Raw genomic sequence first — 57671 nt, 5'->3', positions numbered from 1 at the left:
AGATATGCAGACACCAGACGGTGATGCTGATATCGACTTTTCATACAATGTTGTAGATGGTGATGGTGATTCCGCGTCCGGTGAGTTTTCTGTGCAACTGGCAAGCGTGCCGGAACCACAAAACCACTCAATAGAAACCGGTGATGGTGTTGATCAAATTGATATGCTTAGTAGCGCTGGCGTCGGTTGGTTATCGCTAAACGTCGGTTTAAGCGGGTCTGAAAAAGTTGTCATTAATGACGAAAACTTCAGCATTAATGGGCCAGAGGTTCATTGGATGTCAGAATTTGAGTCAGATTGGCAAACAACAGATAACCATTATATTGATGCCGGGGATGGAAATGATCAGGTTCGTGGTGGAGAAGGTGATGATATTATCGTCGGTGGCCGTGGCAGCGATATGCTTACCGGTTCTGAGGGGGCAGATACCTTCTCCTGGTCAATGGATGATGTGAATTCACAAAATGGTCATGAATACACCGACACGGTCAGTGATTTCTCCGCTGAGGACACTCTAAATCTAAATGATCTGTTCAAAGGTGATGAGGTGAATGGAGACTTTAGTCGCTTTAGTGTCACCATGAATGATACGAAGCCTTATGATGATTCGGTGAATGTGACGCTGAAGTTTGACTATGACAAAAAAGAGGACGCGGATCAGACAATTGAACTTACCAATGTCAAGTTAGAAGGCGGTCAAGTGGTGCTTAACACGCTGATTGAAGGTGAGAAAGGCTCTTTGACCATCAATGATAATGGTGATGGCACCATATCGGTATCCTCCGACATGACAGCCCTCGATGATATTGAGATCGATACAGACTGGTAATCACCCTCAGGCAGCGGCTATCATGTCGCTGCCTTTTGTTTTCGGTCAAAAGAGAGATGTAAGTGACTGACCCTTCAAATAATAATCAATCGGTGCAGTGGCGAATCGCAGCGGGCGAACAGCCCACCGACGATCCCTTGCTAGATTGTTTGGTATTGCTGACCGAACACTATGGCACCCCCTGCTCGGGGGATGCGTTAGTTGCGGGCTTGCCGATGACCAATGCGCTACTCACGCCCGATATGTTTCCACAAGCGGCAGGGCGCGCCGGTTTGGCCGCACGCTTGTCACGTCGCAACCTGGATAACTTAGGACCGTTACTGCTCCCTTGCGTGTTACTGTTAGCAGATCAAAAAGCCTGTGTGCTGCGTGAAATTGATAATGAGGCAGGCACTGCCCTGATTCAGTTGCCCGAAAATGGCGGCGAGCAAACCATGCAGCTTGAAGCCCTTGAGGCGATGTATGTCGGATATTGCTTTTTTATTAAGCGCCAGTACCGCGGTGATCAGTCGGTCGATTTACACCTGCACGACAATAAAATCCACTGGTTTTGGCAAACGGTCAAAGACGCTGCGCCTATTTATCGCGATGCGTTGCTCGCCTCCGTGTTGGTGAACCTCTTTGCTTTAGTGTCGCCGCTGTTCGTAATGAACGTCTATGACAAGATCGTTCCTAATTTGGCGTTTGAATCCTTGTGGGTGTTAGCTAGCGGCGCCACCTTGGCCTACTGTTTTGACTTTATTATGCGCAAGTTGCGCTCCTACATGATTGATATGGCCGGGAAGAAAGTCGATATTATTGTTTCGTCTCGATTGTTTGCACGGCTGATGGGTACGCCGCTGGCCAATCGTGGCGGCAGTGTGGGGGCCACGGCCAAACAGTTGGGTGAGTTCGACTCTGTGCGAGACATGCTCACCTCGGCTACTATCACCACCTTGGTTGATTTGCCGTTTGCGGTTTTCTTTATCACGATTATTTATCTAGTCGCGGGCGATCTGGCCATGGTGCCGGTCGTGGCTGGGTTACTGATCTTGGGCTACACCATCTCGGTCCAGCCCAAATTGCGCGCAGCGATTGAAGAGAGTAATAAATACGCGTCTGAGCGCCATGGCCATCTCATTGAAAGTTTATCGGCGTTGGAAGGCATCAAAGCCAATGGCGCCGAAGGCATCGTGCAGCGCAGTTGGCAGCAAATGACCGCGCACACGGCGAATTGGAACTTTAAAGTCAAACAAATCACCAATAACGTTTCTTACATTGCCACTTTCATCACCCAGATGATGGCGATCGCCGTGGTGATCCTGGGGGTGTACCGGGTGGCGGACGGCGATATCTCCATGGGGGGGATCATCGCGGCAGTGATGCTTTCCAGCCGAGCGGTATCACCCATGGCGCAAATGGCGAGCTTGCTCAACCGTTGGAATCAAACCAGCACCTCGCTGCGCCAACTGAATGCGATGATGGAGCAAGAGGATGAGTTTGCTGATAAAGGGCACCTTGTCAGTCGTAAACGCCTTAAAGGTGAACTCAGTGCCGATAACTTGGCCTTTAATTATCCAGAGACGGAAAAACCGGCGCTTTATCCATTGAATTTTCGCGTTCAGCCGGGTGAAGTAATCGCCATCTTAGGTAAAAATGGCTCGGGTAAAACCACGTTACTCAAACTGTTAGCCGGCCTTTTTCAGCCCAACCAAGGCAGTTTACGGTTTGATGGCGTCGATAGCCGTCAAATCCATCCTTCAGATTTGCGTCGCAACGTGGGCTATTTGGCACAAGATGTGACGCTGTTTCATGGCACTATTCGCGAAAACATTATGTTTGGTACGCGCCAAGTCACTGAGCACCAGCTGATGCGCGCCGTGCAGCTGTCAGGCGTGAGTTTGTTTACCGCGCAAGACCATGAAGGCCTAGATAAACAGGTGGGAGAGCGTGGCGAACGCCTTTCTCGCGGTCAGAGGCAGGCGGTGTCTTTAGCACGGGCGTTGCTTAATGAGCCGCCTGTGCTGGTGATGGATGAACCGACGGCGAGTTTAGACGCACACGCTGAAAACCAATTTATTAAAGCCATGGAAGTGGCGGCCAAATCACGAACACTGGTGATGGTGACCCATAACATGTCACTGCTCAACCTCGCGCAGCGGGTGATTGTGATGGACAAAGGACGCATTGTGATGGATGGTCCGCGCGACAAAGTCCTCAGTAAGCTCAACAAAGGAAATGCGTCATGAGCAAGGTCGTTAAAAAGGCCAGCCAACCCGCTGATCTCGACATGATTGACGATGTTTATGGCGCGATGATGACAGATACCCCGCTCAAGTACCGTGCGGTGGTTTGGGTTGCCTTGCTGCTGATTGCAAGCTTTATTGTATGGGCCGCGGTGGCGGAGCTGGATCGGGTCACTCGGGGCAGTGGTAAAGTCATTCCTCCTTCTCATGTCCAGCTGATCCAAAGCCTAGATGGTGGCATTTTGCAGGCGATGTATGTTGATGAAGGGCAATTGGTTGAAAAAGGGATGCCTCTCGCGCGTATTGATGCCACCCGCTTTCGTTCTGATCTGGCTCAGCAAGAGCAAGAAATTGACAGTTTGCGGGCTTCGGTCACGCGCATGTACAGTGAACTTGATAGTGTCATTCTGCAGCCACCTAGCCAGCCATGGCAGCAACAAATTGAGATTGTGCCGCGTCCCATCAGTTTTCCTGACTCACTCACCAGCCGTAAACCCCAGTTAATTGCACGGCAAAATTCGGAATATCGGAGCCGACTGGACAGTCTGCGCAATCAACTGGAGATTCAGGGACAACAAATCGTTCAGAAACGTCAAGCGTTAGAAGAAGTGGGCTCCAAGATAAAAACGCTGACTAACTCGTTATCGATTATGGATCGTGAGATCAATATCACACGTCCTTTAGTAAAAAAGAAGATTGTCTCAGAAGTGGAGCTTCTCAAACTGGAAAGACAGATCAATGATATGCAGGGTGAGCTGACCAACTTAAAACTGTCGCGGCCTAAAATTAAAGCAGCGTTAGATGAATCTATCTTAAAACGCCGTGAGGCTGCTTTGCAGTTTATTGGTGAGACACGGGCCAAGCTGAGTGAAAGCGAGGCACGGCTGTCTCGACTCACAGAGGCGACCGTCGGGGCACAAGACAAAGTGAACAAAGCCGTCATTACTTCACCTGTCGATGGCACGGTGAAAACGGTGCACATCAACACATTGGGTGGTGTCGTGGGCCCCGGGGAAGATGTGATAGAAATTGTACCCACTGAAGATCAGCTGCTCGTACAAGTGAAAATTTTGCCCAAAGACATTGCATTTTTACATCCTGGGTTACCGGCCGTTGTAAAAGTCACCGCGTATGACTTTACCCGCTATGGCGGGCTAGACGGTAAAGTGGAGCACATTAGTGCCGATACCACGCAGGATGAAGAAGGGAATAGCTTTTACCTCGTGCGAATCAGGACTGAGGCATCGCACTTAACGCGGGATGATGGCACGCCGATGCCGATTATTCCTGGCATGCTGACCTCGGTTGATATTATTACCGGCAAGCGCACGGTGTTGGATTATCTTCTCAATCCTATTTTACGGGCAAAAGAAAACGCACTACGCGAGCGCTAAATAATCACAACAAGGAGAAACAAGATGCCGACCCTTTCGCATCTGTGTCATAAAACGCGCATAACGGCTATCGCGCTAGCCATGAGCTTGATTTCACCCGTTGCAATATCGCAAACATTGGAGCAAGCGGTGGCTCGCTCACTCGAGTCTCATCCACAAATACGTGAAGCCTTTGCGCGCTATAAAGCGCGTGAGCAATCTATAGACCAAGCCAAAGCCGGTTATTATCCCACACTGGATGCGACCGCTGGTGTGGGGCAGGAATGGACGGACTCACCAGGCACTCGCCGTGATACCAGCACGGATGATGAAGTAGACCTAACTCGTCGTGAGCTTGGGTTATCATTACGCCAAATGCTTTTTGATGGCTTTCGTACCCAACATGAAGTGGCGCGGACACAAAACGAAGCCACGGCCGAGCAGTGGGGCTTGATTGCCACCGCAGAAGATAAAGCGTTGGAAGTGTCACGTATTTATCTGGATGTGCTCGTAGCTGAAGAGATTGTGATCCTGGCAGAAAAAAACCTAGATAACCATCAGGAAATCTACGATGCGATTGAAGAAAGCAATCAAGGTGGATTTGCCAAAGCCAGCGACTTGTCTCAGGTGACAGGACGCTTAGCGCGTGCGAACGCAAACTTAATGTCGGCGCGTAATAACCTCGCCGATGCGCGTAGTGCTTTTATGAAGGTCGTCGGTATCGCACCTGAGGATTTACACTTACCCAGCCCCGATGCCGCGATGCTGCCGCAGTCGCTGGATACTACCTTGGATATGGCGTTAGATAACCATCCGCGTTTGCAATCTGCACAAGCAGATATTGCGGCGGCGAATGCAGCCCGTGATGGCTCTCGTGCCGCGTATTTACCGACCATCAACGTAGAAGTCGATGCTAATTGGAACGAAAACATTGGTGGCGAAGACGGTGCGGGTCCGCCAGATGTCGGTGGCGAGAATAATAATATCCAAGCCATGGTACGCATGCGCTACAACTTATTTAATGGTGGTGCCGATCGTGCCCGAGAGCGACAAACGGCTTATCAAACCATCGAGGCGCGAGAAGTTAATGAGATGACCCATCGCCAAGTGGTTGAAGGGGCCACTTTAGCCTGGAACGCGCGAACCTATCTTGAACAGCAGCGTGACTTTATGCGCCAACATGTCGAAGCCGCTACCGATACCCGAGATGCCTATCGCGAAGAGTTTCGCCTCAATGCGCGGACGCTTTTGGATGTATTGGACTCGCAAAATGAGTTGTTTGAAACACGCCGTGAATACCTAAGTAAAGAAGCCGATGAGCGGTATGCACAATATCGAATATTAAACGCTACTGGGCAATTACTGGCCTCACTAAGAATCGATACGCCTGCAAGCTGGGACACGGCATCGCTGTACAGTGAGGGGAGTGAATAATGAAGCAGTTGAGTTTACTTCTTTTTACCGGGCTCATGATCAGTGGCTGTGCGCCACAGTCGGTTGATCCCATGGAAACGAAGATCATACAAAGCCGTGACCTCACCGATCAAGACAAAGATGGTGTAATTGCCGCGCGCGATCAGTGTAACGCGACGCTTGAACAAGCTCGGGTCAATAATGAAGGATGCCCGCAAGAGCGAATAGAAACCGCATCGTTCGAGCTGAATGTCCAATTTGCTACGGATTCGGCCCAGGTTCGTGAGAGTCAGTATGGTGATATCCGTGATCTTGCCGAATTTATGCGCCGTTATCCTAAGGCGTCGGTACTCATTGAAGGTCATGCTAGTAAAGTGGGTGCGGCGAGCTACAATTTAGCGTTGTCACAGCGACGCGCAGAGGCGATTGCGGACGTGCTCGTTAATCAGTTTTACCTTGACCGCAGTCGTGTTAGCGCGCGAGGCTTCGGTGAGACACGCCCATTAATCGATGCTGAGACAGACAGAGCCAATGAAACAAATCGCCGAGTGGTCGCGACTGTTTCTGGCGAACACGGCATAACGGAGAAACGATGGACTATTTATTCATCGGAATCAGATTAGCGGCTACGCCAATGGTCACTTCGATAGTCATTGCACGTATCGGCTGGCGAGGCGCGCAATGACACTGCATCAACGTGTGCTTTCGTTTGTCGTCGCCGCTACTGTGGTCACTGTATTGGTGACCACAGCAGTGGTATTTCAGTTGAGCGCGGAGCAACGTAAACAACAGCAGCAGCAACAATCAAACTTACTCAGCAAGACGCTGGCTGAAGCGCTGCCCGCGGTACTTGAACAAAGTGATGGACAACGACTCACGCAGTTAGCTTCCCAGTTTATCAGTATGCCCCAAGTGAGTCAGATCACGATCGAGCCCATGCTATCTGGGGAACGCCAAGTATGGGAATCTGACCGCCCGGCAATGCATGTGCCGAATTGGTTTGCGACAGCGACGGGTTTAACGGTGAACACAACCTCCGTCTCGGTGAGCAACGGCTGGACACAGTTAGCGAAGCTGACCATGACGTTCGATCCTCATCAAGACATTGCTGAGTTATGGCAACGACTGGTGCGATTAGTCGGCTGGTTATTGGCTGCGGGTGTGGCCGTTATTGTCGCCGCGTCTTTTATGTTCCGTCGTGTTACCGTCCCTCTGGGGGAGCTCAGTCAGCGACTGACGTCGTTAGGACATGGTGATTTTCATCCGACACAAGTGTCAACCAGTGTGAGTGATTTATCGGCACTGCAAAACGCCTTTAATCTTGCCGGGCAACAAGTCGCACGGATGCAGCAATCACAACAAGACGAATTGGCACGCTTGCGCGATAAACTCATGGTTGATCCGGTATCACGCTTACCGAACCGTGGCTATTTTCAGCACCAGCTGCAAAGCTTTATCAACGATGAAGTCGGTTGCAGCTTAATTCTGTTAGAGGCGGATTGGTTATCACGTTTACGTGCGCGTTACGGATATCAATACCGGGATCAATGTTGGCGATTACTAGGAGAAGCGTTAACGCAGGAGAGCTTAGCCAGCACGCATCAAGTCGTGGCAAGGTTGAGTCATAATGAAATCGCGATCTTACTGGTTACCGATGAAGAGAAAGCATTACGGCGTTACTTACGCCAGTTATTACGGGTGATCAATCAAGAGCTAGAGAATATCTCGCTACCGGTCAATCAAGGCTTTCACTTAGGTATTACGCAAACGCGTACCGACGAGACGGTGAGCCTGATGGCGAAAGCGGATAATGCATTACAACACGCGAAGCGCCAAAACGAGGTTTACTTTTGGCCAACGGATGAACAAGTTGATAGCCGGACCCGAGAGCAATGGCGGCATGTTTTGCTTGATGCGTTGCACAAAAATCCATTAGCGCTTTATGCCCAACCGGTTCGTCATCGTGATAATCAATATAATTGGCATCAAGAGGTGTACGCACACCTTTGGGTGGACGATAGCTGGCTATCTGCGGGTCAGTTACTCAACCGTATTGAGATGTATGCATTAGGCGAAGAGTTTGATATTCACGTGCTAAATAGGGTGAGTGACTACCTTAATAAAAATCCTCACAGTGACAAGCTCGCGATCAATATCACCATCGAAAGTGTCCAAAGCCAAACATTCTATGATTGGTTAAGTCACTTTTTACTCAAAACCTATCTCGCCGATAAACTGGCGTTTGAAGTGTCAGAAAAAGCGGTGCATGCTGATCCTGAAGCTTGCAAGGCATTGTTTCGTTTAATCCGTGGTCAAGGCTTTGCCGTTGGGGTTGATCACTTTGGCCGTAATATGGATAACGTCGACTACATCAAAAATATCGAGCCTGATTATGTCAAATTGGATATCGGGTTTGGTCAGCAGTCGAGCGATGTGGATGATGTATTCATTCGCATGCTAGTCAATATTGCGCTGGGACGAGAGATCACTGTCATTGCCACCGGGATTGAACAATCAGAGCAGCACCAGTATTTTCATCAGTTAGGTTGTCAGGGCTATCAAGGCTATATTCTGCCACCGATCAGGTTAGATAGTGGTGAGCAGCCTTAGTTTCAATCGGCTACTTTTTGCATCACCCACGCATCTTCTCGTCGACCGTCGGCACACGCATAATAGTGTTTTCGGCGGCTGACGGGCTTAAAGCCATATTTTTGATACAAGACTTGCGCCGCGATGTTGCTTTCGCGTACCTCCAGCCAGATACTCTCCGCACCGGCTTCATTTAGGCGTTTGATCATCGCCTCAAGTAAAATACTTCCCCATCCTTGCCCTTGATAGGTGGGCTCAATCGCAATGTTCAATAATTCTCCCTCCCCGGCGACACAGCGCGCGTAAAAATACCCAATCAGTAATGCGTGTGGCTGCATTATATGAAGCCCATACGCGTGGTCAAAACGGCCAGTTGGTGCCGCCAGTTGGGTGTCTGACCAGGGGGAACTGTGGGCGCGCCGCTCGATTGCGCTGATGGCTGTGATGTCATCGTGCGCCAGCGGACAAAGATAATAATCAGTCATATTGGCAAATCTGCCGCCACAGATCGCGTTTGGCGGTTGGGTTATCGTGCATCTGCGCTAAGGGAATCGAATCTAAACGTCGTACGCCATCAATAATCACATCCGGTGTGTCAATATACCAGCACCAGGTTAAGCGATGTTCACCCAGTGCCGACAACGCTGCATGCGGTAATTGACGCGCCTGCTCGGGGCGCAATTTTATGCTCTTGAGTATATTGCCGAACAACCACGCATCTTTTTCACTGAGCGGCGTATCACAGACCAGCAATAATTGGCAGGCGTCTGGTAACTGAATAACTTCGTGCGTTTGGTCATAAATGGCTGGATGACGTAACTGCCAGACGTCTAGGCCCATCGCTTGTAAACGTTGAATGTCGGTTAACATCGTTTTGGCATCCGTATTAAGCGGTCGCGGCGGCTAATTGCTTATACCACCAGGTATCGTTGGTCTGTATCGGGGCAAACTCAGCGCGCGCCGCCTCAGCACTGGGCATTATTTTAAGCCGGGTATAGCCAAACTCAAAGAGGGTGGATTCCGCTTCGTCCAAGAGTGGCATTAAAAGGTCGGGATCTGGACTGTGCCATAACGCGATTTCTTGGCTGTTGTTATCCATTTGCGCATCAATCACCACAATATGGCCCTGTACCTCTCCCATATCGCTGGTCGCGAGCAACGACAGAGAAATAAGCCCGGCTTCACGCCATTGCTTGAGTTGGTCGGCTTGATAAGGACGCGTGATATCGTCGCGCCACCAACGATCCAGTTTAACCAAGTCGGCGGGCGCTTCTGAGCGAATAAGCATAAGACATACAGCGGTGAGTAAATGTTGTGGTCAGGATAACCGATTCCCGATCCGGTGCAATAGTGACAGTGAGTCTCGCACAGATTGTTACGCAGCTAAATGCATAAATAGCCGCCAAATTGTGCGATTTGGCAACATACTCTCGCTTTTTTACTGATTTTGAGTGCCTTTTCTCTTTTTACCGATAAATGTGCGGTATATAGTGAGAAAAGCTTGAACCTATGACGTGTGCCTCATAAAGTGCTACTGACAATGAAGTTAAAAGTGTCTAATATATGAGACGCTTGTCTCGATGATGATATAATCGAGCGTGATTACCCAATGTGAGCCCCCATGCCAATATCGTCGTTAAATGATTGGTTTTACTGCTTAACCGATAACAGTCCGTTCCTTTTTGCCATTCTAGATAGTACCGATCGCTACGTGTACGCTAACCCGCGCTATTGTGAGTTGGCGGGTCTTTCCTCTGTCTCGTTGAAGGGGCTTTGTGACAAAGACACGCTAGGCGAGGCGTTTTATCAAGCGGTAAAACCGCATTATGAGAAAGCAAGACGCGGGGATGGCGCGGAAGGAGAAGTGGTGATTGCGGATGAGTATCATAGCTCAAGCTTTCATTTCAGTGTGGCACCGCTTAAAAACTATAAGGATGAGCAAGGACAGCCTTGTGTTATTTTCCATGCAGTTGACACCTCGGAGCGTCAAATCTTAGCCAGTGCGCTGGAAGAAGCGGATGAAAAATATCATCGTTTAAGTTCGTTGATCGACGATGGCTGTTGCCTGGTGGAGGACGGTTGTATTCTCTCCGCGAACCCTGCTGCAGCGACCTTGCTAGGGGTGGCATCCGCAGACGACTTGCTCGGTGAGCCGGTGGCGAATTATTTAGCGCTTGCCGATCAAAACCATTCGGTGATAGAGCGCTTGGCGAGTGCCAATGATCGCGAGTGCATTGACGCATTGAGTAGTAAAAAAGGTGCGTCTGTGCGCCTTTCTCAGTCGCCGATTCAGGTATTAGGTAAACAAGCCACTATGTTGCGCTTACACGCGCCTTATACAGAGGTGAAGCGGCTGCAACTCGCACAACACGATGAAATAAGCAAAGTCGGCGAGCCGCAATGGGCCAATATCGATGCCTTGACAGGATTGTATAATCGCTATGGCTTTAGCAGTGAACTGGATAAACTGATCCGTGCGCAGACGCCTTTAGCCATGTTATATCTTGACGTGGATAATTTTAAAAACATCAATGACTCGCTAGGCCACCACGTGGGTGATCGGGTGTTGCAAGATATCGCACAACGTTTACGCGCACTGCTTTCCGCCGACACCATTATTGGTCATTTGGGGGGCGATGAATTTGCGGTGATCCTACCCAAACCTGCCACTGAAGACATGGTCGAGCAGTTAGCTGACAAGGTTGTTGGCGCGATTAGCCAGCCTTTTGAACTGCACTACTTTAGCAAATATTTGGCCTGTTCCCTGGGGATGGTGCGCTACCCTGAAGACGGCAAAGATGCCAGACAATTACTGCAAAATGCCGACACGGCAATGTATGAGGCGAAAGAGCAAGGCCGAAACCGTGTGGTTGAGTATAACGACAGTATGAGTAAAGAAGCGCGGATGCGTCTGTGGCTGGAAATTGAGCTGCAAAAAGCATTGCAAAGCAAAAGCCTAGAAGTCTGGTATCAGCCCAAAGTGAATGCGGGTGATTTTCGTATCAATGGCGCAGAGGCTTTGGTGCGCTGGAAGCACCCTGTAGAAGGTTACATCAGTCCAGGGCGTTTTATCCCTGTGGCTGAGCGCTGCGGCTTGATAGAGGCGCTTGGGCGCCATGTGATGCGGGAAGTGTTTCAAAATGTTCATCGTTGGCGGCAACAAGGATTATTACCGGGCCGGGTCGCGATCAATTTATCGCCAGAGCAATTTAGTAGCCCTAAGTTAATTGAACATATGGAAAAGCTATTAAAAGCAACCGGCGCCAATCCTGAAGATATTACCTTTGAACTTACCGAAAGCGCGGTAATGAGAAATGATGAGCACGCGCTGACCATGCTGAATGCGATTAAATCATTAGGGTTTGCGTTATCGATTGATGATTTCGGGACAGGGTACTCGTCGTTGTCCTATCTCGCGCGCTTTCCGCTTGATGAGCTCAAAATCGATCGCGCCTTTATCCATGAGATGGATGCGCTCAGTAAGCAGGTGACGCTGGTGGAAAGTATTATCCACCTTGGGCGAGCGATGGAGATGACGGTGGTGGCTGAGGGCGTCGAAACTCGCCAGCAAGCATCGGTGTTAACCAACTTACATTGCGACACCATTCAAGGCTATTACTTTCACTCTCCGATGCCGAAGCGAGAGTTTGAACAATTGCTACATAAAAATAAGCCGCAAAATCAACCGCCACAGCTATTAGCGCCCACCCACCCGTGATGATTATGTGTCAGTGAAAATAAAAAAGAGCAGGAAAACCTTGCTCTTTTTAGTGTGGCATATGGGTCGCAAGCATGGGCTATGGCTGACGGTAAGCCAGGCGGTTGAGTTCAAGTAGCGCGTAACGATGCTCAACAAATTGATAGACATTGCCTGACATGGCGAGCTTATAAAGCGCGACAGCGCGATCGTTATCGCCTTGATATTGGTACCGTTTGGCGAGATAAAAATACGCTTCACACAGGCGCTCTGCTAATTGTTGGTTATCTTTGCCCTGAGCGGCTAATTGTTCAAGCAACTCGCGCTCGCTGATCACCCCCAGATACATGTCTACCAGTTGCCAGCCCCAGCCGGTTGTCTCGGCGTTTGCTTTGCGGGTTAACAATGCTTGTTGAGCTTGGGATTCACCTTGCCAATCGCGCTCCACTAAATAAAGCCAAATCAGGCGATAAGGGTCGTCGCGATCTTCTTGGTAGTGATTTAGTAAGTCTTGATAGGCCAGACGATAGCGCCCGCCATAATACAGGGCAATACCGCGGTTACGTTCGGCATAACTATGGCTATCATCAAGCTCTAACGTTGAGTCAAACGCTTCGTAAGCCGCATCGTAATGGCCATTTTGAGTAAAATAGACACCGAGAATATTGAATACATCGGGTTGGTCAGGCTTTAAAGATAAAGATTGGTTGAAATCTAATCGTGCTAAGTCGCGCATGCCAAGATTATCGTGCATTAATCCACGTTCATAATGCAGTTGCGCACGTGCCTCGTCGCTTAAATCCTTTCGTGCGAGTAATTGATCGATGCGTGCCAAGTGGACTTCCTGTTGCAGTGTTGGCTGCAAGGGAACGGCCATCGGTGGGAAGGTCCACTGACTGCTACATCCTGTCAGCAACAATGACGCCATCATCAGCAATAACAGCGCCACATTGGTCAGTGGTTTATAAAAAACGGTCATGAAGGCGCATCTCCGTGTAAAAAAAAGGGGGCCTCAGCCCCCTTTATATCATGAATAACTCGATGACTCTAAGCGTCAGTACTTGGCGCTTGCTCCGCAGGTGCGGCGTCTTCTGAAGGCTTGTCTGAGCCTTTTTCAGATGAGGCCTCTTTCATGCTTAGGCGGATGCGTCCTTGGCGATCAACCTCGAGCACTTTGACGTCCACTTCTTGGCCAACTTCAAGATAATCGGTCACTTTCTCAACACGCTCATCGGCGATTTGAGAAATGTGAACCAGGCCATCTTTACCGCCAATCACAGAGACGAATGCACCGAAATCAACAATGCGCTGGACCTTACCGGTATAGATGCGGCCCACTTCCACTTCGGCAGTAAGCGCTTCGATACGAGAGATCGCATCTTTTGCCGCGTCGCCATCAGTAGCAGCAATTTTTACCGTACCATTGTCGTCGATTTCGATCGTAGTGCCGGTCTCTTCGGTCAGCTGACGGATCACCGCGCCGCCTTTACCAATCACATCACGGATCTTATCAGGATTGATGCTCATGGTATGGATACGAGGGGCAAACTCAGAGATATCATCACGGGCTGAACCAATCGCTTGATCCATGACATCCAAGATGTGCAGACGTGCTCCTTTTGCTTGGTTCAGGGCGATTTGCATGATCTCTTTGGTGATCCCTTCGATTTTAATGTCCATTTGTAGCGCAGTCACACCGTCGTCGGTACCGGCCACTTTAAAGTCCATATCACCGAGGTGATCTTCGTCACCCAAGATGTCCGAAAGAACAACAAACTCGTCGCCTTCTTTCACCAGACCCATGGCAATACCTGCAACGGATTTTTTCACCGGTACACCGGCATCCATCAGCGCAAGCGATGTACCACAGACAGATGCCATGGATGACGAACCGTTAGATTCGGTGATCTCAGACACCACACGCAATGTGTATGGGAAATCGTCCTGGCTTGGCATCACCGCAGCGATACCGCGTTTAGCGAGACGGCCATGGCCAATTTCACGGCGCTTTGGTGAGCCAACAAATCCAGTTTCACCCACACAGTATGGAGGGAAGTTGTAATGCAGCATGAAGCCTTCTTGGCGCTCACCCATGATCGAGTCAATAGTTTGCGCATCACGCTGGGTACCCAAGGTCGCCGTTACTAGCGCTTGCGTTTCACCACGGGTAAACAAGGCACTGCCGTGTGTACGTGGCAATACGCCGGTACGGACATCAAGGGCGCGAACCATGTCTTTTTCACGGCCATCAATGCGCGGTTCGCCGGCGATAATACGACCACGAACCACGGTTTTTTCTAGGTCGCCAAGCATGCCGAGGATTTCACGTTCATTGAGGCTTTCGTCTTCACTCAGCAAAGCGGCAACCACGTCTTGCTTCACCTGGCCAACTTGCTCGTAACGGGCCATTTTTTCAGTGATCTGGTATGCCTGAGCCAATGGACCTTGTGCCATTTCTGCCACACGGGTTTGTAGGGCAGCGTTAACTTCAGGTGCTTTCCAATCCCACTGAGGCGTGCCGACTTCAGCCGCGAACTCTTTAATGGCATTGATAGCGGTTTGCTGTTGCTCGTGACCAAACATCACGGCTTGCAGCATTTGCTCTTCGCTCAAGCGATCAGCTTCTGATTCAACCATCAGTACTGCGCCTTCTGTCCCTGCAACAACCAGGTCCAGCTTACTTTCGTCGAGTTGCGCTGGGCTTGGGTTAAGAACCAACTCGTCGTTGATATAACCTACGCGTGCCGAGCCAATCGGGCCGTTGAATGGGATGCCTGAAATCGCTAGGGCGGCAGAGGTACCCAGCATGGCGACAATGTCAGGGCTAACGGCTGGGTTAACAGACACAACCGTCGCAATGACTTGTACTTCGTTTTTGAACGAATCAGGGAAAAGCGGACGGATTGGGCGGTCAATTAAGCGTGCGGTGAGGGTTTCTGACTCAGATGGACGGCCTTCACGTTTGAAGAAACCACCTGGGATTTTACCTGCAGCGTATGTACGCTCTTGGTAGTTGACGGTCAGAGGGAAAAAGCTTTGGCCTTCGGCGGCTTCTTTTTTACCGACAACAGAGACGAATACCGAGGTATCGTCCATGCTGACCATGACGGCACCATTGGCTTGGCGTGCCATGACGCCCGTTTCCAATGTCACAGTATGATTGCCGTATTGGAATGTTTTTACGATTGGATTCACAGATTATTTCCTTGTTGCTGAGGGATAAACCCTTTGATTTATCTCACTAATTGTCGGCTTTCAGCTGTTCACCATCGCGACTAATGAAAGCACGCTGCGCGGATGGTTGATCTTGATGGGCAGTATGCTGTCAATAGTCGCGACCTAATGGTCGACGTTGTTGACTGTTTTACAGCTGAAAGTGGCGCTAATTATACACGTGCTTCACCAATAACGACACCACAGGGCCGTCAATTGACGACATTTGTGATGGATTTGGCAAGCAAACTTGACCCTAACGTGTGCAGATAACCGTGCCAAGTCAGATTTGTGAATTGAAGCTGGCTACAAGATCAGCGAAAATACGCCACCTTTGTGATTTACCTCCTCAGTTGGCGCTCGATTGCCGCCTGAATCAAACAAGAAGATAACCTGCTATGTCAAATACACCGCTGCAACAGGAAGTTGATAAACGACGCACCTTTGCGATTATCTCGCACCCGGATGCGGGTAAAACCACCATTACTGAAAAAGTGCTGTTGTTCGGACGTGCGATTCAAACAGCCGGCACGGTCAAAGGGCGCGGCTCTAACCAGCATGCCAAGTCAGATTGGATGGACATGGAAAAAGAGCGTGGGATCTCGGTGACCACCTCGGTGATGCAATTTCCTTACAACGACTGCTTGGTAAACCTGCTTGATACCCCAGGGCACGAGGATTTCTCGGAGGATACCTATCGAACATTGACGGCGGTTGACTCTTGTTTGATGGTCATTGATGCCGCGAAAGGGGTTGAGGACCGGACCCGTAAGCTGATGGAAGTGACTCGCCTTCGTGATACGCCGATCATCACCTTTATGAACAAATTGGATCGAGATATTCGCGATCCGATGGAGCTGCTTGATGAAGTCGAAAGTGAGCTCAATATTGCCTGTGCGCCAGTATCATGGCCAATTGGCTGCGGCAAAGGCTTCCAAGGTGTTTATCACATTCACCGTGATGAAAGCATTCTCTATCAGTCTGGTCAGGGGCATAAAATCCAGGATGCTCGTATCATCAAGGGCTTGGACAACCCTGAGCTGGATGACGCAATTGGCGCTGACATTGCGCAAGATTTGCGTGACGAGCTGGAGTTGGTGATGGGGGCCTCGCATGAATTTGATCGTGAGCTGTTCTTAAGCGGTGAGCTGACGCCGGTATTCTTTGGTACCGCACTGGGTAACTTCGGTGTGGATCATATGCTGGACGGCTTGACCGAGTGGGCGCCTAAGCCGATGGCGCGGTCAACTCATGATCGTGAAGTGAGTGCCGATGAAGATAAATTCTCAGGCTTTGTGTTTAAAATCCAAGCCAATATGGATCCACGTCACCGTGACCGTATTGCCTTTATGCGTATTGTCTCCGGTAAGTATCAGCAGGGAATGAAGCTGCGCCATGTACGTTTAGGTAAACAAATCAATATTTCTGATGCGGTGACCTTTATGGCAGGGGATCGGTCACGGGCTGAAGATGCGTTTGCCGGCGATATTATTGGCCTGCATAACCATGGCACCATTCAGATTGGCGATACCTTTACCCAAGGAGAAGATCTTAAATTTGCCGGGATCCCGAACTTTGCGCCTGAGCTATTCCGTCGCATTCGTCTCAAAGATCCATTGCGTCAAAAGCAACTATTGAAAGGCCTCATTCAGTTATCTGAAGAGGGCGCGGTACAGGTATTCCGCCCGATGCAGTCGAACGATCTAATTGTTGGCGCGGTCGGTGTCCTGCAGTTTGATATGGTGGTGGCGCGCTTGAAAGCCGAGTATAACGTTGACGCACTCTACGAGCCGATCAATGTCGCCACTGCGCGTTGGGTTGAGTGCAAGGATGAGAAGAAGCTGGATGAATTCCAGCGCAAAAATCAAGCTAATCTCGCGCTGGATGGCGGCGATAACCTGACCTATATCGCGCCGACGATGGTCAACCTCAACCTGACGCAAGAGCGTTTTCCAGACATTGATCTCAGAGCCACCCGTGAGCACTAAGTGATTTTGGCTTATGTCAAAGACATCGCAGTGAGGTAGGCAGAGCGTCTTGCCCCACTGTGAATGAGGGGTAAACCTTCTATAATGCCGTCTATATAGACGGCATTCTACTCTCGAGAGGACAGCGATGATGAAGGTGGTTTTGGCGGTTAAAGCATGATTGATACCCATTGTCACTTCGATTTTTCCCCTTTTAATCAGGCGCCGGATCAATACTGGCAAGCGGCGCGTGAGGTGGGCGTCACGCGCATGGTGGTACCGAGTGTCAATGAACAAAACTGGCCGGCGGTATTAGCGCTGACGGAACGTTTTGCTGAGATGTATGCTGGCTTGGGGTTACATCCATGTTTTCTCGATACGCACACAGACAACAGCCTCGCCGCATTAGAAGACGCGTTGGTATCACGGCCATTGTCCTGCGTGGCGGTCGGCGAAGCCGGTCTGGATTATTTTGTCGCGCACACTCCAGAGATGAAGCAGCGCCAGCACGCCTTACTTGATGGTCAGTTATGGCTTGCTCGCCGTTATGACTTACCCATTATTTTGCATAGCCGTCAATCTCATAACGACTTGCTGCGTCTGGTGAAAGCGTATCCTGGCGTGCGCGGTGTGCTGCATGCGTTTAGCGGTAGCGAGCAACAAGGCAAACAATTTATTGATGCTGGGCTAATGCTCGGCGTGGGGGGCACCGTCACCTATGAGCGGGCGAATAAAACGCGTCAAGCTATCGCGCGCTTACCGCTCAACCATTTGCTCTTGGAAACCGATGCTCCTGACATGCCGCTTGCGGGATATCAAGGAAAACCCAACACACCCGCCCAGGTATCTCGGGTGGTCGATGTGGTCACCGCGTTAAAAAGCTGTGATAGAGATCACCTGGTGGCTGAAACATCAGGCAATGCTGAAAGAATGTTTGGCTTTCACTAAGCGCGAACGTGCGTGAGACAAACGTTTGCGGTTGCATAAGCTCACAAAACTAGATCAAAGTCATACTTATTGATGCATTGCAAAATAGTTTTACAGCGAACTGTGATTGGAATATTACTTTAATGTGACTGCTCTGCGTATAATCCCTCCCCGGAAGCCAAATTCCACTCTGTCGAGACGCCAACTTTTTACTTTGAGGATGCCAATACTATGAGCCTGCTGATGAGCGTAATCGGGATGGTTGTACTGCTAGGAATAGCTGTTCTCCTTTCTGATAATCGCAAAGCCATTAACCTCCGTACCGTGGGTGGCGCATTTGCTATCCAACTCTTTTTCGGTGCTTTCGTACTGTATGTCGACGTAGGTCGTGACATTCTTTACGGCGCATCACAATACGTTGCCAACGTCATCGCATATGGTGACGAAGGGATCAGCTTCATCTTTGGTGGACTGGTTTCTGACAAAATGTTTGAACTGTTCGGCGGTGGCGGTTTCGTCTTCGCACTGAAAGTTCTGCCTGTTATCGTATTCTTCTCATCACTGATCAGTGTGCTTTACTACCTGGGTATTATGCAGGTTGTGATTAACGTACTCGGTGGTGGTTTGCAAAAAGCCTTGGGGACCTCGCGTGCCGAATCCATGTCTGCGACTGCGAACATCTTCGTGGGTCAAACAGAAGCGCCACTCGTGATTCGTCCCTTTGTCCCGCGCATGACCCAATCAGAGCTGTTTGCCGTGATGTGTGGTGGTCTTGCCTCTGTCGCCGGTGGTGTATTGGCCGGTTATGCGTCAATGGGTGTACCGCTTGAGTACTTGATTGCCGCTTCATTTATGGCGGCGCCTGGTGGTCTGTTGTTTGCTAAAATCATCAAGCCAGAAACGGAAGAGCCAGTTGAACAAATGGCCGATGCCACCGCAGAAGGCGTTGAAAAGCCAGCTAACGTCATCGATGCCGCTGCTGGTGGTGCCTCTTCAGGTATGCAACTGGCCCTGAACGTGGGTGCAATGCTACTTGCCTTTATCGGTTTGATTGCTCTTATCAACGGTATGCTAGGTGGTATCGGCGGTTGGTTTGGTTATCCAGACATTACGCTTGAGCTGATCCTGGGTTACTTGTTTGCCCCATTTGCGTTCCTTATCGGTGTGCCATGGGAAGAAGCAGTGGTTGCCGGCTCTTTCATCGGTCAGAAGATCGTCGTCAACGAATTTGTCGCTTACCTCAACTTCACCCAATATCTTGGCGATAACGCACAAGTTGTTGCGGCAACGGGTGTTGAGATGACGGAGAAAACCAAAGCGATTATCTCATTCGCATTGTGTGGTTTTGCTAACTTGTCATCGGTGGCCATTTTGCTTGGCGGTCTCGGTGGTCTGGCGCCTAGCCGTCGTCCAGAGATTGCACGCTTTGGTGTCAAAGCGGTGGTTGCTGGTACCTTGTCTAACCTGATGGCGGCAACAATTGCGGGTCTATTTGTGACGCTAACCATGGCTGGTTAATCGTTTACGCGCGAAAAAATCGTGCCACATAGAACGCCACACAGTGAATCTGTGTGGCGTTTTTTTATAGGGTGTATACTCAGGGAGTATCCGATAAATAAAGTGAAGCTAGTTAACAAAATAAGGAAAAACGATGCAGGAAGTGCTCCTTGCGGTAGTCGCCGGGTTTTTAGTCGGTGTTTTGTTTAGTGCTATCAAGTTACCTATCCCCGCGCCACCGGTTTTGTCGGGTGTGATGGGGATTGTTGGTGTCTACTTAGGTGGGATCGGCTACCAGTGGATTATCGAACGGTTTTTCAGCTAACCCGTATTGATTCTGCCAAGCAACACTGTATTTTCCAACAGAAACGGTAAAAACTAGTTTTGCCGAAACGGCGTTGGTAAAATAAGTGAAGGCCGTCAAAGTTTGGTGGCGCCACAATCTTTATTTTCCTCTTATGGTTAGCAACAAAGGTGTGGCTAGCCCCAATCGAAAACGTCCAATGGTAGAACTGCGAACACAAATGTGTTTGCACGCGGCAACAAGGATGGTTGGTTGAAGGCGGCGCAAGGTCCAGCCTCAAACTTCATGGAGCCAAGTCCGCTGAGCAGCAACCGGCTATAAGTGACGGTTGCCAACACAGTGGCCAACCCAATACCTGTTTGGCAAAAGAATGAGGACTGGAGATATTCAATGAACGAATTACATACCGCGGCCCTACGCGCACTCAAATTAATGGATCTGACCACGCTGAATGATGATGACACCGATGAAAAAGTGATCACCCTGTGTCAGAACGCGAAAACGGTTGTTGGTAATACGGCTGCTGTCTGCATTTATCCGCGCTTTATTCCGATTGCGAAAAAAACATTACGTGAACAAGGCACGCCAGATGTCCGTATCGCGACCGTGACTAATTTCCCCAATGGCAATGATGACATTGATATTGCGGTAGCAGAAACCCAAGCTGCCGTTGCCTATGGCGCCGATGAAGTGGACGTTGTTTTTCCATACCGTGCGCTGATTGCTGGTGACGAAAGTACTGGCGCTGAGCTGGTGAAACAGTGTAAAGCGGCATGTGGTGACAAGGTGTTGCTTAAAGTGATCATCGAAACCGGTGAACTTAAAACTGAGGCGTTGATCAAGCGCGCCTCGGAGATTGCCATTGAGGCGGGGGCAGATTTTATCAAAACCTCTACCGGTAAAGTGGCTGTCAATGCCACGCCTGAAGCCGCTGAGATCATGCTGAATGTGATCAAAGACAAAGGCGTTGCAGCACGTGTTGGCTTTAAGCCAGCCGGTGGCGTGCGCACCGCAGAAGATGCGCAGCAATACCTGGCTATGGCCGATCGCATTCTCGGCGACCAATGGGCCGATAACCGCCACTATCGTTTTGGCGCATCTAGCTTGTTGGCGAACTTACTCCACACCTTGGGTGAAGGCGAAAAAGCGGCTGAAGGTGGCTATTAAGTAAGTTGCCACTCACCCAAACGGTAGGGCGATCGAGGATCGTGTACTCGGTCGCTCACGTATTGTGCTGGTAAGGAGGATGCATGATCTTACCTCAGGAAATTATTCGTAAGAAGCGCGACAACATCGCGTTAAGCAAAGAAGAAATTTATTCGTTCATCCAGGGTGTTGCGAATGACTCAGTGTCGGAAGGCCAAATTGCTGCATTTGCGATGGCGATTTACTTCAATGATATGACCATGGATGAACGTGTGGCTCTGACCTGTGCGATGCGCGATTCCGGTATGACCATCGATTGGTCACACATGCATTTTGATGGCCCAATCGTGGATAAGCACTCGACAGGGGGCGTTGGTGATGTGACCTCGTTAATGCTGGGCCCAATGGTGGCGGCATGCGGCGGTTATGTGCCGATGATTTCAGGTCGTGGCTTAGGCCATACCGGCGGCACACTTGATAAACTGGAGTCTATTCCCGGTTATAACATCATGCCAAGCAACCAGGTGTTTGGTGATGTCACACGTGATGCTGGCGTAGCGATCATTGGCCAAACTGGCTCTTTGGCACCGGCCGATAAACGTGTGTATGCCACCCGAGATGTCACCGCCACCGTCGATAATATCTCATTGATCACGGCGTCAATCTTGTCGAAAAAGCTCGCGGCAGGTCTCGATGCTTTGGTTATGGATGTCAAAGTAGGATCGGGGGCGTTTATGCCCACGTATCAAGATTCAGAGGCGCTGGCGAAATCGATTGTGGGCGTGGCCAATGGCGCCGGCACCAAAACCAGTGCGTTGCTCACTGATATGAACCAAGTGTTGGCATCGTCGGCGGGAAATGCATTGGAAGTGAAAGAAGCGGTCGACTTTTTGACCGGTCGTTACCGCAACCCTCGCCTGTACAATGTGACCATGGCACTGTGTGCGGATATGCTGGTGGTGAGCGGACTAGCGTCAGATGTGACGCAAGCGAAACAAAAATTGGATCACGCATTGGATAGCGGTCGTGCTGCCGAGTGTTTTGCCAAAATGGTCGCAGGCCTAGGGGGTCCCTCTGACTTTGTCGAGTCGCCGGATCAATACCTGGCCAAAGCGTCAGTCATTAAGCCTGTCTATGCCGACCGTGCTGGAACGGTCAACGCGATGGATACGCGGGGATTGGGCATGGCTATGATAGAAATAGGTGGCGGCCGTCGGGTTGCCAGCGATAAAATTGATTATGCCGTTGGGTTGAACGAAATGATTCGTCTGGGGCAAAACGTGGATGAGCAAACACCGCTCGCCATGCTCCACGCTCAAACTGAAGAGCAATGGCAACAAGCGGCCAATGCGGTGCGAACCGCAGTAAAAGTAGCTGATGAGGCACCCAATTCTACGCCGGACGTATATCGTCGTATCAGCTTACAAGACGTCTAATGGAGGCGATCATGAAACGCGCAATTATATTAGTTTTAGACTCATTTGGTATTGGCGCCACTGAAGACGCCGTAAAATTTGGTGACCAAGGTGCTAACACCCTTGGCCACATCGCACAAGCGTGCGCAAAAGGTGAAGCCGACAACGCCGATCGCAAAGGTCCACTGTCTTTGCCTAACATGACCAAACTTGGACTCGGTAAAGCCTGTGAAGAATCATCGGATTATTTCCCTGAAGGCCTAGATCCTCACGCCGAGATCATTGGTGCTTATGCACATGCCAAAGAGCTGTCGTCAGGGAAAGATACCCCATCTGGCCACTGGGAAATTGCCGGTGTGCCTGTCTTGTTTGAGTGGGGGTATTTTTCTGATCTGACCAATAGCTTCCCAGAAGTACTGCTTGACCGCATTGTTGAGCGTGCAGGGCTGCCGGGTTATATCGGTAACTGTCATGCATCGGGAACGCAGGTGCTCGACGATCTTGGTGAAGAGCACATGAAAACCGGGAAACCGATCTTCTATACCTCGGCAGACTCTGTGTTCCAGATTGCCTGCCACGAAGACACCTTTGGGCTAGACAATCTGTATGATCTTTGCCAGATCGTGCGTGAAGAGCTGGAAGACTACAACATTGGCCGTGTGATTGCGCGCCCGTTTGTTGGTCCAGGTAAAGGCCAGTTCGAGCGTACCGGTAACCGCCGTGATTTATCGGTTGAGCCACCGTCAGCCACCGTACTGCAAAAAATTGTCGATGAGAAAGGCGGTGATGTCATTTCTATTGGTAAGATTGCTGATATTTATGCTCACTGCGGGATCACCAAGAAAATCAAAGCAACTGGCCTTGAAGCGCTGTTTGATGCCACTAAAGATGCGATCAAAGAAGCGGGCGACAATAGCTTAGTCTTCACTAACTTTGTCGACTTTGATTCCGCCTATGGTCACCGTCGTAATGTTGCCGGCTATGCAGCTGCACTCGAGTATTTCGACCGCCGCTTGCCTGAAATTATGGCGATGTTGGAAGACGATGATGTGCTGCTACTGACTGCAGACCACGGCTGTGATCCAACCTGGCCAGGTACGGATCATACTCGTGAGCACATCCCAGCATTGGTCTATGGTAAAAAAGTGCCAGCCGGCTCGCTAGGTCGCCGCGAAACATTTGCGGATATTGGCCAATCGTTGGCACAGTATTTTGATACCTCACCAATGGATTACGGCAAGTCATTCTTGTAATCGTCTCTGAGTGATCGCAATAAAAAGAGATGGCAGCGAGCCATCTCTTTTTTTGTTGCCTCTCTCTAACTGACTAGGTTGTCGACACTATGATGGCGTTACCAAGGCAGTATGCGTGATCGGTTGTCGCGCCGTAGTAGCATGGCCATCAATAGCGCGCCGAGAAACAGCGCCAGTCCCAGTAGGGCACGAAGCTCAGTAATGGTCGATTGGATCTGTTGTTTGGCATGATCAATCACCGATTGGTGTTCAAGCGTGAGGCGTAAAAAGCCGATAATATCGCCATCACGGCTAATGGGCGTCATTAATTGCTGTCGTCCTTGGCTTTCGAGTCCAAGCGGCGTGGTGAGGCCCACGGCGGTTTCAAGCGGCAACGCATGGGTAGAGCGGACAACGGGGCGCCCGTTAAGTTGATAAAAGCTGGCATCGCGAATCAAAGGCTCGGTCGCTAGCTGGTCGGCGAGGGTTTGCAGTGGCTGGTAATTTTTGTCGACCAATGCATCATAGGCTTGCGCGCCGATTTGACGTGTCATTAACTGGGCGAGCTGATCGGTTTGCTGATAAAGCGCTTGATACTGGCGTTGGCTTAAGGTCGTACTATAGAGCATTAACGCCGCAATGGCACTGAATGCACTGATCAGAATTCCCCACCGAGTGGTTCGCCGTAGCGCTTTGCGCGAAATTGAAAACATACCTACCTCAAAGCCGTCTTGACGGCGTAATTAGCACTGGAGCTGAGTACACTTTTTATGGTATCACAGCCTCATCTCGATTGTTTTATTGACGAGGCTCTGCTTGAGAGCTGAAAAGGAAAATACTGACCATGGATAAGGCTAAGCCCTTGGCAATTTACCGCGCATCCGGACTGTATCGTCGCTTTCCCACTGTTACCCGCACGCTTCCCTATCGTCGCCGAAACGGTGGCTGGATTCTCTTCGCTGAGACGATCAGCGTTGATCATTTAGACAATATTGCTTTTTTTACCGGCCACGTAGTCGACGTCATGGATGCGTGGTGTGTCGGCCCGTATCAGGTTTTATTAATGAGTGGTGAGCTCACGCCCGATCACCGAACCGTGATTGATGCTCTCGGATTAGATTGTGCAGATCTACACGCATTGCCAGATTTAAGTAAACCTGGATTGGCTGTGTTTGATATGGACTCAACAGCCATTGAGGTTGAATGTATTGATCAAATTGCCGAGCTTGCAGGTGTAGGTGAGGCGGTCTCGGCGGTGACAGAGCGGGCGATGCTCGGAGAGCTTGATTTTGAGGCGAGCCTGCGCCAACGTGTGGCTGCGCTTAAAGGTACAGATATTGCTGTTCTTGATGAGGTGAAAGCGCATTTACCGTTAATGCCAGAAATGGCGGCGTTAGTCGCAAGCTTAAAAGCACACGGCTGGTACGTGGCAATCGCGTCTGGCGGCTTCACTCACTTTTCTGATCACCTTCAGCATCAGTTAGGGCTAGATTATGCCGAATCAAACCAGCTTGGCGTTGACGAGGGGAAATTGACTGGCGACGTGGTAGGGGCTGTTGTTGATGCCCAGCGCAAAGCGGATATTTTAACCACACTGGCGCAGCAGTACGATATTGATCCTGAGAATACTTTAGCGGTCGGGGATGGCGCCAATGATCTGGCGATGATGGAGGCGGCTGGACTCGGCATTGCCTATCACGCCAAGCCAACCGTGAATGCTCGAGCACAAACCGCAGTGAAACATTGTTGGCTTGGGGGCGTGCTCTGCGTGCTCTCTGCGAGCTTGCGAGCGGGGAAAATTAGCTGGCAACCCCGTTAACGGCCCAAGCGCATCAATACTTCGTCGGTGACATCCACTAATTCACCGTACGCACACAGCGAGATAAATTCGTCTTCGAGTTGGCGTGCTTTATGGGTGTCACGCTTGAGTAGCGCCGATAATTGTGATGGCTCAATGTCTTGCTCTGCGTGAGTCAGAGGCGTCATGCGATTGCGTATCACGGCAAACGTGCCGCCTTTTTGTGCCAACTGAACGAATTTACGTCGTGCATCGTCCGATTCAAACTCGCTATCGGCAAAGGTATGTACCGCTCGCACTTTGTCGGCTTGGATATCTATCCACACAAAGTACTCACGGACTAATTCATTGAGCGGTTGCGATGGACGAGTCACTTCATGGGTTCGCGTTAAAATTTTATCGCCGAAAACCGGATAAAAAGATAATTGACGTCCGCCACCCGCCCGTTCTAGAAAACGGTGTAAGCGGCTCGGTGGTAAGTTGATCCCAACAGCAGACACCGACAAAGCGCCATTATCTCGTTGGACAAAATAGGGCTGTACGGTCAAACGCGTCAGCAACAGCTGGTGCATGGCCCAAACCAGAGGCGGATCGGGTAAGCGTTCATCGAGTACCGTTAACTTATCCTGATTATGTTCAATCAATCGGCGTAAGTATTGTCGGCGCCGGGTATTCGGTGACTCGGTGGTCAGTTTTAGCTGAATATTGTCTCTTTTCGGACTCACTCGAATCACTTGATACGGCATATCGACCAAGGGAGCGCGCGGGTCAATATTGACAAATGCATCGAGCGATACCGAGACAATATCATCTCTTGCCCCTTGAAACGGTTGCTTCAGCGTCACATTGAGTCCCCCAGAGGAAAAGTCAATCAGCTGACCTTTAAGAGGCCCTTGTTCAGCGTGAACCATTGATACTTCCGATCGATAAGCGTATCGGGGCTCCCGTCGTTGTGGCTGGCGATCGGATGAGATGAGCTGCGCACGGCAAACGGGGTTGCGCTGGTGTAAAAAACGTCGCAGGACCTGGCTAGAGCATTGAGGTTTTGGGTGTTCAAGGTAACTGCGTCTTCCGTCGGCATGAGTGACATCTTGTACCAGCGCAACATGGGTCAGCGTTTTGAGGGTGTTAAGCCAATCGGGTGACACATCTTGGAGGCGTTCAATATCTGTCGCATTAATGGCAGACATCGTCACTTTAAACACGCGCCACGAGGCGCGCTTGGCTCCCAGGTGCCAAAAAAGCTGGCGCTCTTCTTCGCTCATTTCACTGGGAGAGGCGGAGTAGAAAAAACGCTGTTTGTTTTTTTCAACAGAAAAGCAGTACAGCAACAGCTGGCTGGTGGAGGCACCGTCGAGTTGGAGCAGTGATAACCGTTCAGTGTTAAACAGGTGATTGATCACGGGTTGATTACGGTTATCGTGCCAGTAGGCCCATAGCCCCTGATTCTGTCGCGTTTGTAGCACATATTCCATTTTATCTTGTGCGAAATAGAGCGGTAACACACTGGTATGATGCAAAAAAGATTGCTCGTAACTTTGCAGTTTTAACGTGAGCAGTTTGTCTTCGCCATCTTGCTTGCCGCGAAAATCTGGCGCGGTCATTTCTGCTTCTAATGCTTGTTTTATCGCGTCACTGCTCGTGTCTAGCCGCAACCGCAGCCAGACATTGCTGGTCGAGTCTTTGTTGTCATCGACGCCGATAATCCGATAACTCAACCCCTGTTCAAGATCGGGGTCCGGGTATGTTTGTGCAAGAGTGGTAAAGCGAACCACCACCTCTGAGCTCGGTGGATAATCGAACGCAGCAGGCACACGAACCCGACAGCCCGAGTTCGATAAATCACTGGTCACTCCATGCACTTCATGGCCAGTGTTGAGCGTAATCAAGACTTGTGTAGCAAAATGAATGCGGCTTTCACTGCGTGATAAGTAATGACCAAATGTCAGCTTTTCGGGTAAGAGTGCCGACTGTGACGCATCGCTGACCGGCCCTTTTCCTTGCTGTTGGCGCTGTTTCTCTTTTTCGTGCTTCACCCGAAAGTTATTCGGTGTGTTATGCAAATCTTCCCATAATCCTTGGGTGAGTTGGCCGTTATACATAGGGAGGCGATCGTAGTAGCGGTTAATCGCCACATCATCGAGCCAGTGCTTTTGACCGTGCAGGCTGTATTCGTGGCAGTCGCCATCCACTTTCCCGCGTAAGTCGATGGCGCGATTGCATGGGGTCATCAGTCGTCTGATCTCCATTTTGATCAGCAGCTTTGCGGAGCTGGGCTCGTTAGCCGTGAGCTTATCGAGCAACACCTCAAATTTTGGGGTTTGGGACAGAGGAAGCAGTTGCTCAATCAGTCCCTGGTAATCATCCTGCTTCATGGCAAAGTCTGGTAAAGTAATCGCTTACTTTGTTAACGGCATCTTCTCTGAAAAGTGTCGGGATAATGAATAAGATAGCAATCATTTTGTGAATTAGCTGACATCATACGTATTGGAGAGCGAATGGCAAAAACAAAACGAGCCTACGTGTGTAATGACTGTGGGGCAGATTTTCCGCGTTGGCAAGGGCAGTGTTCTGCATGCGGGGCGTGGAACACGATTACCGAAGTGAGGTTAGCGGCTTCACCTCAAGTCGCACGCAATGAAAAATACGCCGGTTATACTGGCAGTGCCGAGGGTGTCGTACAAACCTTACAAGATATTAACTTGCAAGAAGTACCGCGTCTGAGCAGCGGTTTTAAAGAGCTTGATCGGGTACTCGGTGGTGGCATTGTGCCGGGGGCGGCGATTCTTATCGGTGGTAACCCAGGCGCGGGTAAAAGTACCTTACTATTGCAAACCATGGTGGGCTTAGCACACCACTTTCCGACACTTTATATCACCGGGGAAGAATCGCTCCAACAAGTCGCGATGCGGGCTGACCGACTCGGGTTACCCAAAGATAAGCTTAAGTTATTGTCTGAAACGGGCGTTGAAACCATTTGTCAGGTTGCGAAAAAAGAACAGCCTAAGATCATGGTGATCGACTCCATCCAGGTGATGCATGTCGCCGATGTGCAATCGGCTCCTGGGAGCGTGGCACAAGTCCGTGAATCTGCCGCCGCCTTAACCCGTTACGCCAAACAAAACAATGTGGCCATTTTTATGGTCGGACATGTGACCAAAGATGGTTCACTGGCAGGCCCGAAAGTGCTTGAGCATTGTATCGACTGCTCGGTGTTATTGGATGGTTCGAGCGATAGTCGCTTTCGCACTTTACGCAGCCACAAAAACCGCTTTGGGGCGGTGAATGAGCTGGGCGTGTTTGCCATGACAGGTCAGGGATTGAAGGAAGTGAGTAATCCGTCGGCGATTTTTCTCTCCCGTGGTGAGGAGCAAACCTCTGGCAGTTCGGTCATGGTCGTCTGGGAAGGCACGCGCCCATTATTGGTCGAAATACAGGCGTTAGTGGATTATTCGCAATTGGCTAATCCCCGTCGGGTGGCTGTGGGGTTAGAGCAAAATCGTCTAGCGCTGTTATTGGCGGTGTTACACAAGCACGGCGGGCTGCAAATGTCTGATCAAGATGTGTTTGTCAATGTGGTTGGTGGCGTCAAAGTGACTGAGACCAGCGCGGATCTGGCCTTGTTGCTTGCGTTGATCTCAAGCTTTAGAGACCGGCCTTTGCCAAGAGAATTAGTCGTGTTTGGCGAAGTCGGTTTGGCCGGTGAAATTCGCCCGGTACCCAGTGGGCAAGAGCGGTTAATGGAAGCGGCGAAACATGGCTTTAAAAAAGCGGTTGTCCCTAAAGCTAATATGCCCAAACAGACGCTTGAAGGCATGACCGTGTACGGTGTGAGCAAATTATCAGATGCGTTGGCAGTATTAGAAGAGTTATAGCGGCGGTTGCTTGAGCTACATAGCAGCATTAGCCGGGGCGCGATCATCCTCTGCGTCACGCTGCTGTGCGGTGCTTAGCGGTGGGTTAGGGGCGGGCATGTTGGCGACTTGGACCTGGGTCTGGACCAAGTTTTCAACCACTGCGACCAAATGTCCCCAGCTCACGCGTTTTTCGTTTTCGAGTAAGGAATCGAACTCTTCAGTACTCCATTTTATAAAGCGACGAGGGTCAAGGGCGCGGCCCAAAAAGCGCACTTCATAATGCAAATGCGGGCCAGTTGATAGTCCGGTGTTACCCGACCATGCAATTAAATCCCCTTTTTTCACAAATTGCCCGCTCCGGACATTGAATTTATCCAAATGGGCATAGAGTGTCATAAAGCCAAAGGCGTGGTCGATTTTGATAAAGTTACCATAGCCTTTGCGGCGGCTGGGACGGACATATTCGATGACGCCATCCGCGGGGGCATACACCGGCGTGCCGACGTCCGAGGTCAAATCTAAGCCCATATGGAATTTTTCTTTCCCTGTCACAGGGTGAGTTCGTGAGCCATATCCCGAGGAGCGTCGGTAGCTTTCAAGCGGTTTACCATTCGGGATTAGCTGGAGCATGGTGTAACGCACCGCTGAGTTAATCGCTGCGACATCGAGACGGTGAGTGAGCGAGGCGTCTTTGGCCACTGATTCTAGCCCGAGCATATCTTCAACCGTGACCACGCGTTGTGTCAGGGCGGTGAGTTCAACATCTTTGTTCTCGATGGTTTGTGACAGCGCATCACGTTTTTGTTGCAACATCGCCACCTCGTTATTTAAGGTCGCGCGCTCTTGGCGTAATCGTTCAACAGCCGCTTCGGCCTCGGTCGAACGCTCAGAAAGCAGGTACAGACTAGCAAAGGTGATGGTGAGGGCCGCGAGTATCACTAATGCAAGGGTTTGCACGACCTTTTTACGGGTCGGGCAGAGGGTATAGTGTTTTACCCCGTTCGGGTGCGTTACGGCAATATGGATGTGGTCTGTCATGACTGGTTACTGCTGGCCTGCATTAAATACCGTCCATGACCGTGCGGATTAAGTGTTCGGTTCCGCCATGTGGTCAGTCAATTGCGCAAGCTCGCGATGAAGCAGTTCATCGTTACCCACGTTCAGTTCAACGAGCCTTTTTAAATGACTGGCGCTATCAATGTCAATGTGATCGATGTAAAGATGGAGATAATTTTCGCAGTTATTTACCAGAATGCAGTCCATGTCTAATTCTACATCCGAGTCATGGAGGTAAAACACCAGTAGAAACGCGTTATGTTCGGGATCAGCTTGCCAGTTCTCAGGACGGCTGAGCAACACGCCTTTGAGAGATAGATCCAGTACCTGTGCGTGCCATTGCTGCTCGTTTTGTTTGAGTATTGCCGGCACACGATACATGACGCGGGAAAATTTTCTACGCTCTGTCATGATGACATCTCCTCATTCACTGTCTCTAGTGTAGGTGATATGGGGCAATCACAATACTGATTTAGTGGCTTGTCTCACATTTAAAACGTTTTCGTGGTTCTGCTGAGCTAAGTACAGGCGGCAATACGGTTTATTGAGATGACGAGTGAGAAGATGAAGAGTGAGAAGGTAAAGGGCAGCCGTCGCTGCCCTTACCGTGGTATGCGTTATTATTTGACTGCACGCTTGTACTTGATCCGGTGCGGCTCCGCCGCTTGTGCACCCAGTGTTTTTTTCAACCAATCGGTGTATTCAGCAAAGTTACCTTCAAAGAAGTTCACTTGGCCTTCATCACGATAGTCAAGAATATGGGTCGCGACACGGTCAAGGAACCAGCGGTCGTGCGAGATCACCATGGCACAGCCTGGGAACTCTAAGAGTGCCTCTTCAAGTGCACGGAGCGTTTCCACGTCCAAGTCGTTAGTCGGTTCGTCAAGGAGCAACACGTTACCGCCAGCTTTTAGCAATTTGGCGAGGTGGACACGGTTACGCTCACCGCCTGACAAATCACCAATGCGTTTTTGTTGGTCACTGCCTTTAAAGTTAAACCGTGACACATAAGCGCGTGCCGGTAACTCAAAGTTATTGATGCGAATGATGTCCGCCCCTTCGGAGATCTCATCATAGACGGTGTTATTATCGTCCATACTGTCTCGGAACTGATCGACCGAGGCCAATTGTACGGTATCGCCTACTTCAACGGTGCCGCTATCTGGGGTTTCTGTGCCACTGAGCATCTTAAACAGGGTTGATTTACCCGCGCCGTTCGGACCAACAATACCGACAATTGCCCCTTTTGGCACGCTAAAGGATAAGTCATCGATCAAGATGCGATCACCAAACGACTTGGTCAGATTATTGACCTCAATGACTTTTTCACCCAGACGTGGACCTGGTGGGATAAACAGCTCGTTGGTCTCGTTACGGCGTTGATAGTCCGTGGTGTTGAGCTCTTCAAAGCGGGCCATACGGGCTTTTGATTTCGCCTGACGGCCTTTTGGATTCTGGCGAACCCACTCAAGCTCTTTCTCAATGGTTTTCTGACGCGCTTTTTCTTGCGACGCTTCTTGCTTTAACCGTACATCTTTTTGTTCGAGCCAAGATGAGTAGTTGCCTTCCCACGGAATACCTTCACCACGGTCAAGCTCAAGAATCCAGCCCGCTGCATTGTCGAGGAAGTAACGGTCGTGCGTAATAGCAACGACGGTACCAGAGTAGTCGACTAAGAAACGCTCAAGCCATGCAACGGATTCAGCGTCTAGGTGGTTAGTTGGCTCATCAAGCAGCAGCATGTCGGGCTTTTCGAGTAGCAAACGGCAAATAGCAACACGACGACGCTCGCCCCCTGAAAGGTGCTTGATTTGCGCATCCCACTCGGGCAAACGCAGTGCATCTGCTGCACGCTCCAACGTATTATCGAGGTTATGCCCGTCTTTAGCTTGGATCAGTGCTTCGAGTTCACCTTGCTCTTGCGCTAAGGCATCGAAGTCGGCATCTGGATCAGCGTAAGCGGCATAGACACCATCGAGACGCGTTAATGCATCTTTGACGTCACCGACCGCTTCTTCAACGGTTTCCCGGACTGTCTTTTCTTCATCCAGCTTCGGCTCTTGCGGGAGATACCCGATCTTGATCCCGGGTTGCACACGGGCTTCGCCCTCAATCTCGGTATCGATACCGGCCATAATGCGCAATAGGCTCGATTTACCGGCCCCGTTGAGACCCAACACCCCAATTTTGGCGCCTGGGAAGAAACACAAAGAAATATCTTTAAGAATTTGACGCTTAGGTGGCACGATCTTGCTCACCTGCGACATGGTATATACGTACTCAGCCATTTCTGCTCACGTTAATCGTTGTGGTATAAAAAACGCTATTCTAACGTTAACTTTGCCAAGTTTAACAGTGATTGTCATATTCGGTCACTAATATGGCGAGACGTGCCGACAAACAACGCTTACCACCTACAGGGAATTTGCGGGCGGAGCTGTTGTCTACTCGGTGTTACACAGTCGGTGTTGCATACAATAGGAGCGATCTTTGACATGGAACGATTCATCGCATTATCCGGGCCAATCAAGTCAGCATATCGAGCGGCTTTTCGTCACGCCCGTGCCTTTTTTCCTGTATGGGTGTCAGGGTTCGTGTTGATTTCCAGCTTATCAGTCCCGATGGTTGAGGCTTCCGCCAGCCCTGATAGTCGTCAAATGACACCGCACCAGCGCCAGTATGAAGCGGCAATCGATGCGATTGAAAGCGGTGATTTGCATCAGTTTCAGCGCTTAAAAGCACAACTGCGTGATTATCCTTTGTATCCGTATCTCGATTATCGTGATTTCACTCGTAATCTTTCTAAAAAGCCTCACCACGCGGTCACTAACTTTATTCAGCGTTATAGCACTATGCCATTCGCGAATAGTTTGCGTGCGGATTATCTCACCCTGTTGGCGGACAGAGGAGATTGGAAGACCTTGATCGCGTTCCAGTCTGATGTGCCACGGAGTGATCGTTATCAGTGCCAATATTATTATGCGCACAGTCAAGCGGGGAATCAGGCTTTAGCGCGCAGTGGCGCCAAATCGCTCTATTTGTCGGGTCAATCCGTGGATAGCAGTTGCAATGACTTATTCGATTTTTTATCGGAACAAGGGCTGCTGACCGGTGACTTGATATTGCAGCGTATGCTTCTAACATTCGATGCGCGCAACCGCAGTTTGATGCGTTATTTGTTACGCCAGTTACCCGAGGCGGATCGTGCGGTTGGCAAGCAGGTGTTGGACTTATATGACCAACCTGAGAACGTGGCCGACTTTTCGAAGCGCAGTTATGTGACGCCGTTTAATCAAAAACTGACTCGCTTGGCGTTTGAGCGTTTGGCTCGCAAGGATGAAGCGCAAGCCATTCGCCATTTTCGTCGCACGGTCGAGGGCCAGCATTACGATAAACGAGAGCGACAAGACATTGCCGATTACTTGATTGGCCAATTAATGAATGATGACGAGCCTGCATTGGCTGGCTGGCGAGATCGTATGCTGCGTCAGAGTCATGATGATGGTTTATTGGAAAGACGGTTTCGCCTTGCTCTTATCGAGGGTGACTGGCACGCGCTGGATCAGTGGCGCGCATTGCTCAGCGAAGCGGCTCAGCAGTCTTTAAAGTGGCGGTATTGGCAGGCGAGAATCAAGCTAGAGCTTGGTGATAGTGCGTCAGCAAATCAAGCATTTGCTTCCATGCTTGGTGAGCGTAATTTCTATAGCGTGGCAGCGGCGCAGCATTTAGATAAACCGATTTCAATACCCTCACGCACAGCAGTCCTAAAAGAAGCAGGGTTAATGCCGATCAATGATGTAGTGGCAAGAGTGAATGAGCTTATCGCGCTCGATAAAATCTATGCGGCTAAGCGTGAATGGTATTATGTATTACAACGTGCCAGTGATGAGCAGATTGCCTTACTGGCGGCCTATGCCAATAAAAAACATTGGTACCACTTCGCGGTTCAAGCCACGATTGCGGGAAAAATGTGGGACCATTTGTCACTCCGCTTCCCGTTAGCACACCAGTGGTGGTTTGAGTTTTTCAGCCGCGAGCGTGGCGTAGACAAAACCACACTGATGGCCTTATCGCGTCAAGAGAGCGCCTTTTTTACCCGCGCAGTGTCCCATGTGGGTGCAAGAGGCTTGATGCAATTAATGCCAGGCACGGCACGCGAAACCTCTCGTCAGCTGGGATTTGATTATCAAGGCCCTGCTAGCTTGAGTGATCCGGGCGTCAATATTCGTCTTGGCAGCGGCTACTTAAAAATGATGTTAGATCGTTTCGACAGTAATCGTATCTTGGCATTCGCGGCTTATAACGCCGGCCCGCATCGTGTGTCGCGTTGGTTGGAACGATCGCAAGGTCATATGGATGCGATTGCTTTTATTGAGTCGATTCCGTTTTACGAAACGCGCCATTATGTACAGAACGTCTTGATGTTCGACATTTATTATCGTCAGCTGTTAGGTGAGCCGGTGCAATTTTTAAGTGCGCACGAGCTGGCTCAGCGCTATTGATGTTATCATTGCTGTCATCACGTAAAGAGCGAGAGGAAACCATGTCGCAATCGCCTGCATTCTCTGGTTGGCAAGATGTTATTTCTTTAGTGCGTTTAGCAGGAAAAGACGATAACGATGATGCATTACTGACAGCACTACTGACGCCTGATGAGCGAGATACTCTGGTCGCTCGGATCAATATCTTGCACGAATTATTAGAAGGCAGAATGAGTCAGCGCCAGCTCAGTCAGTTACTTGGGGTAGGGATCGCGACCGTGACCCGAGGCTCTAACGAATTAAAGCGGATGGATGAGGATACCAAAATTTGGCTCGCCGACTTGCTCAAGCGCGAGGCGGAGCAAACCCGCTCTTGATCCCCTGTCTATCAAACAAAAACGGAGCCCACGGGCTCCGTTTTTAGTGCTCCGTTTTTAGTGCTGGGTTTTTAGCGATAAAGGTGTGGATGCATAAACGGGATCAGTGCCATGATCAAAGCTTGATGATACACGCTTGATCGCGTTAATCGGTGTCCGGTAAGCATACCGATGGCGCCCCCTTTTTGTTTTACATTTTGTTGGCTAAACATTCGATCCATCACATCACCGAGCTCCTCGCCTTGATGCAATGCCTTGAGCGCGTCTGGTGGAAGGGGAAGTGACGCTGAGCGTGCTTCGCCGTGCGCGTCGTCTTTTGCTATGATCATCCAAGCAAAGGTATGTTGGCCATCCAAGCCGGCTTCTATCCCCACATAATAATCGCCTTGATAACGTCCTTGTGCATGCCGAACCCGATTGCATGCGCCTGAATAGGTTTCTTTCTCTGTCATGGGTTGGTCGGCGACATCACTGGGTACGGACACGCCGGTAAACGTGAAGTCGGTATTGGGAAAAACGTCATAAAATGCTGCTTTAACGGCAGAAATCTTGGCAGGGTTTTGTGAGGTAACGATTACGTGGGTCATACGCCCTAGCGCTCCTTATCATGTTGGTAGGCGCGCTGCAGTATACGCCAGCGTAAAGGTAAGCGCAGCATGCCTGTTATGCGACTCGCATCATTGGCTTGCGCCACTTCATTTAAGCCAATTCGCATTCCCTGATGCCCTTTGCGAGGCTGAGCAACATAGGTATTAAACCAGCGATCCCAGCAAGACAAATTAAAGCCATAGTTGGCATTGCACTCATGAAAACGAGTGGAATGATGAACGCGATGCATATCGGGCGTGACGACGATACGGCGCAGCCAGTCATCGAGACGCAGCGGTAAACGGACGTTGCTGTGGTTAAACATCGCCATGCTGCTTAATACGGTTTCAAACAGAATCACGCCTAAAACAGGGGCACCTAATAAGGCTACCAGTGCACATTTTATCGCCATTGAAAGCCAGATTTCGACGGTGTGAAAGCGCGCGCCAGTGGTGACATCAATATCCATGTCGGCATGATGAACTAAGTGCAATCGCCATAACCAAGGGAGCTCATGGAATAGCTTGTGTTGATACCAAATCGCCAAATCCATGACAATTAGCGTGAGGACTACTGTTGCCCAAAGCGGCAAAGAGAGCTGATTAAGCAGTCCCCACCCTGATTCATCGACAAGGCTGGCAACACCAACGGCTGAAAGCGGTGCCAGTAGCCGAAGCGTTAGCGTATTAAATGCGGTGAGCGCAATATTGCCCCGCCAGCGTTCACGCCGAGTACGGGTTAACTGACGTTTGGGCCATTGCCACTCGGCGACCAGCATGATCACGAGTACGAGCACGAATAGACCAAGTCGAAATCCCGCTTCATGTGTTTCAATCCAGTTCATTATCGCTCCTTGTTCGCCTTTATATTACGCGAAAAGCAGATAATACGTTTAGTCAAACAGCAAAAATTGCCGAAGTGGTTACGATGGTGGATGGGGCAGCATCAATAGATTTATGGTTGGGCATAGGCTCAGGGATTCTTTTACATCACACGCCTTGAATATGAATGTAACGTAAACGTTAATTTTGCTGGCCTTGTTCAACGAATTAGATTACTTGCTCTAAAAATTAGGCACAAGATCACGTTTATACTAATAGCCTGTTTCTATTGAGTTTGTTTCTTTTTACTAATGATGAGTATCTCATGAATGAGACATCTCTCGTTAGTGTAAAAAGGAATGATAAATGCACAAACATAGCTCTCTTGCGCTCATTATCGGCGCGCTCTTTCATACATCTTGGGCTTGGGCTTGGGCGATGGCAAAAGTGCCTGAACCCGTTGAGCCACCGACGGAACCAGGCTCACAAGCCTGTATTGTGTTAACAGGAAGTGAACCTATCGATATTGGGCGCACCAGCGCCGAGCGCTGTCTACCGGGCGACGATCCTTTTACCGCAGAGCAATGGCATTTGCTAAATAGTGGACAGAATGCATTTGCTCGCGAAGGAGGGCAACCAGGTAATGACTTAAATCTTTGGTGGGCTCATCGACAAGAGATTTTAGGACAAAACGTCAATGTCGCCGTGGTTGATGATGGGTTAGAGATCGCACACCCTGATCTAGTGGCGAATATACGTGCAGGAAAATCTTACGATTTCGTTGATCGTGATGACGATCCGACGCCTGAAGGGTGGAGCAATCGAAATACAGCTCACGGCACTTCGGTGGCCGGTATTATCGCGGCGGCGCGTGATAACGGCTTGGGAGGGATGGGTGTTGCACCGCTTGCCAATCTACAAGGCTATAATTACCTGGCATATCAGAGCCAAAAAGCATGGGAGATCAGTCACGGGCGTGAAGGTTATTCAGATGATGTCCGAGTCTTCAATCAAAGCTATGGTGGCTCAGGGGTGCGCAGCTATCCTTATAGTGATGATCCTATGAGCTATGATGGTCGCCAAAATGCCCAATACAAGACAATGACCACGGAAGCTTTTGGTGGGCGTGGCGCAGTATTTGTTAAGTCAGCGGGAAATGGCTTCAGTCGCACCTCGTTTAACCGAGAGCGATTTGGCCCTATGGGTAATAATGATGGATTGCCATGGCAAAACAGTAACCAGTCATCCAGCAACGCAAATTATTGGAATGTGACGGTCAGTGCCTTGAATGCAGATGGCAAACGATCGTCGTACTCTTCTGTCGGTAGCAACGTATTCTTGACGGCTCCAGGAGGCGAATACGGCACCAATAAACCCGCACATATCACCACAGATTTGACCGGTTGTACCATGGGCTATAACCGCAATGATCGTATTCCTTATGATTCGCATGACCTACACGGTGGCACTGAAATAGACAACACGTGTGACTTTAATAGTGTCATGAATGGCACATCATCGGCTGCACCAAACACCTCGGGTGCGTTCGCGCTACTAATGTCAGCCTATCCGAACCTTTCCCAGCGTGATATTCGCCATTTGTTAGCGACGACGGCTACACGTGTGGATACGAATAGTGATGATGTACGCTTAAGCTACCAAACGGCACAAGGGCAGACTCGCACTGTCACGGGACTAGAAGGTTGGCAACAAAACGCGGCAGATCGTTGGTATAGCCCAACCTATGGGTTTGGCTTAATTGATGTCAATGCGGCGCTTGAGGCGGCAAAGACGTATCAACCTTTGCCTGAGCAAGTGTTTACGGATTGGACTTGGTCTTATCACAACCAAAATGGTGACACAGGGCTACCGATTGCTGACGCAGGAGTAGCCGCCACCGCCGATAGCGTGCGAGTGACAGATGATCTCACTATTGAGGCGGTGCAAGTACGTAGCTTAATTGATCATAGCCGTATGTCCGATTTGTTGATCGAGCTCGAATCGCCATCTGGCACACGCAGCGTGCTTATGTCGCCGCGTAACAGCATGTTATCGAATGCGCTGGATAGCACTTATCCAGAGGGTTTTACCGATCACTTAATGCTCAGCCATAAATTCAATAGCGAAAGTTCAGCGGGTCAATGGACGTTACATGTTACTGACACCGATGGTGAAACACGTCAATACAGCTTGGGAGGGGAAGTGAAATCCCTACCCAATAACAGCGCTGATGGCAAACTAATGCAATGGTCATTGCGTGTTATTGGTCACCGCGGTTAATAGGAGAAAAGTATGAAAAAGTTAATTGCAGTAATCGCAGCGATGGGGCTGACAATGAGTGTCCATGCCGCTACGGTTGAATTAAATGGTGACCGCTATGTTGTGGTCGATACGGCCGATAATGCTCGCAATATGAATGGCGAGCAAATGGGGGTGATGGTCGGTGACAAGGTTGCCTTGTCTGCTCAGAGCACACCATTAACAGTCACTGGTTCTATTTTGGTGAAAGCGAGTCAAGCACGAGCGGGTCAACTCGCTGATCAATATGGTCTGGATCTGGTGAGCTATATGGATGGTGTCGCGCTGCTCGAAGCCAGCCCGGGTGTGAATGTATCGGCGCTGGAAAAAGCACTCAATCAATCACTCGAGACGCCGGTCAACCTTGAACTCAATCCTCAAAACCAACAGCCTCAGTAATTCGTGTACTGCGAGCCCGCCAATCACTGGCGGGCTTTTAATCGCATCCAACCAACGATTTTGTTACTAGATATTCCAGAATGTTCATAACTTTTACATGAGCTAAACGCCTCATCTTGCTATGATTTGCCGCCATTAAACCCCAATAAACTAGACAAAACATCAGCATGTAGACCCGTCTGCAGCGAGGGAAAAAACGATGTGGAAAAAAGTTAAACATTCTTTACCATTGCAAATTGCATTGGCAGCAGCACTGGCTTGGCTGGTGGGGACTGTATTTGGTCCCATAGAAAATGCGGAGCAGACCACTTGGTATCCATTGCTCATGTTGGCCAAAGTCAGTTATATCGGTTTACTGAAAGCCGTCGTCGGCGTGATGGTGTTGCTCTCGCTGCTGGAAGGGATCAGTAATATTGGCAACGTTGTCCGCTTAAAACGTCTCGGTGGTGCCACCCTTTTGTTCTACGGTTTTACCACCACCATAGCGATTATTCTGGGACTTGGCGCAGCGTTACTGATGCCAGAGTGGCAAACGCTTAACAGTGCGCCACCGGTGGATGAGAGCATCAGCTTTATCAATCAAGATGCAGCAGGAGCTGGCGCGATTGCCACCAAGCTTTTTAACATGGCGTTAGTGAATCCCGTTGAGGCGCTAAGCAGTGGTAATCTACTGGCGATTGTCGTTTTCACCATTTTGTTTGGTATTTCACTGATTGTAGCTTTGCCGGAAAAACACCCGCTATTTGATACCATTCGTGGTTTAAACCAAGGTATTAACACGCTGGTGGCCGGAATCATCAAACTGGCGCCGTTCGCCGTTTTTGCGATTGTCTTTCAGTTTTCGCATCAAGGAGACAATGACTTATTTGGTCAGCTGTTTAGCTTCGCGGCTTTAGTGTTTGCTCTGACGATGGTACATGGCGTCATTGTATTGCCGCTGATCGCACGTGTCGCGGGAGGCGTTGGTTTTATCGCTTTATTTCGTGCAATCTCTGCGCCTCTGGCGATGGCATTTGCTACCTCATCAAGCGCGGCAACACTGCCGGTATCTATGCAGGCAGCCAAGGAAGAGCTCAAGATCACCCCATCTACGGCGAGCATGGTATTGCCTTTGGGGGCGGTGATGAACATGGATGGCACCGCGCTGTTTGAAGGGATTGCTGCCGTGTTCCTTGCGCAATTGTTCGGGATTGATTTGTCTACGACCGGTATTGTGATGATCTTCATTATGGCGATGGTGTCGTCGGTGGGCGCGCCAGGGATGCCATCGGGCTCGATGTCTGGGATGCAGTTGGTGCTGCTGGCAGCGGGGATCCCGCTTGAAGCCATCGCTATCTTGCTGATCATTGAGCGCCCGCTTGATACGTTCCGTACCGCAGTCAACGTGCAAGGTGATCTGATTGGCGCCACGGTTATCGATAAATGGCAAAAGCGTGTAGGTTAATCTTGCTGTTACCCGCTTAAGAACAGGATGCGATGAAGCTAGCGGCTATCGATAAACTTTATCGACAAACTCGGACGTCATGGCTGAAAGAAAAGCACTATAGTCCAACCCAAATGTGACGGTTTCACCGACCGCTAGCATTTTTTCTGGTGTCTCAACCATTAAATGATCACTGCATGATGAAACGATTGTCATGCCGCTGGGAGGATGTAATCCGTCAATACATACATCCTGTCGGCCTAAGGCAAGAATGGCCTGGTTGACCTGACCTCTATTTTGTAGGCTGATGGTTTCACCAAAGGCATTAACGCCTCGTTTTCCCCATGGATATGAGGGTTTTTGGCTCGACTCTATGACCTCGGCTGTTAATGTGATCGCTGTGGATGATAAGCCCGATATTTGTGGCTGATTTTTTGGGACTAGGCCTAAAAATATTGCTTCGCCAAGCCGTAAATGGTTAATACGGGTTTGGCCTTGATGGGCGAGTACCCAATTGATCGAGCCCGAGTTACCGCCCGAAATGATGTCTAGCCTTATCGAAAACGTCGTCTCGATGTGTTCAGCAAGATCCGATAAAAGCTGCATATTGATATCGTCTGGCTCAACACCGTAGCGGCAGGTTAAATTCGTACCTATGCCTTTGAGTGTAATGTTGGGCAGTTTAATGACATCGTTGATCAGATTAATAAGGTTGTCGGGCATGACACCTTCTCTTAAATCTCCCAGCTCAACCATAATGATGATCTGGTGAATACGATTACATCGCCCAGCGGCGTCAGAGAGTTTTTGGATCACGGTAATTTCAGTATTCAGACTGATATCGCAGTCAATGACGACGCGCTCTATTTGGCTTAGCATCGGGGAACGTATTAATAGAGTGGGTACCGTGACACCTGCCTCTCTCATCCGTTTTATATTATCTACTCTTGAGTCAGCGAGCATCGTTGCGCCGGCATTAATGAGCGTATTGGCAATGATAGGGTGGCCCAAACAGCTTTTGGTCACGGGAGTGACAGTCACGCCTTTTAAAGTCAGTTGTTCAATCAGCCGTTGGGTGTTGAGGGATATTTTAGCGCAATCGAGTTCTATTTTTGGGTAGCTCACTGCTTTGCTTCAATTTTATCTTCTAGCAGTGGGAACGCTGAAAGTAGGATCTGTACTAATTGCTCTTTCGGTTGCGATAAGGGATCGGTGACCGGGAGTTTAAGTTCATGTGTATACGCATTGATATAAGATAAAGTCTCTCCCATCGACATCCCCTCGTGGTTGAGAGTGATCCCAATGACATGCGTATTGGCAAATGTTTCGATCAGGTTAATTTCGCTTGCGAGCGTCGGTATCGCCATGTTGGGAAAATCGACACGATACAGGCGTTTCGGTGCATGCTGTAAGATAACTGCGGTCGGGCAACTTCCTCGCAGTATGAATGAGCTCGTGGAAAAGGCTGGATGACTCAGAGCACCTTGGCCTTCCACTAAAATAATATCTGGGTTTTCTTGGGTGTAGGCATCGACGATCACGGCCTCCAATTCGCCAGCACAAAATTGAGAAGGAACAGCATCGAGTGCCACACAATAACGTTCACCCTGAATAATACCGGTTTGTCCGGTGGCGATCATGACGACGTTTAACCCTAGCTTTCTGAGCTCTTGAGCCAATATTGTCGTAGTGGTCCGTTTCCCGAGCGCACAATCTGTTCCCAAAATAGCGACAATGGGACAGGTCACACTATGGACTTGCCCAGTAAATGTTTTTAACGCCTCTTTTTTCTTGGGTTTGCGAATATCCAGTATGTGGACGTTGTTCTTCTTGCTCGCATCAACAAAAATGGCATCGTCATTGAGAAATTCATGTAAACCATTAACGATATTGAGCCGTTTTGACATGGCGTCGAGGATGACATTTTTATCTAAATCAGACAGTAAGCCTGTGGACGGCGCGACACCAAAAATAAAATAATCTGGTCGTGTAGGTTCATGATGTAAAGCCTCTTCGAGGTCGGCGAAAATAGGGATGTTGTTTTTGGTTTTGTCGAGAATGTCGCCCGCGTCTTTGTTTGCAAGGGAGCTGTCTATAACGGAGAGAATACGATATTTTTGAGAGTGTCGGACAAGACCATTGGCAGTTTTCCCATCAATTTTACCAAAATGACCTTCACAATAAACAATTGCCGTCGGGGTTAATGCCCCTTGGCTCTCGATTAACCTCTCTTGGCTCTCGAGTAATGTTTCTTGGTTATCGAATCGAGTCGTTGGTGATGCTAAATCGACGTCTTCGTGCGACGTTTTACCTGCTACTAATCGAGTTGGAGTGTGTGCTGATTTTGGTGATACGGACATTATTGAAGCCTGGTTAGGCTTAGAAGGGCCACTAAGGATTGCCGAGTCTTTCGCCCGGTAAAGAAAAGAGCTCCTACTAAGCTGTAGGAGAGAACTAAACAGTAGCACAGTTTCTGAGAAGGCAAAGGGTTATTTGTTTAGGGACGAGTTTTTAGGCAATAAAAAAGACGCCCTAAGGCGTCTTTTCTAATCGATTGGTGGAGCTGGCGGGAGTTGAACCCGCGTCCAGAATCAGTCTAACCGATGGCGCTACATGCTTAGTTTGTCTTTAGTCTCGTCAGAGTGCTGCGGACAAACACGCCACACAAAGACATACCCAACTTATGTTTAACGCTTCAGCTCTTGGGTCAAAGCCTCCACGCGATCCTGTTTGGTTTTGACTATCCTGATTCCCCGTCCTACAGGCGAAGGCTAGAGAGGATAGGCACTCAGCAGGTTATTAAGCTGCTAGTGCGTAGTTTTCGTCGTTTGCGACTATTTTTTTGCGGCTTTTTACGAGGCCAACCGCCCCTCGGCATGCTCCACGGGCCTTCTCAATCCTGTCGAATCCTGAATCAGCCCCAGAGTGTTGCGGCAGAGTCTAACACATTGATCTGCCGCGTCAACGATTACCGCGTTGAGTGTTTCATGATCCTGGATTTTTGACGCTGCCAGTCTCTGTCTTTCGCGGTATCACGTTTATCGTGTAATTTTTTACCTTTCGCTAAGCCTATTTTGAGCTTAGCAAATGATTTTTTCCAGTATAAAGACAATGCCACCACGGTGAAACCGTCTCGATTAACCTTACCCAGTAAGGTATCAAGCTCCCGCCGTTTGAGCAAGAGCTTACGGGTGCGCTGTGGATCAGCGACCACATGCGTGGAGGCGACATTCAGCGGGGTGATCGTTGCCCCGAACAAGAAGGCTTCCCCGTCTTTGAGCAACACATAGCTTTCGCTGATATTGGCTTTGCCCGATCGAAGTGCTTTCACTTCCCAACCTTGCAGCTCTAGCCCCGCTTCGAAGTCATCTTCAATAAAGTACTCAAAGCGTGCTTTTTTATTCAGCGCAATGGTGTTGCTATTTGCTTTGTTCTTTGCGTTTTTCTTAGCCATAGTCCGCGCATTATAAAGGCGATGTGTCGAAGAATGAAAGGATTATCGCATGCTGTTAGACAAACCGCATGACTTTCTTAGATATGCTAGCCGCTAACATTGGTGAAAGGCGACCTCAGTGGTATTATCTCGCGGTTAACTTTAAGGAGTCCCTATGCCGCAAATCATCCGCTCGGCTTTAGTGCCGTTCAGTGCTGAGCAAATGTTTGCCTTGGTGAACGATGTTGAAGCGTACCCCGAGTTTTTGCCCGGATGTGTGAGTACTCGATTGATAGAGCACACAGACTCAACCATGGTCGCTTCACTGGACGTGGCCAAAGCGGGCATAAAGAAGACGTTTACAACAAAAAATTACTTAACCGACAATGCGCGTATTGATATGACCTTAGTTGACGGTCCGTTTAAGCGTTTAAGTGGGGGGTGGCAATTTACGCCGTTGTCGAGTGATGCGTGTAAGATAGAGTTAAACCTTGAGTTTGAATTCACTAACCGTCTGGTGGAAGCAGCGTTTGGGCGCATTTTTAGTGAGTTAACCAGCAGTATGGTAAAAGCGTTTACAGAGCGAGCGAAAGCGATTTATGAGTGAAGAGACTCTGGTGCATGTGGAAGTGGTGTATCCGTTACCGAATGAGCAACGCATCTTTAATTGTGTCGTTAAGGCTGATACAAGTGTTGAAGAGATTATCCGCCAGTCGGGTATCTTGAGCGCGTACCCTGACATTGATTTGTCCACCAACAAAGTGGGTATTTTTAGCCGACCGGTGAAGCTTGACGCGCAAGTAAGAGAGGGTGATCGGATTGAGATCTATCGGCCACTCCAAGCTGATCCGAAGGAAATTCGCCGCCGTCGAGCTGAACGAGCGAAGCAAGAGGGCAAGGCCGATCCTGTGACAGGTGGACGGGTTGATACCAAGCGTAAGCGCTAACCGTCGAACACCGATGCTTGGCCTTGCTCAAGCGATAAATAATCACAGTAAAGGCGCCGATATCCGGCGCCTTTTAACGAGCCAATGGCTGTCACTGCTTATTGCACAGCCTCAAAAAACTGGTCGCCCGGCTCATAGTCACCACTCATGCTGACTAATTGATTATTATCATCAAACGAGAGCACTAAATCTTTTTGCGTTGGATCTTGGTGGCCCGGCTGTTGCCACTGTACGAAGTACCAAGTGTTTGGGTAGCCAGACTCAACCAACATCGGTGGGCCGAGAAGGAATTTGACCTGCTCTTTCGTCATGCCAAACTTCAATGAGTCTACGGCCTTTTCTTCAATATAGTTGCCTTGATTGATATCTACACGATAAACCAGTTTTTCGGCATAAGAGCAACCCATAATGGCAATCGCCATTAGAGAGGCAACGGCGGCTTTTTTCCAACCCATAGTTAATATCTTCACTGTCTCGTTGAGGGCAAATCACGTCACTCAGTACGTTTTGCAAGCGGTGCCTGCGGTGCATAGCGCGTCGAGTATAAACAAGCAGAGAATATATGTAAAAAACCTGCCAACGACTAGCGTTTGGAGGGGCATAACGTGAAAAAGTTCGCAATGGGAAAAGAAATAACCGAGGAAAGTGAACGTTGCACACTTCCCTCGAGCAAGCATGTGATCAATGCCGTGTTTTTTTAAGCGGCAATGAGCAGATCTTCGGCATTTGCTAAAGTACGCTCGGTAATTTCACTGCCACCAAGCAAACGGGCCAGCTCATTAATACGGGCCTGGTAATCGAGTGGGTACATGCGAGTGGTCGTCGTGCCTTGGTCAGTCTCTTTGGCGACAAACATTTGTTGATGACCACAGCCGGCAACTTGTGGCAAATGGGTGACACACATAACTTGGGTCGATTCGCCAAGCTGACGTAATAATTGACCCACAATGGCGGCGGTTGGCCCGCTAATACCGACATCAACCTCGTCAAAGATAAGGCTAGGTGTTTCCACTTTTTGTGCTGTAATCACTTGAATAGCGAGGGAGATCCGCGATAACTCACCACCTGATGCGACCTTTGCGAGTGGTTGTAAAGGCTGGCCGGGATTGGTCGAGACCAAAAATGCGACCGCATCGCCGCCTAGAGGACTTAGGTGGGTCTGTGCTTTATTTTCGACTTGGATTTCAAAACTGCCGTGTTCCATGCTGAGCTGATGCATGCTTTGGGTAATGAGTTTATTGAGCTCTTTGGCATAACGACGACGGCTTTTACTGAGCTTTTCTGCTGTGTCTAAACAGTCTGCGAATTGCTTGTCGACTTCGGCTTGAAGCTGCTCAATGGCCTCATCATTGTGCGCGAGTTTTTCTAGCTCCGTTATCAACTGTTGATGTGTGCTATACAGCACCTCTGGTTGAACATGGTGTTTGCGTGACAAACTCATAATGGTAGCCATGCGTTGATCTAAATATTGTAAACGCTGCGGATCCATGTCGAGTTGATCAAGATAACGAGCGATCTCCTGACTGGTTTCTTGAGTTTGAATTCTAGCTTCTTCGAGCATTTCAGCCAGTGGAGAGAAGTGATTGTCTAGTGTCGCTAATTCATTCAAACGTTGTTGCGCAGCAGTTAGTAGGCCAAGTGTATTGCTTTCTTCGCCATCGCAGAGCAGATCAACCACTGCTTGGCTTGTCATCGCGATATCACCACTGTTGGATAAGCGTTTATGCTCTTCTTCAATTTGCTGATATTCGTCTTCACCAAGCGCAAGTTCATTGAGTTCGCCCACTTGATACTCAAGCAGCTGTTGTTGCGCCTCAATATCATCCTTTTTCTTTATCAGTGCTTTTAGCTCATTTTTTGTGCGACGCCAACGTTGATAGCGCGTTGCCATTTTATCGATCAACGATTGATGACCCGCATATTGGTCAAGCAACGTAATTTGGTGCTCAGGGCGTAACAGTTGTTGATGTGCATGTTGACCGTGAATGTTGATCAAAAGTTGCCCAAGTGCTTTTTGCTGAGAAGCAGGAACCGGATTGCCATTGATATAAGCGCGTGACCGCCCTTCTTTAGTGATTACGCGTCTTAAAATACAATCGTCACCGTCTTCTAATTCGTTATCTTGTAACCAGCGTCGCGCCGCACTGTTTTGTTCCAAGGTGAAACTGGTCGATATTTCAGCGCGCTTTTCCCCTGGGCGCACCATATTGGCATCGGCGCGGTCACCTAAGCATAAGCCTAGCGCATCAATAGAAATAGATTTACCTGCCCCGGTCTCACCGGTTATCGCCGTCATGCCTTTACTAAACTCCAACTCCAAGGATTTAACGATGGCAAAGTTTTGAATGGTTATATCGGCTAACATAGGAAAACACCTGTATCTATCAACAACTGTGTATAGATACAGTATATACTGTTTTTTCATCCAGTGAATACTGTTCGGTGAGAATTATTGTGAATGGGATGAGGCGCACAAAAAATGGACAAAAAGTGGCTGGCCTGTTTTGCATACCAACAGGAAGAAGGAAAATAACGTTGATATGAAAAAACAGCCGCGTCAGAACAGCTTTGAAGACCAACCCAGCTTTTTACGTAACGTATTGTAATAATTATAGTCTTTGGGGTGAATGAGTTTGAGTGTGGCGGGGCTTTTGTAAATATGGACCTCATCGCCCGGATTCACTGGCAAAGAAACTTGCCCATCACAACTGACTTCCAGTGTGCCGCGGTTATCGGGAGACACTAATAATTTAATCCGGCGATTACCATCTACCACCAAAGGCCGGCTTGATAGGGTATGGGGGAACATAGGGACTAAAGAAATAGCGTTGAGGCTGGGGGATAAGATGGGGCCGCCACCTGATAAGCTATAGGCTGTTGATCCCGTCGGCGTTGAAATAATGATCCCATCTGAGCGCTGCGAAAAGGCGAAATGCTCGTTAATATAGACCTCAAACTCAATCATGTGAGCCACTTGCCCTGGGTGTAAAACGGCCTCGTTGAGCGAAGCATTATGGCTTTTAACCTGATCGTGACGATGGATCTCTGTCTCAAGCAAAAAGCGGTCTTCTTCCATGTAGTCGCCACTTAAAACGGCGTCTAGGGCATTTTCAAAGGCATCGGGATCCAGGTCAGTCAAAAAGCCTAAATTACCGCGGTTTACACCAATTACTTTTATATCGCTTCGTGACAGTACGCGGGCGGCGCCGAGCATATTACCGTCGCCACCGATAACGATCGCGAGATCAGCGTGCTGACCAATATTAACCAAATCCAGATAGTGCGCGTCGGGTAGCCCTAAATTGGTACTCAAGCGTGTATCAATGCACACCTCGTAACCGCGCTCGGTGAGCCAATGATAAAGGCCGATGTGTGTATTCACCGCGTCTGGGTTGCGAGGTTTACCAATTAAAGCAATGCGCTGGAATGGTGTCGACATAATCAGGATCCCATCGTTATTTGTGCCCAGTATAACGCGGTAAAAAAAGGATTGTCGTGATTTGCGTTATGTGGGCGGTTGAATCATAAAGATTCATCCCCATAATACTTCCACAATCAAGTTAAACAGTCCCAGTGCGCGCTGGGCAATGCCATTTGTGTCGGAGTGATCATGAGCGAAGAACAGAAAGTTAAGCAAGAGCAAGAAGCGATGAAAGATGCGCAAGCTGCTGAAGGCAAAGATGCAGAGCAGACGGTTGAGCAACAGGCAAGCGGTAGTGCAGACATTGAGCAAGAGGAAACCGAAGCCATGATTGCACGCATTACAGAGTTAGAAGCAGCACTTGAAGCCAGTGAAGCCAAAGTGCAAGAGCAACAAGACAGTGTGCTTCGTGCCCGTGCTGACGTAGACAATATGCGTCGTCGCTCAGAGCAAGAAGTAGAGAAAGCGCGAAAGTTTGCACTGGAGAAGTTTGCCAGTGAGTTGCTGCCCGTTATCGACAACCTTGAGCGTGCTGTCGAGATGGCGGATAAGGAAGATGAATCGATCAAGCCCATGGTTGAAGGGGTAGAGCTGACGCTAAAAACCATGATGGATACCATTGATAAGTTTGGTTTGAAAGCGATTGACCCACAAGGACAACCTTTTAACCCTGAGCTTCACCAAGCGATGACGATCCAAGAAAGTACTGAACATGAGCCAAACACCGTGATGATGGTGATGCAAAAAGGCTATGAGTTAAATGGTCGCGTGGTACGTCCAGCGATGGTGATGGTATCGAAAGCCGCACAAGGCAACGTCGACGAAAAAGCGTGATTTTAATAAGGGCATAGCATCAATAGTTAATTTGTTACTCCGCTTGTGATACGTGAGTGACGAACACGGATTTTTTTGCTGCTAGCCCTTGAAAAGTGTCGTGCTGCCCTTATTTAAACGGCAGCAACAAATAAAAATTTGCGGTGAGGGGGTTGAACCTCTCACAGTTACCCCCACATAAAGGGTAACGAACTACAGCCACAGAACGAATTTCGGAGAGCACCAGATGGGTAAAATCATTGGTATTGACTTGGGTACAACCAACTCATGTGTCGCCGTGCTAGACGGTGAAAAAACGCGCGTAATTGAAAACGCAGAAGGTGATCGTACAACGCCATCCGTTATCGCTTACACACAAGATGGTGAAACACTTGTCGGCCAGCCTGCGAAGCGCCAGGCAGTGACAAACCCAGAAAACACCCTATACGCGATTAAGCGTCTGATCGGTCGCCGCTTCGAAGATGAAGAAGTACAGCGTGACATCAGTATCATGCCTTTCAAAATTGTGAAGGCAGATAACGGTGATGCTTGGGTTGAAGCGAAAGGCCAAAAAATGGCCGCGCCACAAGTGTCAGCTGAAGTGTTGAAGAAAATGAAGAAAACCGCTGAAGACTTCCTCGGCGAAGAAGTGACTGGCGCGGTAATCACTGTTCCTGCTTACTTTAATGACTCTCAGCGTCAAGCGACTAAGGATGCTGGTCGTATTGCGGGACTAGAAGTTAAACGTATTATCAACGAGCCTACAGCGGCAGCATTGGCTTACGGCCTTGATAAGAAAGGTGGCGATCGCACCATCGCGGTTTATGACCTGGGTGGTGGTACGTTCGATATCTCTATCATCGAAATTGATGAAGTCGATGGTGAGCAAACCTTCGAAGTACTGGCAACCAACGGTGACACCCACTTGGGTGGTGAAGACTTCGATAACCGTTTGATCACCTACTTGGTCGACGAATTTAAGAAAGAGCAAGGCATCGATCTGCGTCAAGACCCGCTCGCGATGCAGCGTGTCAAAGAAGCGGCTGAGAAAGCGAAGATTGAACTGTCTTCTGCGCAGCAAACAGACGTGAACTTGCCTTATGTGACTGCGGACGCAACCGGTCCTAAGCACATGAACATCAAGATTACTCGTGCCAAGCTGGAATCACTGGTTGAAGATCTGGTTCAACGTTCACTCGAACCAATGAAAGTGGCCCTGGCTGACGCCGAGCTGTCTGTTGATGAAATCACGGATGTTATCTTGGTCGGTGGTCAAACCCGCATGCCTATGGTTCAGTCAAAAGTTGCAGAGTACTTCGGTAAGGATGCACGTAAGGACGTGAACCCGGATGAAGCGGTTGCAATGGGTGCGGCTGCACAGGGTGGTGTACTGTCTGGCGATGTTAAAGACGTACTACTGCTTGACGTTACGCCACTGTCGCTAGGTATCGAAACCATGGGCGGTGTGATGACCAAGCTGATTGAGAAAAACACGACGATTCCAACTAAGGCGAATCAAGTGTTCTCAACCGCTGAAGACAACCAAAGCGCGGTAACGATTCATGTGATCCAAGGTGAGCGTAAGCAAGCCATGCATAACAAATCACTGGGTCAGTTTAACCTAGAAGGTATTCAGCCAGCGCCACGTGGCACGCCACAAATTGAAGTGACTTTCGACTTGAACGCGGATGGTATTTTGAACGTGTCTGCGGCTGATAAGCAAACCGGTCAAGAGCAGAAGATCACCATCCAAGCGTCTGGTGGCCTAAGCGATGAAGACGTTGAGAAAATGGTACAAGAAGCAGAAGCTAACAAAGAAGCGGACAAAAAGTTCGAAGAGTTAGTCACTGCCCGTAACCAAGCTGATCAGCTCATTCATGGTACACGCAAGCAAATGGACGAAGCGGGTGACAAATTGCCTGCTGAAGACAAAGAGAAGATCGAAACAGCTATCTCTGAGCTGGAAACCGCACGCAACGGTGAAGATAAAGAAGACATCGATGCGAAGGTTCAAGCACTGGTTGCGGCTTCATCAAAACTGATGGAAATTGCCCAGCAGCAAGCTCAAAATGAGCAGGCGCAGCAAGACGCCGGTGCCGATTCAGCAAAACAAGACGACGACGTTGTTGATGCTGAGTTCGAAGAAGTTAAAGACGACGACAAGAAATAAGCGAAAGCACTGTCGTTAATAAGCACGGGCGTAGGGGAGCGATCTCCTTCGCCCGTCGTTTTATCAAACAGTGATTTGAACGTCTTTGTTTTGTTGACGTAAACAGGTGCAGTCAGACCATGTCTAAAAGAGATTTATATGAAGTGCTCGGCTTAAGCCGCGATGCAAGCGAGCGCGATATTAAAAAGGCCTATAAGCGGCTGGCGATGAAGTATCACCCAGACCGTAATAAAGGCGATGATGCCGACGAAAAATTTAAAGAAGTGAAGTTGGCATACGAAATACTGACCGATCCGCAAAAACGTGCAGCCTACGACCAATATGGTCATGCAGCCTTTGAACAAGGTGGCATGGGAGGCGGCGGCTTCGGCGGTGGCGGCTTTGGCGGCGGTGGTGCTGACTTTAGCGATATTTTTGGTGACGTATTCGGCGATATATTCGGCGGAGGTCGTCGCGGTGGTCAGCAACGCGCACAACGTGGTGCCGATTTACGCTACAACATGGAGCTAACGCTTGAAGAAGCGGTCCGTGGCGTCAGCAAAGAGATCGAAGTGCCCACCTATGTCGGCTGTTCGACGTGTGATGGTAGTGGTGCGAAACCGGGGACTAAGAAGCAAACCTGTGGGACCTGTAACGGTATTGGCCAAGTACAAATGCGCCAAGGTTTCTTTGCGGTTCAGCAGGCCTGCCCAACGTGTCACGGCAGCGGTACCATTATCAAAGACCCTTGTAATAGCTGCCACGGTCAAGGTCGCGTCAAAGAGACCAAGCACTTGAATGTGAAAATCCCAGCAGGGGTTGATACAGGCGATCGTATTCGCTTATCAAGTGAAGGTGAAGCGGGAGAAAATGGTGCGCCAGCGGGCGACTTATACGTTCAAGTACACGTTCGTGAACACCACATTTTCACCCGAGATGGCAACAATCTATATTGTGAAGTACCGGTGAGTTTCACCATGGCCGCGCTAGGTGGCGAGGTTGAAGTGCCTACCCTTGATGGCCGTGTAAGCTTAAAAGTGCCAGCAGAAACGCAAACAGGACGCATGTTCCGTATGCGCGGTAAAGGGGTGCAGTCTGTTCGTGGCGGCGGTATGGGTGACCTGATCTGTAAGATGGTTGTCGAAACGCCAGTGAACTTAAGCAGCCGTCAAAAAGAGCTTCTACAAGAGCTAGAAGAGTCTTTTAGTGGCACTGAAGCGAAAAAACACAAGCCAAAATCAGAGGGCTTCTTTGACGGTGTCAAAAAGTTTTTTGATGATTTAACTGGATAAGCAACTGGGCCTCGTGCATACGGGATAGCCAGTATTGAATCTTCAGTCATCATAGAAAGGCCAGCTTTGTGCTGGCTTTTTTTATACCTGACGAAAACGTATTTGTTGATCGATCATGCGGTAAAGGACAAGATGCATTTGATGAGGTCGACGTTATCAGTCCGTTCGCATGGAGCACCAAGGTAGCACATGCGTCATCGATTTTGGGGGAACTTGTTCGAGGGTGAGCAAGGATCTTATAGGCTGCCTTCCCACCTTGGATTTCGAACCGGTAATCCGGTGAGAGCTGACAATCCGCACATAGCACCTCTTCTAACTTAGCGACATCTGATACCGACGGATATTGCTCAGCCATCGTAAATTGCTGCTCTACCCACGCTTGTAACTGAATTAAATGTCGAGTCGCCGCTTGCCGCGTCTGTCGTTGTTGGTGCTCGGCATAGCTGGGGATGGCAATCCCTGCAAGTGTTGCGATGATGGCCAGTACAAGCATCATTTCGATCAGTGTCACGCCATGTTGTAAATAGCGACAAAAATATAAACGCATTTCTACGTGCCCCTCGAAGACTCAATCACCAAACGCATACAGAGCTTATGGGAGTGGTAGTCTGCGCTCAATCGGCAGGCGGCGATCTTGGGAGGCAGTATGCGTTTTCACCGTGCCCAATTCACGCCAAGTAGGCTACAGCAACATGGCGTAACATTGATTGAATTATTGATTGTATTGAGTGTGTTAGCGGTTATTTGTGCCATCGCATTTCCTAGCTTTACCTATTCACGCCAAGTGGCCGTTATGGCCAGTCGAAGTGCAGAGCTGGCAAGCTTATTCCAACTGACTCAAAGTCGTGCGATCAATCAGAGCCAAGCATATCGTCTTATTTTGCATCAAGACGAAAATACGCAATGCATTATTGCTCAACCGGTCAACGAAAAAGCGAACAGTGTGAGTAGAACGGGCGCGATGGCTAAAATATCGTGTCAACAAACCGCATCAGCTATGGTCAGGCTACCTAAAACAATTCAATTAAAAAAGAAAGTGAGTGAGGGGTGGGTGTTATTGCCTGACGGGGATCTATTTACTATCGATTTTCGCACACAGCGACCCAGTCATAATCTCACGCTTGGTCTAAGCCACGATCTTGCCAGCACACCGGATTATATTGTCACCGTCCGCCAGTACCTTGGCTTTGATGTTTGTCCGTGGCGGGAGGTAGCCAGTGCGTGCAGCTAACTGTAAAGGCCATTCATTGGTTGAACTCTTAGTGGGGCTGACGGTGAGTATGATAGTCACCATCGCGGCACTGGCGGTGATGACAACAGCGACGGCGACACAAACGCGTCTGGATAATAAAACGTTTTTGTCTTTAGAAATGAGTCGCCTTCTTTCCCTTATGGAGGCGGATATTCGCCGTGCAGCCCTCTGTTATCAATGCGGCAGGACTTCCCCTTACGTGTTTAAAAGCGGAGATGAGGCGCACATTGTGTTAATTGATGAAGTGCCTGAGCAATCTAGCGGGCAATGTTTGCGATTTGCGTACCAACAAGGGCGTACTCACTCCACGCAAACTATTGATAAAGACGATGCCAAAGGGTTTCGTTTCGATGCCGAATCACAGGCGATAGAGGCTTATGAAAATCACCAAGACACCAAAAATTGGTCATGTGAGTCAGGGTACTGGCGAGATATTTCATCCCGAGTATTGAAGGTAACGCATTTAGCCTTTTCTCGTGATGAGACGCGGACGGAGACAGGGCGACGTATTACCGCGTTAACTATCGAACTCTCCGCCTCATTAAAACGTCAACCTAGCGAAAGTGAACAAGTGTCGAGAACCTTGGTTTTAGCTAATACGGTTGTTTCACCATGAAATACATCAGAAAACATAAGTACGACCAAGGCATAGCAACGCTTGCGGTGGTTGCGAGTGTTGCACTGATTGCACTTCTCATTGTGTTAGGAGTCAGTCGACGTGCGGTTAATGATATCCAACAGACGCAAGCGAGAGTCAAAACCGAGCAATCACTTTCTAAAGCTTGGGCCGCTCTCGACTGTGCGGTGGCTAAAATTCAACATGATGGCATTGAGTTATCCAACAATGATATCGCCAAAGCACTAGAACAACTTTCTCCCTGTCAAAACGTCGCGCAAAGTCAATTATGGTTGGCACCATGGCAAAACAGTGAGCGCGGAATGTGGCATCTTTACGCGACTCATGCACAGCAACAAGTTGGGGTGACTCTGGCAAAAGCCACCGGCGCGCGAAGGCGTTCGTTTGTCACTTCTGGATCCGCCGCGTTTTACGGTGGCAATACATGGCGACCGGTAAAAGGAAAAAAGCGAGAGGATGGTTTATATGAATGCCATTCAATTATGGCGGGGGGCGATGTCATGATTCGTCCGCGCACGCCCGGTGAGAATCAGTCAAAGAGTTCAGAGAGCTCAAAGAATGAAGAGGAAGTAAGTCAAAACAGATTTATCGTTCGCTTAGGTGGTAGCGATAAGTGCGCCCCCGAATATAAAACGGAGGTTAGCGAGTACACAGTGGCAGATAGTCGCGATGAAACCGGCGCGCGACTAAAAAAAGATGTGCAAACCAACGTTGAGAATATGGACTTGTTCAACGATTACTTTGGTGTCCCTCGGGCGCAGTGGGAAACAGTAAAAGCAAAATTTAAGCGCCAAGGCGGTTTTGTTGTTAATACCCAAGATGATCCGTCGTTATGTTATGAAACTCTATTGAATGCAGTCGCTAGCAGTAAACACAGAGAGAGAGCGAATGCAAAAGTCTGGGTGGATGGGCCTTGTGATCTAAGCCGAGAGGGTTTAAAGGCGTTACCAAGTGAACCTCCGATTTTACTGGTTGTGCAAGATGGCATTGTGGCGCTGCGTGGTGCGATTAAACCCTTTAAAGGAGTGGTATATCAGTTTAACACCGATAATCTGAATGCGAGAGAATTTGCTGAGCAGTGGGGGATGACCATCTCCGAATCTGGCGGGATGTCTTGCTCTCACGACGATAGTAATATCCAAGAACTTTGCGAAATGATCACATCAACAGTCACCAATCCTGATCAAGCAAGCCGTGTCCCTTTTTGGTTTCACGGAAGTTTCATCACCAAAGGCGCATTTATTACTGATGTGCCGGATGGCCATTCCGTGGTGTATGGTTCATTTCAACCAACCTACAGTGATGAAACGGTACAGCAGAGTTTTAAAGGTCTTAAGCAGTGGCGTCCACTCGGTAATAGCTATCATGACATCAAACCGCCTTATGAGGAGGGATAGCATGTTGCGAGCGCGAGGTTTTTCCTTTATAGAAATATTGATTGCGTTAGTGTTAGTAGCGGTAACGGGCGCAGGTATTTATACACTCACTGTCGATATTCAAGCTAAGCAACACAATGCGCGCTTGGCTGAAGGGGCTATGCATGTTGCTAGTAACCAACTGGCGCATTGGCGTTTAATGAACACGGATACGCCCTGCAGTGCAAGCCATACTGTAGTCATGAAGTTGAGCCGTTTAGCAAGATGCTTGATAGATACTGAAGATACTGGTTACCAACTGGCAGTGACTGAGATTAAAAATGTGCTCACCGATGATGGTGGTGTTTATGCGAAAACACTCGTATTAGAAGTTCGCTGGCAAGATAACCGAAATAAGGAGCAGGCGCTGAGATTTCACTTCACAGGGTCAACGCTTCGACACCAAGGTATGTAATAAGCGTCTATAAGCGCCGCAAACGAGTGAGTTATCACCCGTTTGGTTGGTTTTTAATCGCTTGTGCTGTTTTTATCAAAAACCCCTTGCGCCAAAAAATTACCTCTCTATAATGCGCTCTCGTTGGCACGGCAAGCCGAGCTAACAACGGCAATACAGACAAGCAAAACAAAATGCTTGACTCAATGCCAAAGTGGCGTATTATGCCACTCCCGCTCAACGATGAGCGACGCTCTTTAACAATTTGACCTATGCAATCTGTGTGGGCACTCGTTGAGAATAGACAAAAAGATTTATTCGATGAACTGAGTGACCAATACGAAACAACGTTTACGTTGTTCGGCACAGTCAATTCGTTYRTCTCGCAAGAGAYGRACAAAACAGTATTTATCGAGCCGTTTGTCTTTTCTTTGGAAAAGCAAACACCAAAACTTTAATTGAAGAGTTTGATCATGGCTCAGATTGAACGCTGGCGGCAGGCCTAACACATGCAAGTCGAGCGGAAACGGCAGTATTGAAGCTTCGGTGGATTTACTGGACGTCGAGCGGCGGACGGGTGAGTAACGGCTGGGANTTAATTGAAGAGTTTGATCATGGCTCAGATTGAACGCTGGCGGCAGGCCTAACACATGCAAGTCGAGCGGAAACGGCAGTATTGAAGCTTCGGTGGATTTACTGGACGTCGAGCGGCGGACGGGTGAGTAACGGCTGGGAACCTGCCCTGACGAGGGGGATAACCGTTGGAAACGACGGCTAATACCGCATAATGTCTACGGACCAAAGGTGGCCTCTACATGTAAGCTATCGCGTTGGGATGGGCCCAGTTAGGATTAGCTAGTTGGTAAGGTAATGGCTTACCAAGGCAACGATCCTTAGCTGGTTTGAGAGGATGATCAGCCACACTGGGACTGAGACACGGCCCAGACTCCTACGGGAGGCAGCAGTGGGGAATATTGCACAATGGGGGAGACC

The 57671-nt window shown here is 49.4% G+C and carries 49 protein-coding genes, 1 rRNA gene and 1 other RNA gene (1 of these 51 running past the window's edge); 31 read left to right on the top strand and 20 right to left on the bottom strand.

The genetic code is table 11. From position 1 onward, the window contains the following. The 6 genes from BZG80_RS06445 to BZG80_RS06420 all read left to right on the top strand — a co-directional run. Positions 1-829, top strand: the 3' portion of a protein-coding gene (locus BZG80_RS06445) for an Ig-like domain-containing protein (RefSeq protein WP_077678987.1). The gene continues 2747 nt to the left of window position 1, outside the view; the window shows 829 of its 3576 coding nt (coding positions 2748-3576); the start codon falls outside the window, past its left edge; it ends in the stop codon at positions 827-829. A 62-nt stretch (positions 830-891) separates the two neighbouring features. Next, on the top strand, positions 892-3057 hold the full coding sequence (locus BZG80_RS06440) for a type I secretion system permease/ATPase (protein ID WP_077577132.1): 2166 nt from the start codon (positions 892-894) through the stop codon (positions 3055-3057). Next, positions 3054-4448, top strand: a complete 1395-nt coding sequence (locus BZG80_RS06435) for an HlyD family type I secretion periplasmic adaptor subunit (RefSeq protein ID WP_077678986.1) — start codon at positions 3054-3056, stop codon at positions 4446-4448. Before BZG80_RS06440 ends, BZG80_RS06435 begins: the two co-directional genes overlap by 4 nt. A 24-nt stretch (positions 4449-4472) precedes the next feature. Then, positions 4473-5861, top strand: a complete 1389-nt coding sequence (locus BZG80_RS06430; protein WP_077577128.1) for a TolC family outer membrane protein — start codon at positions 4473-4475, stop codon at positions 5859-5861. Then, positions 5861-6463, top strand: coding sequence for an OmpA family protein (locus BZG80_RS06425; protein WP_077678985.1), 603 nt, complete (start codon positions 5861-5863; stop codon positions 6461-6463). Before BZG80_RS06430 ends, BZG80_RS06425 begins: the two co-directional genes overlap by 1 nt. A gap of 58 nt (positions 6464-6521) precedes the next feature. Next, a complete protein-coding gene (locus tag BZG80_RS06420) occupies positions 6522-8450 on the top strand; it encodes a bifunctional diguanylate cyclase/phosphodiesterase (RefSeq protein ID WP_077678984.1) in 1929 nt (642 codons plus the stop codon). A 2-nt stretch (positions 8451-8452) separates the two neighbouring features. Here BZG80_RS06420 and rimI read toward each other — a convergent pair whose 3' ends face one another. Genes rimI through BZG80_RS06405 form a run of 3 tightly spaced genes read right to left on the bottom strand, consistent with a single transcriptional unit; the run spans position 8453 to position 9717 of the window. Beyond that, the gene (gene rimI / locus BZG80_RS06415; protein WP_077678983.1) at positions 8453-8914 is read right to left on the bottom strand and encodes a ribosomal protein S18-alanine N-acetyltransferase; all 462 of its coding nucleotides are present in this window, start codon (positions 8912-8914) and stop codon (positions 8453-8455) included. Further along, positions 8907-9299 (bottom strand): DNA polymerase III subunit psi, encoded by a 393-nt coding sequence (locus tag BZG80_RS06410; RefSeq protein WP_077678982.1) that lies wholly within the window; start codon positions 9297-9299, stop codon positions 8907-8909. Before BZG80_RS06410 ends, rimI begins: the two co-directional genes overlap by 8 nt. A 16-nt stretch (positions 9300-9315) precedes the next feature. Further along, a complete protein-coding gene (locus BZG80_RS06405; RefSeq protein WP_021023634.1) occupies positions 9316-9717 on the bottom strand; it encodes a hypothetical protein in 402 nt (133 codons plus the stop codon). A 333-nt stretch (positions 9718-10050) separates the two neighbouring features. Here BZG80_RS06405 and BZG80_RS06400 point away from each other — a divergent pair, with 333 nt between their 5' ends. After that, complete coding sequence (locus tag BZG80_RS06400; RefSeq protein WP_077678981.1) at positions 10051-12147, top strand: sensor domain-containing protein; 2097 nt, start codon at positions 10051-10053, stop codon at positions 12145-12147. Between the two features lie 79 nt (positions 12148-12226). Here BZG80_RS06400 and nlpI read toward each other — a convergent pair whose 3' ends face one another. Further along, positions 12227-13105, bottom strand: a complete 879-nt coding sequence (nlpI, locus tag BZG80_RS06395; RefSeq protein ID WP_077577121.1) for a lipoprotein NlpI — start codon at positions 13103-13105, stop codon at positions 12227-12229. A 68-nt stretch (positions 13106-13173) separates the two neighbouring features. Continuing rightward, positions 13174-15321: a polyribonucleotide nucleotidyltransferase gene (gene pnp / locus BZG80_RS06390; protein ID WP_021023637.1), complete on the bottom strand. Its 2148-nt coding sequence runs from the start codon at positions 15319-15321 to the stop codon at positions 13174-13176. A gap of 416 nt (positions 15322-15737) precedes the next feature. Here pnp and prfC point away from each other — a divergent pair, with 416 nt between their 5' ends. From prfC to deoB, 7 genes are all read left to right on the top strand, one after another. Further along, complete coding sequence (prfC, locus tag BZG80_RS06385; RefSeq protein ID WP_021023638.1) at positions 15738-17327, top strand: peptide chain release factor 3; 1590 nt, start codon at positions 15738-15740, stop codon at positions 17325-17327. A 156-nt stretch (positions 17328-17483) separates the two neighbouring features. After that, on the top strand, positions 17484-18254 hold the full coding sequence (locus BZG80_RS06380) for a TatD family hydrolase (protein ID WP_077678980.1): 771 nt from the start codon (positions 17484-17486) through the stop codon (positions 18252-18254). Positions 18255-18464: 210 nt separating this feature from the next. Next, entirely contained in the window at positions 18465-19751 is a 1287-nt protein-coding gene (locus tag BZG80_RS06375) for a NupC/NupG family nucleoside CNT transporter (RefSeq protein WP_077461821.1), read from the top strand. 133 nt (positions 19752-19884) lie between these two features. After that, the gene (locus BZG80_RS06370) at positions 19885-20055 is read left to right on the top strand and encodes a XapX domain-containing protein (RefSeq protein ID WP_021023640.1); all 171 of its coding nucleotides are present in this window, start codon (positions 19885-19887) and stop codon (positions 20053-20055) included. A gap of 369 nt (positions 20056-20424) precedes the next feature. Beyond that, positions 20425-21201 (top strand): deoxyribose-phosphate aldolase, encoded by a 777-nt coding sequence (deoC, locus tag BZG80_RS06365; RefSeq protein ID WP_077678979.1) that lies wholly within the window; start codon positions 20425-20427, stop codon positions 21199-21201. 83 nt (positions 21202-21284) lie between these two features. Further along, a complete protein-coding gene (gene deoA / locus BZG80_RS06360) occupies positions 21285-22616 on the top strand; it encodes a thymidine phosphorylase (protein ID WP_077669977.1) in 1332 nt (443 codons plus the stop codon). Between the two features lie 11 nt (positions 22617-22627). Then, positions 22628-23848, top strand: a complete 1221-nt coding sequence (gene deoB, locus BZG80_RS06355; RefSeq protein ID WP_077678978.1) for a phosphopentomutase — start codon at positions 22628-22630, stop codon at positions 23846-23848. Positions 23849-23946: 98 nt separating this feature from the next. Here the strand turns inward: deoB and BZG80_RS06350 are convergent, their stop codons facing one another. Continuing rightward, positions 23947-24540 carry an AhpA/YtjB family protein gene (locus BZG80_RS06350; protein WP_077461824.1) on the bottom strand — a complete coding sequence of 198 codons (594 nt, stop codon included), beginning with the start codon at positions 24538-24540 and terminating at the stop codon, positions 23947-23949. A 131-nt stretch (positions 24541-24671) separates the two neighbouring features. Between BZG80_RS06350 and serB the strand changes: the two genes are divergently transcribed. Continuing rightward, positions 24672-25646: a phosphoserine phosphatase gene (gene serB / locus BZG80_RS06345; protein ID WP_077677603.1), complete on the top strand. Its 975-nt coding sequence runs from the start codon at positions 24672-24674 to the stop codon at positions 25644-25646. Here serB and BZG80_RS06340 read toward each other — a convergent pair. Further along, positions 25643-28000, bottom strand: a complete 2358-nt coding sequence (locus BZG80_RS06340; RefSeq protein WP_021023646.1) for a PilZ domain-containing protein — start codon at positions 27998-28000, stop codon at positions 25643-25645. The genes serB and BZG80_RS06340 overlap by 4 nt on opposite strands. 123 nt (positions 28001-28123) lie before the next feature. Between BZG80_RS06340 and radA the strand changes: the two genes are divergently transcribed. Continuing rightward, the gene (gene radA, locus BZG80_RS06335; protein WP_077577104.1) at positions 28124-29500 is read left to right on the top strand and encodes a DNA repair protein RadA; all 1377 of its coding nucleotides are present in this window, start codon (positions 28124-28126) and stop codon (positions 29498-29500) included. Positions 29501-29515: 15 nt separating this feature from the next. Here radA and BZG80_RS06330 read toward each other — a convergent pair whose 3' ends face one another. From BZG80_RS06330 to ettA, 3 genes are all read right to left on the bottom strand, one after another. Further along, complete coding sequence (locus tag BZG80_RS06330; RefSeq protein ID WP_077678977.1) at positions 29516-30520, bottom strand: peptidoglycan DD-metalloendopeptidase family protein; 1005 nt, start codon at positions 30518-30520, stop codon at positions 29516-29518. 48 nt (positions 30521-30568) lie between these two features. Beyond that, the gene (locus BZG80_RS06325; protein WP_077678976.1) at positions 30569-30949 is read right to left on the bottom strand and encodes a PilZ domain-containing protein; all 381 of its coding nucleotides are present in this window, start codon (positions 30947-30949) and stop codon (positions 30569-30571) included. Positions 30950-31158: 209 nt separating this feature from the next. After that, the gene (ettA, locus tag BZG80_RS06320; protein WP_021023650.1) at positions 31159-32826 is read right to left on the bottom strand and encodes an energy-dependent translational throttle protein EttA; all 1668 of its coding nucleotides are present in this window, start codon (positions 32824-32826) and stop codon (positions 31159-31161) included. Positions 32827-33033: 207 nt separating this feature from the next. Here ettA and sltY point away from each other — a divergent pair, with 207 nt between their 5' ends. Together sltY and trpR are read left to right on the top strand one after the other, a co-directional pair. Continuing rightward, a complete protein-coding gene (gene sltY / locus BZG80_RS06315; RefSeq protein ID WP_241833870.1) occupies positions 33034-35040 on the top strand; it encodes a murein transglycosylase in 2007 nt (668 codons plus the stop codon). A 41-nt stretch (positions 35041-35081) separates the two neighbouring features. Next, a complete protein-coding gene (gene trpR / locus BZG80_RS06310; RefSeq protein WP_025744414.1) occupies positions 35082-35396 on the top strand; it encodes a trp operon repressor in 315 nt (104 codons plus the stop codon). Between the two features lie 71 nt (positions 35397-35467). Here the strand turns inward: trpR and yjjX are convergent, their stop codons facing one another. Together yjjX and BZG80_RS06300 are read right to left on the bottom strand one after the other, a co-directional pair. Continuing rightward, positions 35468-35983, bottom strand: coding sequence for an inosine/xanthosine triphosphatase (gene yjjX, locus BZG80_RS06305; protein WP_077461829.1), 516 nt, complete (start codon positions 35981-35983; stop codon positions 35468-35470). 5 nt (positions 35984-35988) lie between these two features. After that, entirely contained in the window at positions 35989-36828 is an 840-nt protein-coding gene (locus BZG80_RS06300; protein ID WP_077678975.1) for a sterol desaturase family protein, read from the bottom strand. Between the two features lie 343 nt (positions 36829-37171). Here BZG80_RS06300 and BZG80_RS06295 point away from each other — a divergent pair, with 343 nt between their 5' ends. The 3 genes from BZG80_RS06295 to BZG80_RS06285 all read left to right on the top strand — a co-directional run bounded on the left by BZG80_RS06295 (position 37172) and on the right by BZG80_RS06285 (position 40946). After that, positions 37172-39085, top strand: coding sequence for a S8 family serine peptidase (locus tag BZG80_RS06295; protein ID WP_198532926.1), 1914 nt, complete (start codon positions 37172-37174; stop codon positions 39083-39085). A 12-nt stretch (positions 39086-39097) separates the two neighbouring features. Further along, entirely contained in the window at positions 39098-39502 is a 405-nt protein-coding gene (locus BZG80_RS06290) for a hypothetical protein (protein WP_077461831.1), read from the top strand. 199 nt (positions 39503-39701) lie between these two features. Next, the gene (locus BZG80_RS06285) at positions 39702-40946 is read left to right on the top strand and encodes a dicarboxylate/amino acid:cation symporter (protein WP_077678974.1); all 1245 of its coding nucleotides are present in this window, start codon (positions 39702-39704) and stop codon (positions 40944-40946) included. A gap of 45 nt (positions 40947-40991) precedes the next feature. Here BZG80_RS06285 and BZG80_RS06280 read toward each other — a convergent pair whose 3' ends face one another. The 4 genes from BZG80_RS06280 to smpB form a co-directional block, all read right to left on the bottom strand. After that, positions 40992-42050 carry an alanine/ornithine racemase family PLP-dependent enzyme gene (locus tag BZG80_RS06280; protein WP_021023656.1) on the bottom strand — a complete coding sequence of 353 codons (1059 nt, stop codon included), beginning with the start codon at positions 42048-42050 and terminating at the stop codon, positions 40992-40994. Next, entirely contained in the window at positions 42047-43285 is a 1239-nt protein-coding gene (locus BZG80_RS06275) for a DUF1611 domain-containing protein (protein ID WP_077678973.1), read from the bottom strand. Before BZG80_RS06275 ends, BZG80_RS06280 begins: the two co-directional genes overlap by 4 nt. A 195-nt stretch (positions 43286-43480) precedes the next feature. Next, positions 43481-43847: a transfer-messenger RNA gene (gene ssrA / locus BZG80_RS06270) on the bottom strand. Positions 43848-43893: 46 nt separating this feature from the next. After that, positions 43894-44379, bottom strand: coding sequence for an SsrA-binding protein SmpB (gene smpB / locus BZG80_RS06265; RefSeq protein ID WP_021024347.1), 486 nt, complete (start codon positions 44377-44379; stop codon positions 43894-43896). Positions 44380-44533: 154 nt separating this feature from the next. Here smpB and BZG80_RS06260 point away from each other — a divergent pair, with 154 nt between their 5' ends. Together BZG80_RS06260 and BZG80_RS06255 are read left to right on the top strand one after the other, a co-directional pair. After that, positions 44534-44965 (top strand): SRPBCC family protein, encoded by a 432-nt coding sequence (locus tag BZG80_RS06260; protein ID WP_021024346.1) that lies wholly within the window; start codon positions 44534-44536, stop codon positions 44963-44965. Next, a complete protein-coding gene (locus BZG80_RS06255) occupies positions 44958-45305 on the top strand; it encodes an RnfH family protein (protein ID WP_021024345.1) in 348 nt (115 codons plus the stop codon). Before BZG80_RS06260 ends, BZG80_RS06255 begins: the two co-directional genes overlap by 8 nt. Before the next feature lie 98 nt (positions 45306-45403). Here the strand turns inward: BZG80_RS06255 and bamE are convergent, their stop codons facing one another. The 3 genes from bamE to nadK form a co-directional block, all read right to left on the bottom strand. Beyond that, on the bottom strand, positions 45404-45760 hold the full coding sequence (gene bamE / locus BZG80_RS06250) for an outer membrane protein assembly factor BamE (RefSeq protein ID WP_021024344.1): 357 nt from the start codon (positions 45758-45760) through the stop codon (positions 45404-45406). A 242-nt stretch (positions 45761-46002) separates the two neighbouring features. Beyond that, a complete protein-coding gene (recN, locus tag BZG80_RS06245; RefSeq protein WP_077461836.1) occupies positions 46003-47670 on the bottom strand; it encodes a DNA repair protein RecN in 1668 nt (555 codons plus the stop codon). Positions 47671-47862: 192 nt separating this feature from the next. Then, positions 47863-48744, bottom strand: coding sequence for an NAD(+) kinase (nadK, locus tag BZG80_RS06240; protein ID WP_077461837.1), 882 nt, complete (start codon positions 48742-48744; stop codon positions 47863-47865). 171 nt (positions 48745-48915) lie between these two features. On the opposite strand from nadK, the gene grpE reads away from it, so the two are divergent. The 3 genes from grpE to dnaJ all read left to right on the top strand — a co-directional run bounded on the left by grpE (position 48916) and on the right by dnaJ (position 52980). Next, complete coding sequence (gene grpE, locus BZG80_RS06235) at positions 48916-49560, top strand: nucleotide exchange factor GrpE (RefSeq protein WP_021024341.1); 645 nt, start codon at positions 48916-48918, stop codon at positions 49558-49560. Between the two features lie 226 nt (positions 49561-49786). Next, the gene (gene dnaK, locus BZG80_RS06230; protein WP_021024340.1) at positions 49787-51709 is read left to right on the top strand and encodes a molecular chaperone DnaK; all 1923 of its coding nucleotides are present in this window, start codon (positions 49787-49789) and stop codon (positions 51707-51709) included. A gap of 119 nt (positions 51710-51828) precedes the next feature. Further along, entirely contained in the window at positions 51829-52980 is a 1152-nt protein-coding gene (gene dnaJ / locus BZG80_RS06225) for a molecular chaperone DnaJ (RefSeq protein WP_021024339.1), read from the top strand. A gap of 49 nt (positions 52981-53029) precedes the next feature. Here dnaJ and BZG80_RS06220 read toward each other — a convergent pair whose 3' ends face one another. Beyond that, positions 53030-53527, bottom strand: coding sequence for a type IV pilin protein (locus tag BZG80_RS06220; RefSeq protein ID WP_077678992.1), 498 nt, complete (start codon positions 53525-53527; stop codon positions 53030-53032). Positions 53528-53626: 99 nt separating this feature from the next. Between BZG80_RS06220 and BZG80_RS06215 the strand changes: the two genes are divergently transcribed. The 5 genes from BZG80_RS06215 to BZG80_RS06195 form a co-directional block, all read left to right on the top strand. Then, the gene (locus BZG80_RS06215; protein ID WP_077678972.1) at positions 53627-54211 is read left to right on the top strand and encodes a pilus assembly FimT family protein; all 585 of its coding nucleotides are present in this window, start codon (positions 53627-53629) and stop codon (positions 54209-54211) included. Then, entirely contained in the window at positions 54198-54848 is a 651-nt protein-coding gene (locus BZG80_RS06210; RefSeq protein ID WP_077678971.1) for a PulJ/GspJ family protein, read from the top strand. Before BZG80_RS06215 ends, BZG80_RS06210 begins: the two co-directional genes overlap by 14 nt. Continuing rightward, on the top strand, positions 54845-56266 hold the full coding sequence (locus BZG80_RS15875; RefSeq protein ID WP_158011532.1) for a hypothetical protein: 1422 nt from the start codon (positions 54845-54847) through the stop codon (positions 56264-56266). The genes BZG80_RS06210 and BZG80_RS15875 overlap by 4 nt, the downstream gene beginning before the upstream one ends. A gap of 1 nt (position 56267) precedes the next feature. Beyond that, complete coding sequence (locus BZG80_RS06205; protein ID WP_158011531.1) at positions 56268-56699, top strand: type II secretion system protein; 432 nt, start codon at positions 56268-56270, stop codon at positions 56697-56699. Positions 56700-57274: 575 nt separating this feature from the next. Then, positions 57275-57671 (top strand): 16S ribosomal RNA (locus BZG80_RS06195); the annotation flags it as partial.

Source organism: Salinivibrio sp. MA440, from assembly GCF_001996265.1.
Lineage (GTDB): Bacteria > Pseudomonadota > Gammaproteobacteria > Enterobacterales > Vibrionaceae > Salinivibrio > Salinivibrio costicola.
Note: the sequence above shows the minus strand (reverse complement) of the source record. Positions and strands in the feature narration are given on the sequence as shown.

Excerpts from the sequence above, each read along its gene's own strand:
- BZG80_RS06435 (WP_077678986.1), top strand. The coding sequence starts at position 3,054 with ATGAGCAAGGTCGTTAAAAAGGCCAGCCAACCCGCTGATCTCGACATG.
- BZG80_RS06430 (WP_077577128.1), top strand. The coding sequence starts at position 4,473 with ATGCCGACCCTTTCGCATCTGTGTCATAAAACGCGCATAACGGCTATC.
- BZG80_RS06425 (WP_077678985.1), top strand. The coding sequence starts at position 5,861 with ATGAAGCAGTTGAGTTTACTTCTTTTTACCGGGCTCATGATCAGTGGC.
- BZG80_RS06420 (WP_077678984.1), top strand. The coding sequence starts at position 6,522 with ATGACACTGCATCAACGTGTGCTTTCGTTTGTCGTCGCCGCTACTGTG.
- rimI (WP_077678983.1), bottom strand. The coding sequence starts at position 8,914 with ATGACTGATTATTATCTTTGTCCGCTGGCGCACGATGACATCACAGCC.
- BZG80_RS06410 (WP_077678982.1), bottom strand. The coding sequence starts at position 9,299 with ATGTTAACCGACATTCAACGTTTACAAGCGATGGGCCTAGACGTCTGG.
- BZG80_RS06405 (WP_021023634.1), bottom strand. The coding sequence starts at position 9,717 with ATGCTTATTCGCTCAGAAGCGCCCGCCGACTTGGTTAAACTGGATCGT.
- BZG80_RS06400 (WP_077678981.1), top strand. The coding sequence starts at position 10,051 with ATGCCAATATCGTCGTTAAATGATTGGTTTTACTGCTTAACCGATAAC.
- nlpI (WP_077577121.1), bottom strand. The coding sequence starts at position 13,105 with ATGACCGTTTTTTATAAACCACTGACCAATGTGGCGCTGTTATTGCTG.
- prfC (WP_021023638.1), top strand. The coding sequence starts at position 15,738 with ATGTCAAATACACCGCTGCAACAGGAAGTTGATAAACGACGCACCTTT.
- BZG80_RS06380 (WP_077678980.1), top strand. The coding sequence starts at position 17,484 with ATGATTGATACCCATTGTCACTTCGATTTTTCCCCTTTTAATCAGGCG.
- BZG80_RS06375 (WP_077461821.1), top strand. The coding sequence starts at position 18,465 with ATGAGCCTGCTGATGAGCGTAATCGGGATGGTTGTACTGCTAGGAATA.
- BZG80_RS06370 (WP_021023640.1), top strand. The coding sequence starts at position 19,885 with ATGCAGGAAGTGCTCCTTGCGGTAGTCGCCGGGTTTTTAGTCGGTGTT.
- deoC (WP_077678979.1), top strand. The coding sequence starts at position 20,425 with ATGAACGAATTACATACCGCGGCCCTACGCGCACTCAAATTAATGGAT.
- deoA (WP_077669977.1), top strand. The coding sequence starts at position 21,285 with ATGATCTTACCTCAGGAAATTATTCGTAAGAAGCGCGACAACATCGCG.
- deoB (WP_077678978.1), top strand. The coding sequence starts at position 22,628 with ATGAAACGCGCAATTATATTAGTTTTAGACTCATTTGGTATTGGCGCC.
- BZG80_RS06350 (WP_077461824.1), bottom strand. The coding sequence starts at position 24,540 with ATGTTTTCAATTTCGCGCAAAGCGCTACGGCGAACCACTCGGTGGGGA.
- serB (WP_077677603.1), top strand. The coding sequence starts at position 24,672 with ATGGATAAGGCTAAGCCCTTGGCAATTTACCGCGCATCCGGACTGTAT.
- BZG80_RS06340 (WP_021023646.1), bottom strand. The coding sequence starts at position 28,000 with ATGAAGCAGGATGATTACCAGGGACTGATTGAGCAACTGCTTCCTCTG.
- radA (WP_077577104.1), top strand. The coding sequence starts at position 28,124 with ATGGCAAAAACAAAACGAGCCTACGTGTGTAATGACTGTGGGGCAGAT.
- BZG80_RS06330 (WP_077678977.1), bottom strand. The coding sequence starts at position 30,520 with ATGACAGACCACATCCATATTGCCGTAACGCACCCGAACGGGGTAAAA.
- BZG80_RS06325 (WP_077678976.1), bottom strand. The coding sequence starts at position 30,949 with ATGACAGAGCGTAGAAAATTTTCCCGCGTCATGTATCGTGTGCCGGCA.
- ettA (WP_021023650.1), bottom strand. The coding sequence starts at position 32,826 with ATGGCTGAGTACGTATATACCATGTCGCAGGTGAGCAAGATCGTGCCA.
- sltY (WP_241833870.1), top strand. The coding sequence starts at position 33,034 with ATGGAACGATTCATCGCATTATCCGGGCCAATCAAGTCAGCATATCGA.
- trpR (WP_025744414.1), top strand. The coding sequence starts at position 35,082 with ATGTCGCAATCGCCTGCATTCTCTGGTTGGCAAGATGTTATTTCTTTA.
- yjjX (WP_077461829.1), bottom strand. The coding sequence starts at position 35,983 with ATGACCCACGTAATCGTTACCTCACAAAACCCTGCCAAGATTTCTGCC.
- BZG80_RS06300 (WP_077678975.1), bottom strand. The coding sequence starts at position 36,828 with ATGAACTGGATTGAAACACATGAAGCGGGATTTCGACTTGGTCTATTC.
- BZG80_RS06295 (WP_198532926.1), top strand. The coding sequence starts at position 37,172 with ATGCACAAACATAGCTCTCTTGCGCTCATTATCGGCGCGCTCTTTCAT.
- BZG80_RS06290 (WP_077461831.1), top strand. The coding sequence starts at position 39,098 with ATGAAAAAGTTAATTGCAGTAATCGCAGCGATGGGGCTGACAATGAGT.
- BZG80_RS06285 (WP_077678974.1), top strand. The coding sequence starts at position 39,702 with ATGTGGAAAAAAGTTAAACATTCTTTACCATTGCAAATTGCATTGGCA.
- BZG80_RS06275 (WP_077678973.1), bottom strand. The coding sequence starts at position 43,285 with ATGTCCGTATCACCAAAATCAGCACACACTCCAACTCGATTAGTAGCA.
- smpB (WP_021024347.1), bottom strand. The coding sequence starts at position 44,379 with ATGGCTAAGAAAAACGCAAAGAACAAAGCAAATAGCAACACCATTGCG.
- BZG80_RS06260 (WP_021024346.1), top strand. The coding sequence starts at position 44,534 with ATGCCGCAAATCATCCGCTCGGCTTTAGTGCCGTTCAGTGCTGAGCAA.
- BZG80_RS06255 (WP_021024345.1), top strand. The coding sequence starts at position 44,958 with ATGAGTGAAGAGACTCTGGTGCATGTGGAAGTGGTGTATCCGTTACCG.
- bamE (WP_021024344.1), bottom strand. The coding sequence starts at position 45,760 with ATGGGTTGGAAAAAAGCCGCCGTTGCCTCTCTAATGGCGATTGCCATT.
- recN (WP_077461836.1), bottom strand. The coding sequence starts at position 47,670 with ATGTTAGCCGATATAACCATTCAAAACTTTGCCATCGTTAAATCCTTG.
- nadK (WP_077461837.1), bottom strand. The coding sequence starts at position 48,744 with ATGTCGACACCATTCCAGCGCATTGCTTTAATTGGTAAACCTCGCAAC.
- grpE (WP_021024341.1), top strand. The coding sequence starts at position 48,916 with ATGAGCGAAGAACAGAAAGTTAAGCAAGAGCAAGAAGCGATGAAAGAT.
- dnaK (WP_021024340.1), top strand. The coding sequence starts at position 49,787 with ATGGGTAAAATCATTGGTATTGACTTGGGTACAACCAACTCATGTGTC.
- dnaJ (WP_021024339.1), top strand. The coding sequence starts at position 51,829 with ATGTCTAAAAGAGATTTATATGAAGTGCTCGGCTTAAGCCGCGATGCA.
- BZG80_RS06220 (WP_077678992.1), bottom strand. The coding sequence starts at position 53,527 with ATGCGTTTATATTTTTGTCGCTATTTACAACATGGCGTGACACTGATC.
- BZG80_RS06215 (WP_077678972.1), top strand. The coding sequence starts at position 53,627 with ATGCGTTTTCACCGTGCCCAATTCACGCCAAGTAGGCTACAGCAACAT.
- BZG80_RS15875 (WP_158011532.1), top strand. The coding sequence starts at position 54,845 with ATGAAATACATCAGAAAACATAAGTACGACCAAGGCATAGCAACGCTT.
- BZG80_RS06205 (WP_158011531.1), top strand. The coding sequence starts at position 56,268 with ATGTTGCGAGCGCGAGGTTTTTCCTTTATAGAAATATTGATTGCGTTA.